Consider the following 57671-nt stretch of genomic DNA (forward strand, 5'->3'; position numbering starts at 1 on the left):
TCGCCGCAACGTGTTATATCTTAACTCGCTGCTTTGTAATTGTCAAGAACTTTTTTATAATCTTTTTTGCTATCCTTGCAGCTATATAAGCGGTCTCCCGACCCTCAGGGAAAGCTGTTATTTGCGACAGCGAAATTGATTATATGTCTTTACAGGCCCGATGTCAAACATTTTTTGAATAAATCGTTATTTAGTTTTTTTGACTACGTTTGATTAGATATTTCTGCACCTTTTTGCTTTTAGCTATTTAAAATTCCATCTTAACCCCCTACACCTCTTTGAGCTACGTTTTACAAATAGGAAATTCGAGTATTTTGTTATTTGTTCGATATTTTATGTTAAAATAAAAAATGCATTTCCAACAATATCAAGTTCTCTAAAATGCCAAAAGATCACTATAGGGGATGAGTACTTTATAATTGCTCACACTTCCCACTTGGACGAACCAACATCCTCAAAGCCTTTACGGAGGGTGGCAGTATATATATCATTGTCACACTTTTTAATCATTTTATAGAATTCATGAGCGTGATAGATGGAGATTTTTATTATGGGATCCACGAGACTGTCTCGAAGTGAGTTTGGATGCCAGAATAAAAAAATACAGATATCATGCTTTGTTACTTTAACAGGGTATTTACAATCTAATGCAGCAGTCTATTTTTTTCATAAGGAGGATCAATTAATGAATAAAGCTGAAATTGTAGAAATAAAGAAGCAGTTTGCGCCTGACAGATGTACTATCGATCGCATCTGCGGATGTTATGTAGATCATGAGAAAAACAAGCTCATGGTTGATAAGAGAGCTTTTGGCTCCATTCCGGAAGAAGAGATGTATAAATATCTCGATATCTTCAAACACACTCTTACCGGTACTATAGGTAAGAATCTTATCCCGCTTGAGTTTCCTATGGATCAGGAAGAGGAAGGTGGTACTCAGAATTTCCTTCTTGCTCTTCGCGATACTCATCTCGAGGACGATTCTCTTGTAGACGAATTCTATGACAGGGTTATAGCTAATTATGTAAATGCTGAAAACTATTACATAATTCTTGTTCATGCCATGTATGATATTCCCGGCGTAACAAGTGACCATATAGAAAATGATGACGCTTCTACTGATGTATACGACTATATACTGTGCAGCATCTGTCCAGTCAAGCTCTCTAAGGCTGGTCTTGGATATAATGAGACAGATAATCGTATAGAAGATAGATTCAGAGACTGGGTTGTAGATGCGCCTTCTAAAGGCATGCTGTTCCCGGCTTTTATAGACAGGAACACAGACATTCACAACATGCTTTACTTTACCAAGAAGCCTGAAGATCTGCAGCCCGAATTCATTACCGCACTTTTTGGCGGAAGACCGCCTATGTCAGCGCCTGATCAGAAGGATACATTTAATGCCATTATAACTGATACTATTGGCGAAGAAGGAAGTTATGACACTATAAAGACTCTTCATGAGAATCTTGAACAGATGATAGAGGATCATGCAGAAGACCAGACTCCTCTTACTATTGGTAAAGAAGATCTTAGAAGCCTTCTTCAGGATGCTGGTGTTCCTGAACAGAATATGGAAAGATTCAACAAAAATTACGAAAATTGCATCGGTGAAAATGAAGACTATCCTCTTCTTGCAAGTAACATTGCTAATGACAAGAAATTCAGGATTGAAACTCCTGATGTAGAAATAAAGGTCAATCCGGAAAGAACAGATCTTGTAGAAACCAGGATCATTGATGGAAGACAGTGCATTGTAATTAAGGTTGATGACCACGTCGAAGTTAATGGAATAAATGTCAGAACAATATTCAATGATTGACTTTAAATACAAGACTATATTTTGACTTATAAAAAACACCTCATCTTGTAGCTGCACATTCTTAGCCAGCATAAAGAGGAGGTGTATTTTGTCATAAGAAAAAAGTTCGAATCACAAATTTGTTCGAATTGCATTGTTTTAGATAATTATGTCTGGGGTCATGAAAAAATCCGAATCACAAATTCTCATTATCCTTGCTGTCGGATTCTTTGGAATTGTCTTCATCAGATTCCTTATCCTTGTCAGCCTGAATCTGTCTAAGTTCAGGAGGCAGGGTCATAAGTACTTTCATGATCCTGTGTTGACGGATTCCTCTTACTGCCAGCGTGATTCCATTATCAAGTTTTACTACTTCGCGGTTATATGGAAGTCTGTCCAGCTGTCCTATCATAAGTCCGCCTATAGAATCATAATCTTCGCTCTCAAATTCTGTATGAAGGGCATTGTTGATATCATCAAGTTTCATAGCACCTTCGATTAGGTACTTGCCATCTCCAAGGTCTCTTATCTGAAGCGCCTCGTCCTGATCATATTCGTCTCTTATTTCACCTACTATCTCTTCAAGAAGGTCTTCAAGCGTGATCATTCCTACTGTTGTTCCGTATTCGGATAGCACAAAGGCCACATTATATGCCTTGGCGCGCATTTCTTCCATAAGATCTGCTGTCTTCTTGAATTCATAGGTATAATATGCTTTTCTTAGATAGTTTTTAACATGAAAATTCTCTTTATCTTTGACAAAGAAAATATCCTTGATATTGATAAGCCCTATAACATTGTCCTGATTATCTTCATATACCGGGATCCTCGTGTACATATCTTTATGAAAGACCGCCCTGACCTCATCGTAGTCTGCGTCTGCTGAAACGCAGGACATATCTATTCTTGGAATCATGACATCCTTGGCTACTGTATCGCCAAAATCAAACACGTTGATTATCATCTCTTTTTCTTCAGATTCTATGACTCCATCTTCATGACTGGCATCAACGTAGGTTCTCAGTTCCTTCTCGGTAATGGACTTACGTGCATCTCTGTCTATATGCAGAGCATTAAGCACAATTCCGGAGAGTGCATCAACTATGACTACAAGCGGAGTGAATATGACCATCAGAAAATTGATGATATATGCATACCTAAGACAGGTTTTCTGAGACTGGGCAGTTGCTGCCGATTTAGGGGTGATCTCTCCAAATATAAGAATAAGCACTGTAAGTATTCCTGTGCCTACTCCTACCATAGCACTTCCAAAGAGTTTTGTTATTATCACTGTCATAAGTGCTGATGCAGAGAGGTTAACGATATTATTGCCAAGAAGGATCGTTGAGAGGAATTTCTGATAATGATCCAGTATATAAAGAACCACTCCAGCTCTTTTGGCTCTTGCATCCTTATCATCCGTAAGTGACTTGATCGCTATTTTGTTAACTGTAGAAAAAGCAGATTCTGCTCCTGAGAAAAAAGAAGACAATACTAGTAATATCAAAAGTATAATAAGCTGTATTACAGATCCCTTGGTTAACTGCATATAAAATATGCCTCCTAAAATAATCATATATGGGTTTTCAGCTTCAGTATATTTTTATACAATAAAAAATATGAAAGCTTACTATTCAAATATTAACAACTTTAAAGAAAGCACGCAAGGTATGAAGAATCTGGGTTTTGAAGAACGTTATGCCTCTTACCTTGAACGCATAAGTCCGGAAAGAAAAGAACATCTTTTATCTTTTAAGAATGAAGATGACAGATTAAGAAGCCTTGCCGGTTCTATTCTTCTAACTGATATCGTAAAAGAATTAAGGGATACTTTATCCGCTTCAGATCATTTATCTATAACAAACACTGCATCTAGGTCGGATGCTTCAAGCATACCAGGACTATCAGAAAAAAACATTTTCGATGATTGTACTAAGGAATATCCAGGCTTATTTAATATCACTTTTCCAATCAGTATAAAATGTGAAGACATCGGAAAGCCATATATTGCAGAAGCTCCGGATCTTAAGTTCTCTATATCCCATTCCGGTTCATATGCAGCCGTTGTAACTGCTACATCAGCGGAATGTAAGAGTATAGGAATAGATATTCAGGCTAAAGACAGGAAAAATGTTCTGGATATTGCAGATCGCTTCTATACCAGAGTTGAAAACAATATCATTCAAAGTGCTGTTAGCAATTTGGAAAAAGAAAACCTTTTTTATGAGATCTGGTCTGCCAAAGAGGCTTTCATAAAATGCGACGGCAGGGGGTTGTCATATGGTATCTCGAACTTCAATGCCGATATTACCAAAAATGTGATCACAGATCTTAATGGTAATGTTATAGCAACTTTAAAAAAACAGGCGTGCCCTGACGGATACGCCTGTTATGTGTGCTATTTTTAAAAGTACGATTTCCATGGTGAAGACATTATGTATCATATGGAGTTCTTCAGAGGCGGTTTTAACCGCATAGTAAAGATATGGCTTGATCATGGATGCGACAAGTCTCCGGAAGAAATAGCGCAGGTTATCAGTTCAGAGTATCAGGGCAGAAACTAAAGGATTTTTATGAAAAAAATATTACAGAGGCTTTTTATTCCTAAGCCATCCACCGCTATACTTATTTCTATCCCACTGTATGTATTAGTCGGAGCTGTGCTCGCAAAAGAAATCACAGGTCCGGTGGCATATCTGGCATACTTTCTTTCCAGCTATGCTCTTGTAATAACATGTATTGCTATCACAAGACTTATCCCCTCATGGAAAAAATCTTTCCTTCACAGCAGATTTTATTTATGGCTGACATCACTTCCAATTATAGGAAGCTGGATTACTAACGATGCTATTCGAATAAGGACAGTTCTTTACATTGGGGCCTTTATAAACCTTTTGTATGTGATCCTTAAGATCACAACCGGAACAATATATCACTCTGCATGGCTTATCCTTTTTGGCTTATACTACTTGTTCCTTGCCATCTTAAGATTGTTCATCATAAGAGCAGACAGAATATATACTGAAAGTAACGACTTTCGCGGAGAGTATAAAACTTACAGATTCTGTGGAATCCAGCTTCTTGTTCTAAACTTATTTCTCTGCTTCATAACAGTGATGGCATCAAGACTTGAAGGCACAATTGATTATCCAGGTCTTCTGATATTTGGGATGGCCTTTTATTCTTTTTATGCAACAATCGCAACAGCTGTAAATGCTGTAAAATATCGAGGTCATACTCATCCAATGTTTACCGCAGCCAGGATTTCCAGCTTCACGGCAGCTCTTGTCTCCATGCTTTCTCTTGAGATTGCAATGACAGCCCGTTTTGGTGCAGAAGATATCAGTTTCAGGAAGCAGATGACCGCACTTACAGGCTTAGGAGTATGCTCTATCGTATTGATAATGGCAGTCTCTATGATCATAAAGTCAAGCACCTGGTTTAAACAAAACCACAACTGAACTCATCTAACCATACGCTCTACTATTTCTTTAGTCTCATCACTGAATCCATCAAGGTCCTTCATTGAGATAACCTCATAACCCACCAATGACGCCAGATGCACATGGAAATATGCGTAGCTGTATAGTCAGTTTTTTTCTTTTTCGTCTTTACTTCTGTACCAAAAGCTCCGCCGATAAGTCTTTTTATCTGATCTGCGTTTGCTACTGGGTACAACTCCACAATGTGCTGAGCTCATTAAAATGCTTAACTACAAACTCCACTTATCCTATTCCTCTTTATTTCAGCGCCGCACTAAGACTATTCGGAATCCCCCTAGGTCCTCGCACAGCATATATTCCATACTCCGATTTCAGCCTGTCAAAAGTGAACTTGTCAGGCTTATATCTCTTTTGCAGCTTTATCTTCATAAGTGCTGTGATCTTAAGATTCTTATCCTCATAGTCACAAGGAATATCAACCTCTGTGACTTTGCACTTATACAAAATTGCGGATACCGGTGAACCAACATACATAAAGACAGTATCGCCCTTTATAATTCCGGCACCCTGCTTCCAATCTATTTCATCAGTGTTATCAAATGCATGCTCAATATCATAATACTTGGGATTAGCCGGAATAATCCATTCCTTAGGCTGTCTAAACTTCTGCTTTTTCTTTGCTGACGCAGTGATTTCATAACTTGCGTCAATCATGCGACAAACTTCATCAAATACTACTGTGCCATCAAGAACTATAGTAATCCAGTTGCCCTTGTTCATGTGATAGCCAGGATAATATCCTTCCTGCTGAAGCAATATATCCCTGAGCATAAGATCATCTATTTTTACATCGATGATATCTATCTCATCGCATCCCATCGCACCTATCTTATCTGGGGTTACATTCATAATCACTGCGTACCATTTACGATTATCATCATGACGGAACACAGCAAATCTTGGGTATCTCTTTCAAAGATATTCTGGCTCCGTACCATATTTTTTCTTTAAATACTTTGCGATTTTATCCCTCATGTCTTGCCTCTTTTACACTACATAGTGCTGCCTGCTGCCAAAGTCTTCTTTCTTAAGTTCAGAATCCAACAGATCAAATACCTCCGGAACAACCTTTATAAGAGCCATTGGCTGCGGAAGATTTCTCATAGCTTCTTCCGGAATCTTTTTATATTCCATGACCTTTAAGTACTCTTCACTGAAAGGCTCCACAAGACTTGCCATTCCTTCAATCTGTAGGCTCTTTAGATTACCGAATCCGTTGTATGGCTCATAGATTGCCATTCCCACATGCTTGTTTTTCTTACGTCCACGGAACTTTAATCCACCTTCGGAGAAAAAATAGAAACAGTTATCCACGAAGTTGTATTCTATCGGTGTGCATCTTGTATGTCCTTCAGAAGCTGTTGCCAAAGTACATGTGTTATGCCCCTCAATAAAGGCTGTAATTTTTTATTCTCCCATGTTACCGGTACTTCTTTTCCATCTATCTTTAAATATACTCTGTACATAGAATTAATCCAAGTAAATATCGGTAATATCATACTTTTTACCGGTATTTACTCTATACTTTGTTCAGCTCTTTTAAACATAAGCAAAGCTAGTAGATTATAGTTTGCCTGCTTCTATATCATGTTTCCAAAGCTCTACTATACTGTTATCGCTTACATCCGCCCTGTAGTATTAGCTAAAGTGCCTTCGACCATTGTTATCATTTTTCCGACCAGTATTGCATTTTCTTTTACCTGTGGAGTGAAGCCTCACACGACTAAAGTCGCGTGCTTCCTATTGCCACAATCTACGTTGTGGTTGCCTTTTAGGGCATTGGACTGCGTTTCTGTCCATACAGCTAAAACTCAGTACTTAGGCAACTAATATGTTGTCTAAGACCGCATTTAAGCTAATAAGGTCAGCCAACGTGCAGGTGCTTCTCTTAGAGCACTGAGGGACTTTAGCCTCAATGTCCAACCTGTCCGTCACCAAACAGGATTTAAAAATTTCTCGTATATAATAGCGGGCTGCTATATTATACGAAGCATTAAGATCGCAGTTGTATGTTTTGCCATTTTGGAATCTACACAAACTGTATGTGGGCATATCTGCGTCCTTACCTCGAAGAACTCTGCCACTGCCATCGAAAGCTAGTCGTGATGTCCCCCCATGCGCAAATATGAGATATCCTCATACTAAGTCTGTGAGCCTTGTCTGTTACCATAGATTGCACGTACTTTGCCTTCCACATATGGAGCTTTTGTTTCTTAGAGCCACGCTTTTTACCTGCAAGGTCCAAGTGTTCAAAAACTATGGTGTCAGCATTGTACATTACGGCTGTATCTATGATAAAGTTAGCTGTTTTAACAGCTATGTCATCGTTAATACCTTTAGCTTTAGCCCACAGCCTCGGCATCTTACGGTTGCCATACTGCTGGGCTTTCTTTATACGGTTTACAGCATGGTTCAAACGGTCTGTTTCACTTGGCAGTCCAAGGAAACGTCTGCCGTAGATAGTGCCTTTTGAATCCATGATGCAACACGTACATGCTGAATTTAAACCAAGGTCAACGCCAACCACAAGGCCGTTTGTATCTGTAAGAGTAACCTTTTCTTCAAACGGGAAGTCTAAAAACCATTCTTTACCTCGTTTCTGAAGCGTAGGAGCGCACATCTTACGACCATTACACCTATGATAGATATAATCCATGTCTGATTTGCGAAGACTAATGGATAGCCAATTCCATGTGTTGTTATGGTATATCTTAATCTGTGCAGAATAATCGTCTGTGAGATTATACATCCCTATGCGATATAAGGATGGATACACGTACCCACAGTTATTAAGAGTAGGTTTCTTACCTGTAGGATTTAACTTCCAGTTAGCAAGGTTAGACTTATAAGATGATACTTTGCCTATAGCTTCAGATATTGCTGCTCTGCGTATATATGACGGCATCTTATAGAATCTGGAATCGAAATCGTATTTAGGAGAAGAGTTCTCTTTGGTTTTATGACAAAGCGACTCTACATGCATCATTTGAGCCTGATTACCTTTTATGGCAGAAACCAGGTCCCATTCAGCCAGACATACATCCATAAGAAAATTGACAGCGTCCCTGTATATAGTTACTGTCTCAGAAAATATATGATTGTATTGTTTTATTTTAACGGAATACGTGGAGTATATCTTCATGTGTTACTTTTCTTTCTGACTGCTTATATAATTAGTGACCTGCTCTTTAGTGCACTCACTTACAGTTGCTACAAAATATGATGGAGTCAAGAACGTTAGCGTAGTATATGTCGAGCTTCAAAGCCATAAAATAGCTAATTCTCCACTCAGTTCATCATGTAAGCTCTCTAATGGATCACTCTCTTAAACACATCATAATTCCTTAAATCTCTGGGACTGCAATATACTGCAAATTCAATAATCCTAAATGCATTCAGATAATCTCCTATAACATTCGCTGCAGCCCTTGCAACAACCTCAGGTTTGTTTTGAAATGCTCCACATCCAAAAGCTCCCAGTACAACTACTTCTTCATCATTATATGCAGCAACATCCAATATACGTCTCAGCCTCTTCTCATGAATCTCCAGTAGCTCGTTATCTGAAATTTTCACTTTTCTCATTCCATCATTCTGGTTATATGGATTGCTGGGATTGTCCCTTAGATTTGGCGCCGCACAAGTGATCACATCTACTTCATACCACTCCGATTCAGGCATGGTAACAGGAGCTGACGTATCTGTCTTAAACACTACAACTCCCGGAGTATATATTATGTCATCATTATGAACCGGATCAGAAGCAGCTCTATGCGGATTATAGAAACCATCCCACATTTCCTTCGTATTAAGCATTTCATACAAAGCAGAGCATCTGCACAGGCATTCTTCCTGTGCTGTAGACCCTTTAGTTACACCTCCACCAGGATTTGTGGCAGAAGCAAAATTATGAACAGCAACTCTCATGTTTTTATAAGCTGCCGCAGCCTCTAAAGTTCTTTTCTTAGATACAGTAAGGCTGACCCTGTCTGTATATCTACTTCTGTTAAAAGAGGGCAATGGCTCTCCAGCCAGAATCAGTTTCTGACCATTTCTCGCTTTCCTTATAGATTCTTTAAGCCTGCTGTTCTCATTGCACATCTTCTCTGTGTTTCTGAAGATAATGACATTCTCATCTCGTCCCATTTTTCCTCCTAAAGTTAATTATTGGCGTACTGTTCCTGTACATTAAAAAACTTATCAAACGGCCAGCAGACCACAGAAAGCTGAACCACATCGATTACGATTCCTCTTGCTTCACATACCAGTGGATCTGTAAAGCACTTTTTTCTAAATCAGCAAAAATAATTATGCTTCTTCAAACTTCCGGGTTGCAGTATCCACAATATACAGCTTCTGGTTACCATACGGATCCCCATTTGAGTATGTTGAAAAAAGATCCAGCGTCAGTACTCCTCCCAGATCAAGTGGTTCCTCTACAGGTGTATGTCCCACAACCTGATAAAAGAGATCATCCCTGAACATTCTGTAAAAATCAGCCTGAGGTCTTGCCCAAATTGGTGAATTATCCCTCCACAGTTCCTGCTTACCCATACGGTTAATCCTTGCAAGGATATCCTCTATCTCTTTCATATGATATCCACACGTCTGAAAGACAAAACTTTCCGTAAGACCGGCATGACTGAATAGCACATCATCAATTTTATGGATAAATCTAAAACGTTCTTCAAGAACACGTTCCAGTCTGGTAATGCCTTCAATAGCAGTTATCCTTGCCTGGACAGAATATCCCGATTCCATGGCATCCCAAAGATAAGATACATCGTGATTACCATAGCACCACAATGACTGATCATGCTCTTTGCCAAATTCAGCAGCCCTGTCCAAAGTCTCGTTATATGCGTATAAATCATTTTCCTTTCCCCAATCATCTACCAGATCTCCAAGAATCACGATGTCATCGTAGCTGTTCTCATCAACTCTATCAGCCATATCAAAAATCCATGGCTTTAAATGTACATCAGGAATCACAAGTACTCTGCTCATTTCAAAAAATCTCCAATTATTCCATCTGTTTCAGTACTTCACTAATATCAAGACTCTCATCTTTTCTCAATCAGTACTTCCCATTTCTTTACGGCTACAGGAACTAAAAGTTTATCAACACTTACACCCAAGAGACCGCTGAGAACATAAAGGTTTTCAATCACGAAAAATGATCCTTTATGGCGCCATTTATTAACCGCCTGTGGAGTAATACCCAATTTATCAGCGATAGTCTTATCTTTTAACCCCTTTGCTTTAATAAGATCACACACCTTTTTCTTTGTAGCTTCAAGATCAAGCCCCTTTACCCTGTCAGGTTCTTCCCAGCATGCTATGTAATCCAATAGTCCCAGTCTCTGCCGAAATCTATTCATTTCAATGATTTCCATTATTTTTTCATATCTTTCATCCATAAATATTTTCCCTCTATGTCTACTCTGAATGTAATCTTTTCATCAATCCCAAAGGTCCCAAAACCATTCTTTAAACATATCAATAGCTCTGTCCTTGCACTCGTCTCTATATTGGTCAAGTTTCTTACTTTCTTCAAAATATCGGTCTTCTATCTCTTTATATTCCGGCACATACCATGTAATCAATAAACCTATTCCTTTTCTCATATATATTGTATTGTAGATTAATTCCATTGTATATAAACCCGTGGTTGATAAATTAGAAAATTGCTCTATAAAAATGATTAAATAATAGTCCCAGAAACGGGTAGCAGGCATCCGGGGGATGCCATGCTTGCGACTCCGAGCTCTGCGAGGGATCCCATAACCTTCCGCGTATGAAGCGGATGCTCTACCTCCCACGCTATCCTGGAATAGCGGACACAGAGGGTTGCTAGATGTCCGGGGGACATCTGCTTAGCAACGACCGGAGCGGAGCGTAGATCGAACCCAGATATCCGTGAGGAATGTCGGTTTTCAAGACCGATGCTGTACCAACCACGCCAACTCTGCATATTTTTAGGCAAAAGAAAAACCGCTTGCCTTTTTCATCTAAGGTAAGCGGTACTCAAACATGTTTATCTATAAGCTTCTGATCCGTTCTCTATACTATCCGGCTCTTTGCCAAAACAACATTTTCTCGCATTTGCCTATCCTTAAATGAGCGCATGAAATTAAACATCCACTCTGATTTGCTCTGGAGTGATGATTCATAACTTTCGCTATAGAGGCAATAATTGCGATTCATTGTTGTCATGTCTCTTTCTTTTCCTTTCCGGGAGATCTTATCTGCTCCGCTTATCTCTTTCTATATAGTATAGTAACACCGGCAACTTTAGTTGTCATTATATTTGTAGTATAAAATAATCAGCCCCCAAAGCGATATTCCTTTTCTTCCTTCTCATTTGGAGTTAGGCCAAAAGCCTCTATTATCTTAGTTATAATCTCTCAAAACATCAAGTCCAAGCAATAATGCTTTCTCATGGGACCCTGTACCAAATGACCTGGCATCATACTCATGCACATTAGCCAATGAATCAGCAGTGAACAGGAACTGTCCAAACTTCGCTCCACGTTTCCTGCAGCATGCTGCAAGGGCTGCACATTCCATTTCCACCACAGAACAGCCTTCCTCAAGGCGGTATCTCACCATATCCTTGGTCTCTCTGAAAAAGCCATCTGTTGTCCAGGTTGTACAGGTTACAAACGGAAGATCATGTTTATTAAATGAGCTTTCGATAGCTGCTATCGGTTCCTGATCAAGTTCAATATATCTGGATGCTGGAAGATAGTGATATGAAGTACCTTCAGCTCTCAACGCCTTTACCGGAACAATAAAAGCATCCTCCGGAAAATCCGCAAGAACTCCGCAAGAACCAACTGCAATTATCTTCGTACATCCACAGTTAACAAGTGTATCAAGAACCTGCGTTGCTGATGCCGAGCCTATAGGTGACTGCACCAGACATATATCTTCTTTTTCCTCATGTAGTACATATATCTTTATATTGTGAGAGACTGTAATAAGCTCTTCTACCATAGCTGCATTATTCTCTTTGGCGTATTTATGGACTACATCTCCAAGGAATGCAAATAAACACTTCTCCGGCAATCTCTCAGCTGTCCAGTCATGCTCAGGAGCTATAACTTCCGATGAACTGTCATCATATTCCAATAATGGTATTTCATTTTGTATTATCATAGAAACCTCCGATCTTCGTGTTTAAATCACAGAAACAAAATCATATTAACTTCATCAATGTATGTTCCGTCCTTCAGTTTGAATGCCTTTGGAGTTCTTCCATCATTAAGCGTTAACATTTCTTCTGCAATTTTCATAGTGTTCTCCTCCTGAATGTAAAAAATAGACCTTATCAAAACTATTTTAGCTTGATAAGGTCTTAATACACTTGTTTAATGAATCAAAAAGTTTACAGATTCATCATATAGCACGGCCTCATCTCGCATGGTAATCTAAGCCCCTGAATATTTTCCACGAACACATAATTGACCACCATTCTATTGACGAGACGTGTATTTGTCATATAACTGGCATTCCTCCAAGATTATTAGTTGTAAGTATAGACATAGCCCTGTTAGCTGTCAATAACTTTTTGCCCCTCTTTAAATCTCTTTATCACTTCAGCTTTGCGCCATCCTTAAAAGCATTGCCCACCTTTTCTCCAACTCCGTAATATCCATTACCAAATGGATCAAAGCTTATAGGCTTAAGTTTGGTGATATCAACCGCTCCATCTGTCACTACGCTTTCATCTGCAGAGACATTTACGATTTCTCCAATCAGAATGCCATCCTCAAAGCTCTTTACCTTACACTCAAGAGCAACAGGAAGTTCATCAATCAAAGGTGCATCAACAAACTCACTCTTTGTTGCGTGGAATCCGGCCTTTTCAAATTTGTCAGGTACTTTTCTTCCTGATTCTATTCCAACGTAATCGCAGGGAATTACCTGGTCTTCAGTAGCAAGACTTACTGTGAAAGCACCTCTCTTTGCGAGATTGTCAGTAGTCTTGTGTTCAGACAGGCTGATTGAAATCTCTTTAAAGTCAGTGGTTATACCCCAGGCTGCGTTCATAGCATTCGGTACTCCATTCTCATCATATGTTGCAATGATAAGAACCGGCTGCGGGTACATTAGTGGTTTTGCTCCAAAATTAACTCTGCTCATCTGTTTCCTCCTTTGACACAAAACTATTTTAACTTAATATACTTCCATCCTTCTATGCTTTTCTTCGATTCTTTCTATAGGTCTCAATTTCTTCCGCTATTGTGTTATAGTCTCTCTCAAACAATTCCTCATATGCCTGCTTCCACAGGATTTCACCGGGAACTTTTTAAATGAGCTTTTCCTGAATGAACAGCTTGCTCTTTTCTCTATATTTGGGAAGATCATTTCTCTCTAAAAGATGATTTAACTCAGTCCTCCACAGGATGGAGATTTTTCTCTTATCCTTTGTTTTTGACCTTGTTTTTATCTTTGGCCCTAACCACTTCAACGGTGGAAAAGAGCTTTATCAGCGTCATCCTTCGCCACTTTTTGTATCTATTTTAATCAATGCAGAATCATTCAAGCAACATCTTTCATTCCTTTTTCATAGATGTTTATTGCTAATGACTTTTGTGGAATATTGGGTATTATTAGCTTGAATATGCCTTCGCATAGCTATTTTTCATCATCGTAAGGCATACATTTGCCTGTGAAGCACCTGCAAGTCAAGTTTCTAGCATGTGGTTCTATGCCCTATACTAATATATCTAACTTGTCTAGGGCATACTCTCCCCCTGGCAACCCTATCAACTCTCCTCCTAGCACACAATTCTATGCCCCACGCTACTGTATCTATCTCGTTTAGGGCATATCTTGCCTCACAAGGTACTCACTTAGCATCATGAATCTCTCCCACAGGCACAAAAAGTATGCCCTAAATTTAAATATTTGAATGCCGAAGGCATAATTTGGAAATTTCCACGCATCAGAACGATGAGTGGCACCGCAATAAGCGGTTTATAAATGATTTCAATAGATGTTACATTCAAGAATACGGACGCCGCAAATCGGCGCCCGAAAAATTACATATAAATATCAGGACAATTTGAAACTATTCCGTCTCAAATCCGTATAAATACTGGTCCTATTACTCATTAACACCCTTAAGAGACGGGAATAGAAGTACATCCATATACTTCTGGACATTCCCCTATTACGTCCTGTAACGTCGGGAATAGAAGTACATCTTTGTACTTCTGGACATTCCCTTTTTACGTCCTGTAACGTCGGGAATAGAAGTACATCTTTGTACTTTTATTTTTTAGTTAAGAGGATTCTTATAGAATTCCTTAAAGTTATTGTAACCCTGCTCTTCAAGGGCCTGCTTCTGGAATTTCTTATTCTTGTTCATACGAACCACAAGTATCTGCTCACCATTCTTACGAGCTTCCTGAGCCTGTCCAAGAATATCTGAAAGCATCTGTCCGCTAATACCCTTCTCGATAAGGTATGCTGTCTTATCTGAAACGCCCGGAACCTTGAATCCCTCATCCATCATGATCATTATGATTCTCTCAAATCCAATTGAGAATCCGCATGCAGGAGTCTCCTGACCCAGGAACTTGCCTACCATCTTGTCGTAACGACCACCGCCACCGCAGCTTCCTCCATACTGAGGCATTGCGATCTCAAAAATAGTTCCTGTATAATAGCTCATTCCTCTTACAAGAGTAGGATCAAATACTATTTCAAACTCTGCTGCCTTATTGGCATCTACGCTTGAGATTATCTCTTCAAGATTAAGCTTTGCATCTGCTTCAAGGAAATCTCCAAGTGTTTCAGCAAGGAATTTAAGTCCTTCGATACCCTTGTTAACTTCAAGTCCCTTGAAAAGACCAAGATACTTATCTACAGACTCTTTAGAATATCCGTTTTCGATAAGTTCAGCTTCTACGCCTTCAAGGCCAATCTTGTCCATCTTATCAACTGTAATAAATACAGAATCATATGACTCTTCTGAGAATCCGGCATATGCTGCCATATCCTTAAGAATCCTTCTATCATTGATACGGATCTGGAATCCTTTAAAGCCAAGCTTGCCAAGAGTAGATGTTGTAGCAAGGATAAGCTCTATCTCTGCGAGGTTAGAAGGCTCACCAAGGATATCTATATCACACTGCATGAACTGACGATATCTTCCCTTCTGAGGACGGTCAGCTCTCCATACATATCCCATCTGCAGTGCCTTAAAAGGAGATGGAAGTTCATTGGCATGATTAGCATAAAAACGTACAAGCGGTACGGTAAGGTCATATCTAAGTCCTGAATCTGTGAGATCATTCTCCTCTTTAGCTTCAGCAAGGCGAAGCTTCTCGCCTCTTTTCATGATCTTGAATATAAGCTTTTCGTTATCTCCGCCCTGTTTGGAATTAAGATTTGCAAGTGACTCAACGCAAGGTGTATCTATACTTGTAAAACCATATCTGGCATATGTCTCCTTGATCACACCAATTACATAGTCGCGCAGCTGCATCTCTGCAGGAAGCACGTCCTTCATTCCTGTTACGGGCTTTTTAATAAGAGCCATGAATATTTCCTCTTCTTTCTATCTGTTGATTATTATAGACTTTAATTTTCTATCAGTCGCAAATTATAACATATTCCTTTAGTCTAGTAAAGCAGGCAAGCATTTTGCGTCTCGATTTGATCTGCAAGTAAATCTGTTATATCTCTTAATACAGTACGTTTATTGTCCTGTCTGGATCCGAGAGTAAATCTCTTCTACATCTGAAAGCAGTACACTTACTGTCTCGCCTTGATCTGTTGCTCCTGTGAGCATACCAATATAGTGACCATATGCATCAAAGGTTGGACCTCCGCTCATGCCTGCGTCTGCGCTACATCTGCAGTAGAGCATATCCTGAAGGAGCGCAGAAACATAAACTGATGGTTCCATAATGTATCCAGCATAAGATGTATCAGCAATCATACCAGTCGTATTGCCTGACACAAGGTCTTGACGCATTATCTCTTTGGAATGTATTACAAACATGGGTTCTTCTGCAGATAATACAGTTGTCTGACTATCATAGGGGACTACACATCGAAGCTGTTTTAGCTCATCTTCATCCATACAGGATGAATCAACAGACAAAAAGGCACAGTCTGCATCATCATCAAAAGCTTCCACTGTAAATTCCGATATCACGCCGTTATAAAAAACTACATATCCAAGAGCATTTTTAGTAACTACCTGGGATATAACATGATAATTGGTAGCTACTAAAATAGTATTTTCATCATATTCCCATATGCATCCGCTTCCAAAACTTCCGTATATCGAAGGATCTGTTATGGAAGGATTAACTACCTGAGAATTAGAATCCAAAGTATAATAATCTGTATCACTAGTATACGAGGCATCAGAATATACACTGCCTGAAAGATCTGTATATATATGGATCTGAACCATTGTCTGCTTAGCATTTTCAAAAGAGGCGCCAAGATCAGGTTCATCGAGAATAGTCATAGGGGTTCCTTTATTTTTGGAAAAGCCTATGAATTCTTTGAAATCATCAAATTGTAGTGTGATTATTGCCACAAATACAAATATCCCCAGCAGAAATACTGACAGGGATATCTTTTTGGCTTGTTGTGATATATTTTTGCTCATATTTTTTTAGAAGAGCAGACCTGTAAGCCGGGTTATGTCTAGGATGATCATCTATCTAGAACGCCTGTTGCCAGACGCTTCAAGCGACCCACCTGAAAGCGGACCGGGCCGGCCCATAGCTTTCTATTCGGTCTTGCTTCGGATAGGGTTTACATGGCTACGGATGTTACCACCCGCACGGTAGTCTCTTACACTGCCTTTCCACCCTTACCAACAAAAGTTGGCGGTATATCTCTGTTGCACTATCCCGGGAGTCACCTCCGCCGGACGTTATCCGGTATCCTGCCCTTTGAAGCCCGGACTTTCCTCACCTGCACCCTTTCGGATATTGCAGCCGCGATCATCTAGTCTGCTCAGATATTTAATTTACGCCTTTAGTTGTAAAGTTGTCAAGATAATATATAGCATTCAGATTCAAAATCTTGAATCTAACCAGCAATCTTTTATATTAACTTTTATATCATCTTGTTTAAATCAAACATTAAATATGCTTCCGCCTACAAATTCCCTGACAATTGAATTGTGAGGAAGTTCTGTAGAGTCAATACCTATAAAGTAGTCAAGGAACTTAAGAAGTCTTTTGGCTTCATAATATTCCGGATCATCTTTGGTGATAGAGAAAAGAAGCGGTTCAGCCTGATTCTTAAGAACTGCAAGCTCATATATCTGGGCTGAATTGAACATCTCATCAGCACTTTCCTGGAACGGGAAGATATTCCTCTCCTCACCTCTTCTTACAGACGGCCACATAGATATTGTCTTCTTGCCTGATGCACCTCTGGTTCTGGCATCGCGAACCATACGTCTTATGAGTCTTGCATCTGTGGTAGAGATACGATTATGTGCATCAACATTAAGCGTTGTAAGCGAACTTACATAAATCTTGTATTTACTGTCTTTGGGAAGTGAATAGCTCATTTCTTCATTAAGTCCATGTATTCCCTCAATTACAAAGATATCGTCTTCGCCAAGTTTCATTGGATTGCCGGTATATTCACGCTTACCTGTAAGGAAGTTAAATACAGGAAGGTCCACTTCTTCACCGTTAAGAAGCTTGGTCATATCTTCGTTGAACTGCTCTATATCCATAGCTCCAAGGCATTCAAAATCGTAATTGCCATCTTCATCTCGCGGCGTATCCTCACGATTTTTAAAATAATTATCAAGTGATATCTGATGAGGCACAAGGCCGTGTGTACGAAGCTGTATAGCAAGTCTGTGCGAAAAGCTTGTCTTACCGGAAGAACTGGGCCCTGCAATCATGACAAACTTAACATGAGGAGATGAATAGATATTCTCTGCTATCTTACCAATACGGTGCTCCTGAAGAGCTTCCTGAACGAGAATAAGATCACTGAGCCTTCCGGAACATATGGCGTTATTGAGATCACCTACATTCTCTATTCCCATCATATGGCCCCAGTTACTAGACAGAATCATCTGCTCAAAAACTTTCTCTCTGGGATCAAAAGTTCTGATCTCATTGGGGCTTGATGCCGGAGGAAGAACAAGCAATACTCCTGCATGGTATTTCTGAACTTTGAAATATTCTACATAGGATGTATTAGGAAGCATATATCCATAGAAATAATCGCAGAATCCGTCCATTCGATAAACATTGATCTCGCTGGCTCTGCGATATTTAAAAAGATTGACCTTGTCAATCATTCCTTGTTTACTAAATATCTCCATAGCGTCGTCAATAGGATATGTCTTCTTGGTGATAGGAAGAGCCTGATCACGCATTTCTTCCATGCGGGCCTGCAACTTTTTGACAAAATCATCACTGACATTTTCAATTTCCTTGTCCTTGTTCTTAAATGTGCAGTAATATCCGTATCCTATTGTAAACTCGACTTTTGTACGTACATTTGGATTAACATCATGTGCTGCCTTGATGAGCATCATAATAGCTGTTCTTCCATATGTCTTGTGTCCTATACTGTCATCCATCGTAACAAAAGAAAGGACTCCATCATTTTCAACTTTCTTAAAGAGTTCACGGATCTTGCCATTAAATATCACTAGTCCTATACGATTAGTAAAGCGAACCTGATACTCCTTAGCTATTTCTTCAAAAGTAGTTCCTTTCGCGTATTCTTTTCTCTCACCCTGAATCACTAATGTAGGCATAATTAATACCTCCTTAATAATTAATGCATAAGATCAAATATCCTGATATGGCGGCTTGTACTCAGCACACATTACTTCAAGTCCTGGAAGTTCTCTGTGCAAAAAGTCCCTCATGTAAGGTATAAATATTTTCTCAAGTCCGTAATGACTTGCATCTATAACAGGCAGTCCGCATGCCACTGCATCTATTCCGTCGTGGTGACCTATATCTCCTGTTATGAGCACATCAACTTTCTTGTCTATAGCATTCTGAATTACGTCAGATCCTGAACCCGGACATATGGCAACTCTTTTTATTTTCTTGGCTGGATCGCCGTACATACGAACATTCCCTATATGGAAACACTCCTTAACATAACGGGCACATTCTATAAGCGACATCTTTGAAGGAAGATCGCCAATCCGACCTATTCCCTCTCTCGACAGATCATCTTCATAAGTGACGTCAAGCACTTCTCTATGTTCAAGCTTCATCTCATCTGCTGCCGCATCTGCCATCCCCATAACATCAAAATTAGTATGCATGGCATAATAACTGATATCATAGCGTATAAGTCTTAATATCCTACGGCCTATAAAATCACTGTCGCTGACATTTTTGATTCCTTTAAAAATAAGCGGATGATGTGTAAGGAGCATATCTGCATCTACCCGTACTGCTTCATCAACGATCTCATCTGTTGCATCCAGCGCTATAAAAATTCTCTGGACTTCTTTTTCTCTGCGACCTGCAAGAAGTCCTACATTATCCCAGTCTGATGCAAAGGAAACCGGAGACAACTGTTCTAAATGTTCTATAATGTCGCGACACTGCATTTTCTTTCCCCCTGTCAAAAAAGATGGAGCGCCATTTTGATATCCGCTTGTTCTAAAGATACCTGGTCAAAGCGTCCCTGGTGAGACTTCCCAGCATCTTTTATCTTACTTAAAATTGTATCACAGACTTCATTGCCATGCACAAGAAAGCTCTTAAAATCCGCCTTCCCAGATAATAATATACATGGTCCAAAACGGTCACATAATCTTACGAGTTGAGAATCTGCGACTATAATATTCTTATCTTTTAAGCGCTTTCCGGTTTCAAAAATAGCATCTTTGTAAGAATCAGGAAGCATTGATATCTCGATATCTGTATCTACACCTGTGTCTGTCTCTATACTTGTGTCTGTCATATTATCACGATAAGTTTTATTACAATACTTATCCTTATTATCCTGTTCCTCAAGGTCTATAACATGGGCTTTGATCACAGGATAATACTTGCCATCTTCTAAGAGAAAATCTTCTTTTTGTATCTCGTATCCATTTTCTCTTAAAAAGATACGGAAGTTCATTATCTCAGACTGAGGCTCAAGTATAAGAGTTTTAAGGCCGAATCTGCGCGGCGGATTACTTTCAAGGATACTTCTCATAAGAGGACCTCCCATACCTGCACAGATCATTGTATCAGCTTCACCTTCCTTAAGCTTCTCAAGACCATCTGAAAGCCTTGTTTCTATCATGTCATAAAGACCATACTCTTCTACATGAAGAGTTGCTCTTTCAAGCGGTCCCTTTCGTACATCCATGGCAATGGCATGTTCTATACGATGACTTAGTGCAAGATAAATAGGGACAAATCCATGATCTGTCCCTACATCCGCTATTTTACTTCCTTCCGGCACCATATCTGCTACTGTTTTGAGCCTGTTTGAAATAGGTGGAAGACTATTTTTTTCTAATTCTTTTTTATTCATATACCTTTTTACTCAATCCTAAATGTACGTTCATCCTCGTCTACAGGTATATCTCTTTGCTCTATGCGATCAATACTTATATACCTTCCGCGTCCGATCTGATCTAGAAAAAGATCGATCTGCTCTTTGTCACCTTGAAGCTGGGCTTTGACTGAACCGTCCCATTCATTGTGAACAAAGCCTGTAATCCCTAAGCTATTGGCTATATGATAAGCAGTATAACGAAAACCAACACCTTGAACGCCGCCATAAAATACCATTTCTTTTCTGATCATGTAATCAAATCCCCTTATCAATAGGGTAATAATATACTGTTGTAAAAGCAGATAATTGTATCAATATATCATAAGTATACTTATGCTACCTATAAGATCTTTATTTGATCAAATCTTTGGAATCAAGAACAATAGTAAATGGGCCATCATTGGTAAGGCTCACTTTCATGTCTGCTCCAAATACACCTTTTTCGACAACAGGTACTTTCTCTTTACATTTACTAATTATATATTCATATAGATCGTTGGCAAGCTCGGGTCCGGCAGCATAAGTAAATCCCGGGCGATTACCATGTCTGCAATCTGCATAGAGAGTAAACTGCGATATTAGAAGGAGCTGTCCATCTACTTTGTCTAAAGACAGATTGGTCTTACCGTTTTCATCTGCAAAAATTCTAAGACCTAACATCTTCTTGACCATTACATCAGCAATTTCTTTAGTATCTTCATGTCCTATTCCTATGAGAACCATAAAGCCTTTGCCTATTTTCCCTTTAACTTCACCATCAACTGTAACCTGTGAATCAGTAACTACCTGTATTACAAAACGCATTTTTAACCTCATGTCGCGAGCAATACAAGTGATTAATAGTTCAAATTGGTGGAGCTCGCGGCACCAATTTGGGTTTGAAAACAAATCATTTTCAAGCCTTACTTCGCTATTGTATTATGGATTATTGCCCCCTTCAGCTTCTATCTCTTTAATGATACATTCGTTTCCTTTTAAAAGCCAGGTTTCGCCGCTATGGCAGTAGGGACATTCTCTTCCGTATTTTACTGTTTCATATTCTTTTTTACAAGAGTTGCACCAGGTGACTGCCGGTATCTGTTCCAGTTTAAGAGTAGAGTCTTTGAGTACCGGATGACGGCCTTTGAAATAATCCCAGCATTCAACAAAATAATCTGTCATTATTCCTGACACTTCGCCTATCTGCAATGTTACTGAGCCTATCTTGGTGAGGTTATTCTCTATTGCTGTTTCATCAAGCGTTTTGGCAAGATGAGTAACAATTCCCATTTCATGCATATACTAATTCCTCGTGAAATGTATTTTTTCTTTTTATAATTCAAATGTCTCTACGAATCCGTAGAGACATTTGAATTTAAGGTCATATTATGAGCCGGATGTCAAAATTCTCTTCTGACACCATATGACGTAGTCTTTATTTTCTTGAAGTCTTTATTATTTGTATTCTTTAATTATTTTGTATTCTTATCGCCAGAGAAAAGAATCTTGAAGTTACGCTTTAACGCATACTTGGCAACAGGTCCTATCTTATCTTCACACCTTATCATATTGGTGCACCCCGGAAGATCTCTAGTAAGGTGGATGGCGTCAAATTCACATCTTGTAGTACAAAGTCCGCATCCGATACAACGGTTTAGATCAACTGTTGTAGCACCGCATCCAAGGCATCTCTTACTCTCTGCAATTATCTGCTCCTGTGTCAGAGGTTCTCTAAGATCATGATAGGTTCCTTTTGCATCACCTGCTTTTACTCCGGCAACCTGGCGAGGGGTATTATCATAACTTGCAACACTGATATCATCCTTATCAAGTTCGATAAACTCTCTCTTATCACGTGCGATAGTAAGTGACTGTCCCTTATGAACGAACCTATGCATGGACTCACAGGCTTTTTTGCCATCAGCAATTGCATCTATAGCAAAGCGAGCGCCGTGTCCTATGTCTCCTCCAACGAAGATATCCGGTTCGCCTGTCTGGAATGTAAGGCTGTCATGAACAGCTGTGCCGCCGCGGCCAAGTTCAACTTTGGTTCCTTCTAAAAGTGAACCCCACTCAGCAGACTGTCCGATTGCCTGAAGTACATTGCTGCAAGATATTGTGATTGTATCGTTTTCATCATATGAAGGATTGAATCTTCCATCTGAATCTTTGACACTGGTGCAGCGTTTGAACACGATTCCTGTTACAACAGTCTGTCCATCAACTTCCTTGGTGAGAATCTCTTTTGGTCCCCATCCATTCTTGACTTCAATTCCTTCTGCCTTCGCTTCTTCTACTTCATCAGCTGCTGCCGGCATCTCTTTTTCTGATTCAAGGCAGAGCATTGTAACTTTACCATCTGTACTTCTTGCAGCAGTTCTTGCTACGTCTACAGCAACGTTACCACCGCCAACTACTACAACATCTCCGTTTAGCTTTACAGTATCTGAATTTCCATCCTTAGAAAGTCCAAGTGCAACTCTCTTAAGGAATGATACGCCGGATTCTACACCTTCTGCGTCTTCTCCGGCAACTCCAGCCTTTCGGCCACCCTGGAGACCTATAGCAATATAGAATGCCTTATAGCCTTCTTCTCTAAGCTGACTTATAGTCTTATCTTTACCGACTTCTACGCCGAATCTGAACTCTACGCCCATCTTCTCGAGAACTTCTATCTCTGCTTTTAACACACTTTTTTCCAGACGGAAATTAGGGATTCCATTCATGAGCATACCGCCTGCTCTGTCTTCTTTTTCGAAAACAGTAACATCATATCCTCTGGTACGCAGATAGTATGCACATGTCATGCCGGCAGGGCCAGCTCCAATAACTGCCATCTTGTAATCAGCGCCCCACATACCGCCATCATCTTTTTCACAAATAGGAATATATCTTTCTGATTCGTTAAGCTCTTTTGCTGCGATGAACTTCTTGATCTCATCTATTGCTACAGGCTTATCTATAGTGCCTCTCGTACACGCATCTTCACATCTTCTGTTGCAGATAGCTCCGCATACTGCAGGGAATGGATTGTCCTGCTTGATGAGTTTAAGGGCATCCATATATCTGCCTTCGCCTGCCATCTTGACGTATCCCTGAACAGCAAGATGAGCAGGGCAGTTAGCCTTACATGGAGCTGTACCTGTATCGTAACAGTTGATCTTAGCATCCTCTCTATAGTTTACGTTCCAGTTATCAGCTGTCCATTTTGTATTATCAGGCAAAAGAGTAAGTGGATACTCTACCTTAGATCCGTCCTTCTTGCAAAGCTTCTGTCCCAGCTTAGCTGCGCCTACCGGGCATACTTCTACGCACTTACCGCAGGCAACACACTTATCTGTCTCAACATGCGCACGATATGCGCTTCTAGACATATTAGGTGTATTATAAAGCTGAGATGTACGGAGGGCATTGCAGACACCGGGAGCGCAGTTGCAAATACCTACGATCTTGTCTTCTCCGTCAATATTGGTTGTCTGATGTACGAAACCGTGACGTTCTCCTCTTTCTAATACTTCAAGAGCTTCTTCGTATGTTATATAGCGAGCTGTACCTCTATCTACGAGGAATTCTGCCATATCACCTACTCCGATACAGAATTCACCGTTGACTTCACCGCTTCCTTCGCCTCGCATCTCCTGCTGCTTACGACATGTACACTGGCTGACTGAATACTTGTCATATTTCTTGAGCCAATGTGACAGGTGTTCTACAGAAACTGACTGTGACTGCGTCTGGATAGCTTTCTCTACAGGGATGACGTGCATTCCGACTCCGGCTCCGCCCATAGGGATATTGGGAGTCATGCCTTCAAGAGGCATCTGTGTCATAAGGTTGAAAAATGATGCAATCCTTGGATGCTCATCTGTGAGTTTATCCTGCATCATCATAAATTCTGCAGATCCCGGTACGAATATCGGAACATCATACTGCTTGGTATGCTCGGGGTTCTCTCTGTTCATTTCAAGAACACCGATCCATACAAGATGATCTATCATCTTCTGAGTATCTTCAAGTGACATGTTATTCATCTTGGCAAGCTGTTCAGGCTTGTAATTAACACGTGTCTTCTTGAAACTAAGAAGAAATTTAGCTTCTTCTTTGGTGAGCACATCATCAAGTGCCCAATACTCAGGATCATCAACACCAAGCGAATGAGTAAGCTTAACAGCATAACGATCTGTTATCATCTCACCAAGTTTTTTGATGACCTTCTCCTTCTCAGGATCCCTAGCCTTGTAAGAAGGATCCTGCACGAAATCCCCCTCATTAGTCATACGATTCTTCTGTTCTTTCATCTCTTACCTAACCTTTACCCTTTTTTTATAAAAACATTATCAGGACCTTGCCATCCTGAATTTTTTTATTCTTTCCAAAGTGCCATCTGACTTAAAAGAAAGTCTTCAAAGTCATCCATTCCTTCACCTGTCTTAGCCGAAACAGGGAATATGGCAATATCCGAGTTAAGACGCTTTACCCTTTCAATACACTTTTCAAGATCAAAGTCAAAATAATCTTTAGTATCCATCTTGGTTATAACAAGCGCATCGCTTTTTTCGAACATGAGTGGATATTTAAGAGGCTTATCATCACCTTCCGGAATGCTGAGTATCATGATATTCCTGCCTGCTCCTGTATCAAATTCTGCAGGGCATATAAGATTGCCTACATTCTCAAGGAAAATAAGATCAAGATCATCACATCCCATAGCATCCATGGCACGTCTTGTCATTCCTGCATCCATATGACACATTCCATCTGTGTGAGCCTGAATACTTCTTGCTCCAAGGTTTTCTATTTTTAATGCATCTACATCAGAAGCTATGTCTGCCTCCATAACTCCTATCTTCTTTTCTTTACCAAGATCTTTGATGATTCTTGACAAAAGAGTTGTCTTGCCTGATCCGGGTGATGACATCAGATTTATAAGAAGAGTTCCTTTTGCCTTAAGTTCCATTCTCATAGCATCTGCATCTGCATCATTAGATGCTGTGACCGAAGCATTGAGTTCAATTGTCTTCATATTATTCCTCCATGACGAGTCCTTGTGTAAGTCCGGTAATCCGAATATCAGATTCGAATTTGCCATCAGGGCTATTTGGGCTCGTATCAAATAGTCGCGTGAAAAATTGTCATATCGATATATTTTTTCACACTATCTGCTCCTCTCAATCTGCTGTGTAAGCCAGTTTATCCATTCATCAAATCCGTCGCCTTTAAGAGAGGAGACTTCTATTATCTCAATATCGGGGTTAAGAGCTTTAACCCTCTTCTTACAAGCATCAAAATCAAAATCAAACACAGGAGCTACATCTATCTTACCAATGAGCATACAGTCGCTTACGCTGAACATAAGAGGGTACTTAAGCGGCTTATCATCACCTTCCGGAACGCTCAGTATCATAACGCGCTTATTGGCTCCAACATCAAATTCTGCCGGGCAGACCAGATTGCCGACATTTTCAAGAAATACTACATCGACATCATCAAGTCCAAGTCCTTCAAGGCCTCTTCTTGTCATATCTGCATCCATATGGCAGCTTCCGCCTGTATGGAGCTGTATAACCTTGGCTCCTGCCAACGATACAGTTTTAGCATCTACATCGCTGTCAACATCAGCTTCCATGACACCTATCCTGTATTTATCTTTAAGTGCATTTATAGTACGTACAAGTGTTGTAGTTTTCCCAGCGCCTGGAGATGCCATAAGATTTACAAGAAATATCTTATGTTCATCCAGGAGTTTTCTGACTTTGGATGCTTCTGCATCATTGTCAGCAATAACCCGTTCTTTAGTTTCCAAAATCTCAAATGTTCTGTCGCTCATTGCTGTATCCTTTCCTGACATAATTATAACATACTCGAAAACTTATTTTAAATAGTTAGTTTCCTTTTTTCAATTAGCATTTCATTCAAAAATAACATCGAAGACTTGTGCAGTTATCCCTTTTTCATCGATCAGCGTTTGAAGTACAGATACATGGTCATTTTTGCATCAAACTAGTCCTTAGAAAATTGGATTATTAAATATATTATTTTATAATGATAATGTGCACACGAAGTTTATTATGATGATTCTAACTTTTGAAAGTTGCATATTCATTAAAATAACAATATGTCCGAAAATAACCTATATGGGCATTTAGTATTTCTTTAAATATTTAACCTCACATATATTTTTGAATTAAGGAGGAATTAACGTGTTAATTGCATCCTATAGTTTCGGTTCTAAAGAAAATATGATAGGTGATACATCTTTTTATGACAAATCAAAGGGATATGGTTTTGTTGATCTAAGTTCTCCTATAGGCAATACCGCATCTGAAAGGTCTTTGTATGCAGGTGGTTGGAATCTCAGGAAATCCTATAAGACGCCCTGGGATGATATTGTTACTGCTACAGATAATGGAGTTTATATTAATCATTCAAGAGATGTGATAATCTTTAAGTCATTAGTTCCTGATTTCGGGACCTACAAAATAACTCTTAATGTAAACGCTGATAAAGGCGATATCAAAAATATGCGAATATTCGCCGGACGTAGAAATCTCATTGCTTCCGAAATAGATGTGCCACTTGGCGGATCGTATTCAAGATCTTTCTATGTTAATGTTACTCCTTATATACCTGCACTAACAAGTGTGCCTTGTATGGAAAAAGCTGTCTATATAAGCATTACAGGTAAAAATGCGGGAATTTCCAAGTTAGATATAGTTCAAGATCAGGTACCCGTACTGTATGTTGCAGGGGACTCGACCCTTACAGATCAGAACGCTCCTGCTCCTTACTATCCATACGGAAGCGGAGGCGGATGGGCTCAGAATATAGCTCAGTATTTCGAAAATATAAGTGTATGTAATTATGCTCACTCAGGCCTTACTACTAACTGTTTCAGAGATGACGGACATTGGGATATCCTTACGAAGTCAATTCGTGAAGGGGATATATTCATGCTCCAATTCGGACATAATGATCAAAAGCGCCGCAATCTCACTGCATTTGGTGGGTATATCAATAATCTAAGATGGTATGTCAAAAAAATACGTGAGTTTGGAGCTTATCCAATCATATGCTCTCCAATAAGCCGTATTCCTTTCACTGATGAAGAAACAGGCAAAAAATGTTCTCTTTTAAAAACTTATGCTCTTGCTGCAAGGCAGGCCAGTGAAGAACTCAATGTTCCATTCATAGATCTTCATACACTGACTTTCAATAAATGGATTGAACTTGATGACAGGGCTAATGATTATTTTATGGATCAAACTCATACCAACGATTATGGCGCATCTCTTATAGCTGGGATCGTTGCTGACGAGATCAGAAACAATAACATAGAGCCTTTGTGTAATTTCATATCTCCTGCGGATCCGGCTCCATTTACACCCGATCTGGATATCAAGGAGCTTCCAAAAGAACCTGAAGAAAGCAGCATCTTTGATATAAATATCCCTTACGTTGATATAGAGGGTATCCCACAGTACGAGCGCATAGCTACAGCTTTCAAAGGCGGTCTTCTTGATCCTTGCATCATGTATCTTCATCCTATGCAGACTATGCCAAGAGCTCAGGTTCTGATGGTCCTTTTTAAGGCTCTTCGAATTGAAGGAAGACGTCCATATCATGGAAGATATATAGATATAGGAAGATACGAGTGGGATTCATCTTTTGTTGAAACCTGTGTTCAGGAGAATCTTATCGATGAGAATACTACTCCTAACGATATGTTCAGGCCTGATGATCCACTTACTTATGCAGAATTTGCCAGTCTATGCGAGCGCGGCATGGAAAAGGAAGTCTTGAAAAGACCAGACCTCGGACTTTCTGAGTGCCTTCACAGGGCTGTTGCTGATGGTATAGTTCCTCCCGAAGCTGTATATATCGATCCTTCAAGTTTTGATTCAAGTGATATTACAGACGGAGGATGCCCCATAACAAGAGCTGATGTATATGCTGGTCTTTGCAGGGTAATGGAAATAATGAATACTATAGGAACTAAACTTCCTTCAGATACTGAGATGCATCCTGTCGGATAGAGCATTCTTTGAAGCAGTCCTACCATTAACATTTCTATAAATAACAAAAAGCCTTCGAATATATTAAACATGTATTCGAAGGCTTTTTATAACTATTTTAAATAACTATTTTAAAACAACTTCAATTCAGATAAGGAGCGAGCTTTTTGCCTACATACGAAATAGCAGGACCTAATAATAAAGCCATTATAACTATTCCTATGTTTGGAACTGCGCCAAGAAGATATCCGATAATGATTGCAAGAAAATCATAGCCCATTCGTACATACTTGAACGGAATATTCTTCAAAAGTCTATCATGAACTATTATAGGAAAAGCATCATATGGTGCTACTCCCATGTCGGTATTCATGTAAATCGCTACGCTTATAACAAAACTTATGATCGCTACTGCAAATATGACACCTCTATATGGAAATGTTGTAAAAAACTCTTTTGGTAAGATTTTTGACCAAAGCCATCTGCAAATATCAGCAACATAACCTATCAATACCATATTCGCAATTGTGCCAGGTCCAATCTGTCTTATGTCATATTTAATTACGATCAAAAGTAAAACTGCATTTAATAAAAGCTGCCAGGTGCCAAAAAGTATCCCAAATTTTCTGGATATTGCAACATTCATAAATGTACAAGGATCTGTACCAAGATTAACCTCGATAAGAAAAGATAGGAAAAATCCCATACACAGAACACCAATCAGCATAAGCGCCAATTTCTTGACAAATGCCTGTTGGTGTGTGTATTCATAAATCTTTTGTCTCATCAGTCGAGATAATCCTTAAGCTTGCGGCTTCTGCTGGGATGACGCAGTTTACGAAGTGCTTTTGCTTCAATCTGACGGATACGTTCACGAGTAACGTTGAACTCTTTACCTACTTCTTCAAGAGTTCTGGCTCTTCCGTCATCAAGACCGAATCTGAGTCTTAATACTTTCTGCTCACGCTCTGTAAGTGTTCCAAGGACTTCAACAAGCTGCTCTTTAAGAAGAGTAAATGCTGCTGCATCAGCAGGAACCGGAACATTATCATCCTGAATGAAATCTCCAAGATGCGAATCTTCCTCTTCACCTATAGGAGTTTCAAGAGATACAGGCTCCTGAGAGATCTTAAGGATCTCACGAACTCTTTCTACAGGCATATTCATCTCTTTTGCAATCTCTTCCGGAAGAGGCTCACGGCCAAGTTCCTGAAGAAGCTGTCTGCTGATACGAATAAGCTTATTGATAGTCTCAACCATATGAACAGGAATACGAATAGTTCTGGCCTGATCTGCTATGGCTCTTGTTATAGCCTGACGAATCCACCATGTAGCATATGTTGAGAACTTGAATCCCTTACGGAAATCAAACTTCTCTACAGCCTTGATAAGACCAAGGTTACCTTCCTGAATAAGATCCAGGAAGAGCATTCCACGGCCAACATATCTTTTGGCTATAGATACAACAAGACGAAGGTTAGCTTCTGCAAGCTTATTCTTGGCATCATTACCAAGTTCAATAAGCTCTTTGAGTTCTTCATCTGTCTTGCCTTCTATAAGTTCTTTTTCGTCATCTTTAAGATCCAGAGAACTACGGTCCTGAGCTTTGAGAACTCTCTCTGCCAGCATACCATTCTCCATATCCTGAGCAAGAACTATCTCCTGATCAGCATTAAGGAGCGGCACTTTACCGATTTCCTTAAGATACATACGTACAGGATCTTCTATACTTACGCCATCAGGAACTGAGAGATCGATATTCTCCATATCGACTTCTTCTTCATCATCAAGATCGATATCTTCATCATCAACAGGGATATCATCTACATCCTCTGACATACGAAGAACATCTATTCCTGATTTTTCAAGTACTTCAAGTACACTATCAAGCTGATCTTCGTTAAGATTAAGCTCTGAGAGCTGATCGCTGATCTCATCATATTCAAGTACGTTCTTTTTCTTCTTGGCAAGAGCAAGAAGTTCTTTAAGCTTAACCTTGAATCTTTCCTGAGCATCTTCATCCATTTCGCCTGATGACTGATTATCTTTTTCTAATGTATCGGCTTTTGCTTTAGGAGTCTTGTCAGCTTTTGGTGCTTTGGGCGCTTTTGCAGCCTTGACAGGTTTAACTTCCTTTTCCTGTGCCTTTGCAGTCTTTACTTCTTTATCTTCTACTTTATCAGCAGTCTTATCTGCCGCTTTCTTTGTTGTAGCTTTTAGCTTTGTTGTCTTGCTGGTTGTTTTTGTTTCCTTGATTTCTTTTTCTTCCTTTGTTGCTTTTGTCTGACTCACTTTGCTTTTTACTTCCTTCTTCCCTGTTTTTGTTGTTTCTGCCTTTTCGCTCACTTTCTTTACAGACTTATCTTTAGCCTTGGGTGAAGCTTCTTTGGCACTTTGTGTCTTACCTTTGTCTGTCTTTGATACTGCCTTTGATTTTTCTGTCTTCTTGTCATCACTTAGCGTCTTCTTACTGGTACTCATTTTTTCCTCCCTTGGGGCAAATATGCACCTTCTAAAAAAACCGTATCGTGTGATCTTCAGTCAAGTCCAATGCGACTATGCGCCAGCTCTTCCAGCTTCTTTTTGCTGTCCACTATTGTTTTAAGCGCGTTTGCATCTCCCAGCTGTATCTCACTTTTTTTCTTTTCATAAGACATCCTGCGGATATCATAAATGATATCGTGCAAAGCTTTTTCTTTTTCCTCTCTGGTCTCAATTCGGACCAGATTGGTATTGAAGATTTCCGATACCCTCGACTGCTGCTCTTCATCATCAGGAAAAAGAGAGAGAATGGATGCAGCCAAAAATCTTCCTGCGTCAAGGCCTTCGTACATCTTCTCAGCGACTTTACGATAAAGTTCATCGGTAAAGTCATCCGGACTTATATATTTTTTGACTATTTTATAAATATCAGGTTCATCAGCAATCCATGTAAGCAGTAAGCGTTGAGGTCTAAGGATATTATCCTTGGGATCCCTCCTTCTTTGATTCTGATAAGCCTTAATATCCTTTCCTGACTGCTTCGAAGTTATGCCTTCAGAAGCTATCGAAACAACGAGATTTTTTAGATCTCCAATCGGAATTGCAAGTTTGGCTGCCGTCGCCTGAATATAGTTTTCTCTTTCGAGGCTTTCACTAAATTCGCACAAACGCCTTGCGACAGCTCTGTAATACGCAGTTTTGCCGGCAGGATCTGTCATATCATAGTCCCTTTGCATTATCCGTATCTCAAAGAAAAATGTGTTTTCCGCATTTCGAAGTCTTTTTTCAAAGGCTTCCTGTCCTTCGTTTTTGATAAATTCATCTGGATCTTTATAAGGCTCAAGGTTAAGAGCTTTTCCACGAAGTCCTGCTTCTTTGAGTATCTGTATAGCTCTAAGCTCGGCTTTAACTCCCGGGCCGTCACTATCATACGACAAGATAACTTCCTGTGTATACCTTTTTATAAGCTGGGCCTGTTCTGCTGTAAATGCAGTTCCAAGCGAAGCTACCGCCTGAGTAAACCCTGCCTGATGCATAGCTATTACATCCATATACCCTTCACATAATATGAAGTTACCGGCTTTTGAATTCTTGGCAAAAGACAAACCGTATAGATTTCTTCTTTTGTTAAAAATAGGCGTGTCATTGGTATTAACATATTTGGGTTTGGCATCTCCTAATACTCGTCCGCCAAATCCTATAACTCTGTTATTTATATCAAAAATAGGAAACATGACTCTGTTCCAGAACACATCATGCGTTCCTCTTTTTTCATCATGTGAGGCAAGCCCTGCAAGGATCATTATCTCATCAGAGTAGCCTTTTTTCCTAAGATAATTAACAAGATTACCTGCTCCCACAGGAGAATAGCCAAGTCCAAACTTCTGCATGGTCTCGTTTGATAATTTCCTTTTCTGGAAATAATCAAGTCCTGTCTTACCGCCGGTTCCACGAAGCTCATAAAAATAATACTTGGCAGCCTCTTTATTGATATCATATAATAGCTGCCTTTGGGATCTTTCTTTTCTGGCTTCTTCAGTATCATCTGCTGCCGAAAGCGCAACTCCGGACCTGTCTGCCAGTTCCTTGACTGCTTCCGGAAATGTCAGACTGTTATAGCGCTGCAGGAAGCTAAAAACATCTCCTCCGACGCCACATCCAAAACAATGATACATCTGTTTGCTCTGGGAAACCGAAAAAGAAGGTGATTTCTCGTTATGAAAGGGGCATAGCCCCATATAATTCGATCCTTTTTTTTCAAGATGGACGTATTGTCCTATCACATCTACTATATCGTTACGTGAGCGGATTTCTTCAATCAACTCGGGTGTGAACTGCATTATTAACCTCATGCCGCGAGTGACTAATGGTTCGATATTGGTGGAGCTCGCGACACCAATTCGCGGATCCTATAGCAATTAGATTATTATATTACTATCGTCTCCCTATGTCCTCTAATAAACTGACCACGATTTAGGAATGAATAATTCTTCATAGCGCGCTATAGCAAAACGATCTGTCATAGAGCTGACATAATCGCAGGTGACTTTCTCAATAGGTTCACCTTTGTCCAAAAGATTCTTCAAATATCCCGGGAATCTGTCTTCGTGGTGTAAGTAATAATCATATAATGTTTTGACAAGATCAACCGCCTTGCCCTCTTCCCCTTTGGCAACAGGGTTGGTATATACTCTTGCAAACATGAACTTTCGCAGCTCCAGCATTGCATTGTAGACTTCGTCCGACATTCTGATGTCGTCCTTGTCAGTACTGTTCTCAACAATATCATGGATAAAGGTATCAAGCCATTCTCCGTTGGTCTTGCCTACAATCCTGCTGATCTGTTCCGGAACATCATCAGGGCTTAATATACCGCCTCTTATCGCATCATCCATATCATGATGAATATAAGCTATTTTGTCAGAAAGCCTTACAACTCTGCCTTCCAAAGTTGCAGGTGTAAGTTCCATCTCATGATTTATAATACCGTCTCTTACTTCCCAGGTAAGATTAAGTCCTTTACCTTCTTTTTCAAGCATTGTAACAAGCCTAAGGCTCTGTTCATTGTGCCTGAAACCGTATGGGCTAACAGCATTAAGAGCTCTTTCACCGGCATGACCAAAGGGCGTATGTCCAAGATCATGTCCCAGAGCTATTGCTTCACATAGATCTTCATTCAGTCTAAGTGCCCTTGCAAGTGTTCTGGCATTCTGAGCAACTTCAAGAGTATGTGTCATCCTGGTCCTGTAATGATCTCCATCAGGTGTCAGGAAGACCTGTGTTTTATCTTTTAATCTTCTGAAGGATTTGGAATAGAGGATCCTGTCTCTGTCCCTTTGAAAACATGGCCTTATGTCACAAAGTTCCTCATCCCTCTCGCGGCCTTTGGAATCTCTGCTAAGAACCGCATATTTACTCAGTGTCTCAGCTTCCCGCTTTTCAAGATTTTCACGTATTTTCAAATAAACTCCATTCCGTGGGGTCAGTCAAGAATACTATGATCTAAGCTCCACTCATCAATACGCTGCATATATTGATCATTAAACCATGAAACCGCCTGATCAAATCCATCTTCACTGAATTCAAACTCACATGTTGTCATTTTGGATGGATCTGTCTGACCATATGCAAATGGTTCAGGCCATACAGTTGCAACTAGCTTTGCTTCACCTCTTTGATCAACCGGGATAAAGATAACATTGACAAGAGGATCTCTTGCTAGTCTGTACCTCATTCCCTTGTAACTTCCAAAAAAGGCTTCACCATAATTGTAATGGTTGAAGTTGAAGAAAGTGTGTTTTTGTATAGGTCTTACATCCTGAATATTGTCATCCATTATCCGTTCATCCTTAGATGTCTTTTTAGTTTATAGTTCGAATCTTCCGGTATCCTTATGGTTGACAACATAATAAGCTTTATTGTCCTCAGGCTTGATATATACCTGTACTTCTTGTATATCGGTAAGCTTATGTCCATTGGCAACATAATTCTCTCTTGCTTTTTCAAGAATATCGGTTGTACGAACTTCCGTATTTTTATACTGGATATAAACTTCGTCTTTCTCATTTTTCTTCATGACCTGACGAGTTATATCATCGCTGACAAATTTTGCAGCTCTCCTGGCCTTTTCAGAACCTTCTTTTATGCTTTTGGCTGCTGGCTCTGCTGCCTTTCTGGCTTTCTTGATGTAGGGATCAGCCTTCTTTTTTGTATCATCAATAAAAGGCTGTGCTTTGGATTTTATGTTCTCTACATATGGCTCGGCATTCTTGCGGGCATTCTCAATGACCGGTATTGTTGCATCTTTGATGTCATCAAGTACCGGTTTAGCCTGCTGTGAAAGGTCCTGAGCCACTTCCGTCAAGGAGTCTTTAATCTTTTTGATCTTGTCGCCTGTCTTATTCTCTGCCATAATCTCGCTCCTTTAAAACAAAATTCCGCCCTTATAAAACATACTGCAACAGATTAAGTATACCACATAATGTCAAACTCTTTGACTAGTATTTTATTATGATCATTATATTTTTTTAATTAAAAAGGTTTTGATCGGATACAACTACTTTACCTGTAAATTCACATCTGACAGTGACACGGCTAGAACCGCCTATAGTGCAGGTAAATACTGTAAGATCCCAGTCTCCCTGGTCCATAAGATCAACTCCGTACGAATCTATTATCTCTGTATACGTAACTGTATAATAAAAGCTAAGTCCATTAACATCTGTTATTATGACTGTATCGCCGCTCACAAGGTTTTTAAGTCTTCCAAAGTGCCTGTCATAGTTGTGTCCGGCTACTATAAGGTTGTTCTCATAAACAGAACCTTTATAACGGCACGGAGATATTTTGGCATTTTGGGATGACCAGTCGCGCTGTATTGGAAGACTTATATCCAATGCAGGTATAGAAACTATTCCGATAAAACTATTTCCATCTACATCTATAGCAGGCATCTCACCTTCTTTGGGAATAGCAATTCCATCATCATGATCAGGAATCTGCTGCTCAACAAGAGTCATATAAGAATCTGCAAGGTCACCTGCATTTCTGCTTTCTATATAATTTCTAACAACAAAAGCCATTGCACCTATTATGCATATAAAGCCAACAGCCATCATTACTTTTCCTTTAGTCATTTTCATAAACAACTCCGTTTCCTTGCCTTTATAAAGCTCTGAAAATTCCTAAAAAACAGCGAGAAGAAAGCATCCCCGCTCCTTCCCGCTTTTAATTGTAATTCTTTTGTGCATAAAAACAATTGTTCTTATGCGCTCTTTTTGTCACTAATAAATCCTACTGTAAAAAATCCTATCCCAATAAGCGCTAAAGCAAATACCGGCCACCAGATCTGACCTGTCTGAGGAAGTCTTGTTGCTCCAAGCACTTCAGGTGTGTCATCTTCTGTAATTGCAAGTCTGACTGCTCCCAGAACCTCTTCAACAGGATTGTCAGGTGTCTTGGGATTCTCCGGCTCAGAGGGGGTTGTTGGTGGCGTATCATTACCGGTATTGGTCATCGTAAAGACATTGCCGTTCTGAGAATATGATACTGTATAACCTGCAGGCACAGTCTCTGATATAGTAAAGCTATGTCCTTCCTTGTATGTCCAGAAATAGTGCCAGTTATTAGATGCTGAAAGTGTAACTGTCTGATATAAGTCTCCATCAAGATAGATCCCTACTTCAATTGACTCTGGGCGCTCCGTGCCATTATCAACCCAGTTTTTGTAAATATTATATTGGACTTCCTTAGGATTTAAATAATATTCACACTTGGCAGATACATCTACAATATACTCATCTCCATTATCATATACCCATGTATCTGTTTCCGGATCGATCGTAGGAATAGTGGCGAAAAATGGTGTAAAAGTGTATGTGCAGTTTTGAGACTTATCTTCAAGCGTATCTCCAACCACCAGATATACACCAAGATCAAGTCCACTTATTACAGCTGTCCCATCAGAATCAGATATGCCATTTGCATCCGCACTTATACTATTGGTATAAATATATGTCTTAATTGGTCCAAGAAGTATATTCCATTCATCTGCAGATGAAATCTTATTGACAGAAATAGCGCTAACTTCTGCAATATCTGCATATGGCGATTCCCATGCAAACGCACCGGCTTCATTCACAGAAGCTATGCGATATAGATGAACGTTAACGCCACTTATTGGCATAGGGTTACTCACATTATCTTCTGTTATATCGCACTTATAGGATAACCTAATGGTCCCTTTCTTGGAGGTATCTATCCTGTTCCTTGCCTGTGATGTACTTCCCAGACATGCAAATATGGAGCTCATAATGAGAATTGTCATTATAATCCCGATTATTCTTTTGATAGCTTTGAACTTCTTCTCCATATTACTCCTTAAATCACTTACCTTTATTAAAATGTTTAGATGTCCTTATCATAAATACAATAAATATTACCAAAAGAATTGGCACTGCTATAAAGATAGCAACAGTAAGCGTACTGTACATAGTAGCATCAGCTGTGATAATAAGCCTTTCTTCCTGGTTATAATCTACTCTTTTGCCTCTTACCAAAAGTCGATGTGTGTTGACACCATAAGGTGTACATGTAACCAAGGTAACATAGTCTTCACCGTCATATATATACAGACTTTCTGTCTCATTTGGAAGGACTATATTGATCGAGTCCACCTCATAAGCAAAAACCTGATCCATAATATGTAAAAGGAACGTATCTCCTTCTATCATCTGATCAAGATTGGTAAGCAGCTCTGCAGACGGAAGTCCTCTGTGACCGGATAGTACTGTATGAGTTGACGCTGTCCCTGTTGGGAAAGACGTCCCTGGAAGATGTCCAATTCCTACTGAAAGTACAGACTCTTCTACTCCATGATAGATTGGAAGGTTAACACCTATGTTCTCTATCTCAAGATAACCTATAATACCCGTTCCTGTAGGATCAAGGATCGTATTATATTCTTCCATCTCTTCATCTGTAAGATTAAAATCCATCACACCATTTGCAAGCTTTTCGTTATAAAGAATAGCTGCCTGCCAAAATGATGAATAGTCTTCGGGTGTCATAGAGTCCAAAGCAGTATTATAGTCTGCTATAGCCTTGGACTGTTTTAGCCCGTTCAAATAATTACTGACAGATGGATACAAAAAAATGCATAAGCCGACAATAAGAACTGCAGCGAAAAATACTGTAGATAAATTCTTTTTTATATAACTTTTCATTCGCTACCTCTTTTGCCAAAACTCTCCACCATCCTTTGACAGATGGCGGAGAAAGCGGTCATATACCGCTACAAATCATATCTTAGTATATCTTCGCTATAGGCGAATCAATAATGCAATGCATACAATAAGTTTTAGGATTAAACTGCTGCTTTTCTCTTAACGATGAATGCAGCTACTGCCATAAGAATAAGTGCGCCGCCTACAAGATAGAACATTGTTGTACCAACACCACCTGTAGAAGGAAGGTAAGCACCTGTTGTATTTACTACATAAAGAGTATTATTTTTAACAGAAACATTGCCAATCTTAGCTGCATTATCTTCGCCATATGTAGCTGAAATAGTTCCAACTGCTGTGTTATTAGCAGAATCTACTGTTCCTGAAATAGAAATCTTGATATCATCTGTAAGCATGTTGTAGCCAGCCTTGGCCTGTGTCTCACGAAGATAATAAACTCCTGTATCAAGACCATTTATCTTAATCTTACCTTCTGAAGATGTAACAATATCGTCAGTTACATTATCGGCATTCTGGTCAGCTGCTAAAGTGTAAACACCATCAGAATTATTAACCACTTTTAATACAGTCTTTCCATCTGCTGCAAGAAGATTGAAGTGTGTATCATCAAGTGCTGCACCGTTCTCATCCTGCTTTATGATATTGATATCATAAGTATATGTGTATGTACGATCATGCTCTGTTGTACCGTCATTACCATATGATACATATGTATCATTGAGCTGGCCTTTGTTGACCTGCGCATCCTGAGTGATCTTAGCTGAATAAACTACAGTTACGAAAACAGTATTTGTAAGATTTTCTGTATAAGATGTATCAAAAGATACTGTGAATCCGTTTCCATCTGTCTTTACAGATGCTATAGCTTTTACTGCGTCTGTTACATCACTTCCAGTTGCATCTGCTGCATAGTAAACTACTACATCTTTGTTATAGCTAAGAGTAGCATCCATAGTATCATGAAGTACTACATTGGTTGTCTTGGGAAGAAGTGTTACCTTTGTTTTGAATGTAACTGTATCGCCAATCTGACCGTCATTCCATTCTCCCCAGCCATTGGACTCGTCAATGCTGAAAGTTTCTGCTGCTTTGGAGTTCTCCTGAACTTCTTTCTCAGGAGCAGGTGTTGTCACGTTCTTTTCTTCAACTGATACAGAAGGTGATGTAAGACCTGTACTATTAACTGCACCAAGTGAAGAATCGATTACATAATAACCATATGGAAGGTTTGAGATGGTAACTGTACTTCCATCTGCTACTTCCTGTCCTGCCACTGTAAGATTAGTATGGGAAGCAATGTATTTGATACTTCCTGTCTGAATAGCAGAAGCAAATGCTGTAGAATTAGCATCTGTAACTCCTGTTACATAGTACTCACCATCATAATTAGTAATAAATGAGCTAAGACCATATTCGCTTCCTGTAAAAAAGTCTACCCACTCCTCTGTAACTTTATATGTACCATGAGTATCTGTGAACTGTGCTGCTTTATTAAGTGTTTCGTCTACAGCTGTATACTCAAGTACTTCATAGGCTGTATAAGTCTCACCTTTTGTTGTTCCTGTTACTGTAATGCTTCCGGCATTCTCCTGAGCATTAGCTGTGATAGATCCTGTTACAGTTACGCCAAGAAGCGCTGCTGTGAGGATTCCTGTTAATAGTGCCTTGAATCTCTTCATTTTTTCTCCTTTTCCCTGTTCCCCTGGCCTTCTCCAAAAAAGTAAGACTTAACCCGGTGTCAGATAAATGTGATTAAATTTTGTTTTGTAACCAGCTTATATTTCATAAATCGTGCCTTTTGGCACGATATTATGCCATAGTGTAGCATTTTGACCATCTTACAAATACTCATATTTATGATAATATTTGTATTTTCGCGTAAATGCTATGATTCTATTGCATCGCATTGTATTTCAAAATTCTTTATTATGATCTGCTCTTTTTAGTTCTTTTCAAAATAAAGAATACAATTGCTGCAAGTACTAAAAGTCCACCTATGATCCTGAATATAATTGTTCCGATACCTCCTGTAGAAGGAAGTGTGTTATTAACAAGCGACTTATTGGTAATGGTCAGCTGACCATAATCATAGGTGCTGCCGTTAATATTCATTGCATATTCAGGGCTTCCCTCTACAGTTGTCGTATTGCCATTACCATCAACATAAGAATATGTAATGCTGTAGAGTGAATTGTATGCATCATCTTCAGCCACTCTGTAAAGATAAGCATTGCCGCTTGCATCAAAAGCAGGTAGATCCTTAAATGTATAACTCCATTCATTTGCACTGGTCAGCTGCAGCGTTTGTACAAAAGTCCATTCATTTTCATCCTGAGTCTTTCTGTACAGACTAAGATCAAGATAAGTATGGCTCTTTGAATCATCTTCGCCAGATGATGACAGCCAGGTCTTTTTGACTGTAAGCTGAGCAAGCTTATCATTAACAATATTCACAGTAGAAAGGCCGCTTGTAAAAGCTACTGTATTGCCTTCTACAGGTGTCATGTTTTCCGGTGTCATAACAAAATAGCTTACTTTATAACCTAAAGGCGCTCCATCTATCTTCTCTCCTTTGTTTGAGTTTAGCTCAACGATAGTATATGAGCTTCCCGGGACAAGATTAGAAATGATCTCGCCTCCATTAGCATCTTCACCAGATTTATATCCTGTGATAACTACATAACCGCCAACCTGAACGATGTTACGATCCTTGGTCTTTTCATATTTTGTTACATTGCCACCGGCATCTACGCTGTAACCATAAACCTTTAAAGCTTTTCCTTCAGAATCATATACGCGGAAAGAAAATTCTGTTCCGTTTGCTATAGTTCCTTCTACTGCAGCGCTCTTAACAACCTTGATGGCTGCATAGCTGTTTACAAATACCACTCCATTTTGGTTATATGAAGAGTCATAAGTGGTAATGTAAGGGTTGCTGACAGGATCAGCTGTGTTAAGTCCTGAATTAAGTCTTACAGAGCTTGCTGCAACTTTTTGTCCTGATTCATCTGTATAAACAACATCAGCTCCTAGATAGAAGAAGTCCTCCGTTTTGGTTAAAGATACATTATCATTGTCACCGCTACTAAAAGCGCCTGCTTTTTTACCATCCGGATAGTTGACCCAGGTAGAATACGTCTTTGGGAAAGTTGTATACTGCTTGGATACTACTACTGTTGCATAATACACACTGGTATCATATATAACTCCGTTAGCATCAGTCATCTCTTCAGTGATCTTATATGTATATGTTCCTTCATATACATAGCTGATACTTCCAAAAGATGCCTTGGCAGTATATGAACCATCTTTGTTCGTATGTTTTGCACTACTGTTTATAGACAAAGTATATGTATTGTCATCATTTAATACTGCTGATATACCATCACCTGTAACAGTATCTGCCTTGGGCATAGGAACCGCTACGCCGGATACCGAAGTTCCATCAGAAAGAACAGTATCAGTAGCACTTATTCCTTCAAGCTTAAATGAGAAGGTCATGTCATCTTCCCATGTACCGCCATTAAAGTTCTTAGTAACTTCCAAAGGAGCTACAGGTGTTGAATAATAGTTACATACCTGAACAGTCTGAGTTTTTGAATAGCAGCTACTTACACTGACAGTCTGTCCTACATTTGACAGATTGTCCTGGTTGCCACCGCTGACATCTACCGAAAATACCTTTCTCAGGTTCTCTCCGCCTGTTCCGTAATAATTTAAGCCTTCATTAGCATCAGTTGTTACAGCATATTTTGTAACTCTGCTAAGTCCGGAATCAGTAATCGCATAATAATAATTGCCTACAGCGTTGTAACCAAGTGTAAGTCCGTCAGCTACTTCATCTACAACATAAGTTCCTACAGGAAGTTTAGAAACAGTCCACTGGGCGCTGTTATTATAAGTTACATCATAGCTTCTTCCTGTAAGATTGCCGTATCTGTCATATTCAACCGCTCTACCTGCTATAGTTCTACCATCAGATTTGTAGGTCAATTCCTTCTGACCCGTTACAAATCCGGTAAATACTATATATGAACTATCTGCTGTATTGGTTATTCTGAATGTGACTTGTTTTAACAGAGCAGTTTTGGTCTTATCTCTTACAAAATCAGAACCAAAATCATTAACTACCATCTTATGGATACGAAGGTATCCGAAATCTTCAACAGACGGAAGATCATGATTGTGATAATGCCACTCATTACAGGAAGTGATACAGTTCGAAACTACAACTCCGGCGTTAACACCACCTGTCACAACATCTGAATCAGGAGCTATAAATGTACCGCAGGTATTGGTTATAGTTACATTTCTGGCATTCACAACGTTAAATATAACTGCAGTTGTAAGCCAGTCATATGATTTGTTGGTATTTCCAACATATTCAGATGTAACTTGGCCATTAAGGTAATATGTACCTATAGTAAGATCTGAAGATGTACAGTTAAGAATAAGGTGCTGTCCTTCATTTAGGTATATATTTAATTTCTCATCATCTATATGAATATTATTGCCTGTATAAGTAAGAACATATGTTCCATTAGGGACGCCTCGAAGATCAATTGTTGTTCCGCCCCAGTCTCTGTAGCTTGCTTCGAATGCTCCGCCTATTCCTTCATACTTAGCATAATAATCATCAATACTGTTTATGATAGTAGGAACACTGATTCCGGAGTTCTTAACAATATTTGTTCCATTAACATTAGTAAAATTGATCCATCCGTTGTTATATTTGGATGTCGCTCCGCTTCCAAGATAGATGTTAGCAGGAGCTGTGTGGAAGTTAACTGTAGTAATATTGTCTTCAAAATCACCAAAGTAGTTATTGCCACCTGCATTACTATAATTAACTGATGCACCGACATCCTTGCCTGTCGTCTTAACATATCCTGCCATTACGTTGGTTTCTGTATCGCCTGACCAGGAATATGTATTGGCTACAACACCATAATCATATGCAGCATTGAACGATTTCTGATAGTCAAAGTCATCCACATACTGGTAGTTGTAATAATAAAGAATGCTGTTATTAAAAGATAAAGCATATACAGAAAAGCTTTCTGCCAAAAACTCAATCTTTTCATTGGACAAGGCATCACTACCTGCTTCTACCGCACTGGCTGTTATCTCTTCTATAGTAATGTCAGATGAAGTGGCTGATTGAGAAGCTTCTAATGTAGTAGCTGCAGTATCCTTAACCTCCTCAGAAAGGATCATATGTGATATTTCTACATCTTCCTGAGAAGAAACGCCTATATCTGAAAGCTGCTTATTTTTAAACTCTATTGTGATCTTTACAGATCCTTCTGTAGGCTCATATTCAACTTCGGTTTCATTGCCTTCATCATCCTTCTCAGATACTATGAAAGCAATATCATAAAGAAGAGTATTGTCTTGTGTATGCTTTACTGATTCTTCTGATTCATCAGTTCCTTCTGATAAGCCAGATCCTTCCTCAGGCTGATCAGAATCTTTTGAACTCTCCTTATCAGCAGCATTAAGAGCTTCTATATATGCATCAAAGGCTTCTCCCTCTGTGATCCTGGTAGCACGAAGCTCAGCATTTTCAGGAATAGCATTAGCATTTTGTAAAACGGCTGTAACTACTACATCATCATCGTCATATGTAAACTTGTATGTATCAGAATCATCTGAAGCATATTCAAGCTTTACAACTGTATCTTTGGTTATATCTATATACGATTCACCATCTGTAGTATATGAATATGTATATACTCCGTCATTTTCATCCAAAAGAGTTCTTTTAATACTTGTGACGATGTTTCCTTCAATTGTTGCACGTACATATGCATATTCAGAACTATACTTTTTGTATGTGCTATATGTTTTTAATACCTTACGAACCTTAGCTACAGGTGCATTATCTACATCATCAAGGACAAGTACATCGTCTGTAAAAGCCGGAAGATCCATATCTGTAAATGAAGAATCTATCTCTTCTCCAAACTCATCTACAACAGATGCTCTTACATCTACAGCTACTCCTTTGGTCTTATATGTAATAATAAGTTCTGCATCAGATGTTATCTTGATCCAGTCAGTATTATCTTTAGAATAGTAGTAGTTATATCTGCTACCTTCTGAAGAATCTGATTCTAAGTGATCAGAGCTAGGATCCGTATCCGCATCATCAGCTTTATATTCCTGCCTTCTAATGGATTGAATCTGTTCTCCATCAAAAGAATTAGCTACATATTCATAATAGGTGGTATTGCCATCTTCATTAGTAATAGAAACATTACCAAACAAAGAAGAATCAATACTCACTTCTGAATCTGAGTCAAAAGAAATATCATCTATATCAATATCTAAATAGTCACCACCAAGAGCATTACCATCTTCATCAACTACCAAAACAGCGATATTAACCGGAACATAATCATCTTCATCATCTTCATCATCTTCATCATTTTGAATATCTGATGATGTATAAGCTGATGCTGCACTTGCTGATTCATCATCGTTAAGATCAGTAAGTTCAGAAGCTTCTATAGCTGACTCATCTGATTCATGCTCATCAGATTCTTCATCAGAAGTATTCTGTTCATCTGTATTATCAGCAGCCCTTGCATCATCTGATGATCCGTCATCTTCCTGCTCGTCAGAAACAGATTCGGTGTCAGAACCTTCGCCGCTATTATTAACAATAGTCTCAGTCTGATGGTCACTATTATCAGCCCCATTGCCATCTGATCCTTCAAGTATCATTCCAACTTCATCAGCACCATCCTGTGTTGTAGCTGAAGCATCCTGATTTAATGAGTATATTGTTGTAAGACCTACAAGCATCGCAAGTACTATAACAATAGAAATCCATCTCTTATAGCGATTTCTTTTGCTCAAATACTCTCTTATGCGATTTTCACCTTTTTTCTGCATCCCTGTTTCCTCTTAACTTAACTTCCCTATAAAGCCTGTATTTTGGCGTGCAAAAAACACCCCTACTAATAAAATCCTGTCAATAGTCAGTTATTAGTAATAATTCCAAATTCGCCAAATGGATAAATTCTGAATAGAACGTGACCGATTAGCTGTTCTTTTGAGATGCATCCCACTACATCTGAACGGCTATCTATAGACACACTTCTGTTATCCCCCAATACAAAGTATCTACTCTCTGGCACCTGGTATGGAAATTCAATATCTGTTGGTTCAAGGCTCTTTTCTGTAAGATATGGCTCATCCAAAACCACACCATTTACAGTGACATTGCCTTCACTATCTATATTGATCCAGTCACCTGGTGACCCTATTACCCTTTTGATCAACACTTTGTTGTTATAATAAAAAGCAACTAACTGTCCCGGCTCAAACGTATCTGTTTTAAAAGCTATTACAATCTGCCCTGTAGATAACGTCGGATACATTGATTCTCCGGATATCTTTTGAACTTTTACAAAAAAGCTGGCAATAAGAACAGAAAACGCAGCAACAGCCACAAGTATTCCTATTGTTTTAGCAAATGTAGTTTTGTACTCCTGCTTGCGCATTTCGTGATCAAGGGCATCTTTAAGCTGCTGTGTCGTCGGCTTGATGTTTTTAAGTTCATTATCTTTAGTATTAGTATTTTTGCTACTCACCGATATAATCCATCCCTGTATATATCAAAACATGTATGTTACATAAGATTAGCTTTTTATGTCTTATTGTATTTACCAGATTTACAATATTCAAAATAGTTAAGCAAAAACTCAAGCCTTATTACTATTTTGTACTAAACCTGCCACAAGCTCAGGATGTTTGTAGACATACTCAGCTTTTCTTAAAAGCTCTGAGCACTTTCGTCTTGTATCCTCTTCCATGACCTTGCATTTGTCACTCGACTTCTTCTCCTGAAGTTCGATTCGACTTCTGGCCGCTTTCATGTCATTTTGAAGATCCTCATATTCAGCTTCTATCTGTTTTTTGATAAGTTCTACATACATATCAGCGGATTCTTGAGCAGATTCCATTACATTGCCAAGTCTCACTGCTGCATCTGCAAGCGTACCCGAGTTATTTATCTTATGAAGCGCCATATCAACTTCATCTTTCATAGCAGCCTTCTCACGCTCAAGTCTTGCTTTAAGCCCTTCAATATCCTTATCGAATTTAGCCTGCTGCTGTGCTTTCTGCTCTGCAAACTTCTGACGCATTTCATTTCTTTCTTCATCAAATTTATGCATCATTTCTTCTCTTTCATCTGCTGCCTGTTGAAGGATAACTTCTTTTTCCTTATTAAACTGTTCCTGAAGTTCTTTTTCATGGGCAACTGCAGCCTCAGCTTCTTCAGAGAACTTAAGCATCATTTCGAGAAGCTGAGCTCTACTTAGCTTCTTAAGATCCAGTTCTGCCATAATCAACCTCATGTTTCAAACGCTATAAAGCGTATAAGACAGACAAAATCATCACATTTTTGATGTTTTTTGTAAATACATATAAGCTCACTGATAGATTATCATAATATCGTTTCTATATATTGGCAATATTGATATTAAACAAATCAAATACGTAATTTCGTTATTTTGTTGATAAAAACGTTATGCTGTGGAAACCATTGATGTCGGTGGCGTTTCCGATATTGATGTTAAAAAAGACTCTCTCGCAAAAACTAATCCTACGCCATGTAAAAAGTACTAATATAAAGCTTTTTAAATTATACCACACACTTCGAAAGTTTCTATAATAATTACTATCATAAAAACATGATTTTTTGAAATGGAAGTCGGTCATTTTGTTTTAGACAGGCTTAAAAAGAAGCTTTTAGCGCCTGGCCTTTAGAAAAAGTTCATTGTAGATATTAACGAAAATTCATTAAGTAAAGCTTTTAATGCACCTTACAATAATGAACAAAAAAGAGCATCGATTTATAATCAATACTCTTTAGTGCGGGAAAAGGGACTTGAACCCTCACGACCTAAGCGGTCACAAGATCCTTAGTCTTGCTCGTCTGCCAATTCCGACATTCCCGCAAACCCTTATTTAACTATATCGCTTGCCTTATAAGTAAGGCAGTGCAGGAAAAGGGACTTGAACCCTCATGATATTGCTATCACATGGACCTGAACCATGCGCGTCTGCCATTCCGCCATTCCTGCATATAGCATGTGCACTACGCTGTAGTCCCTCGCGCTCTGCACGCGACATGTATTATATTATCCTCTAGAGAGATTTATGTCAACACTTATTTTTATTTTTTTCAAAAAACTTACCCAAACTTATTCTAAACACAATTCAGATCCAAGCCTTCAGAAAATATACATTTTTGAATCAAAGATTCAAAAATGTATATGATTTTGCTTTTATGTAATCACTATATTTTATGGATAACGCAAAAGAGCACCAGTCATCCGACTGATGCTCTTCGTGCGGGAAAAGGGACTTGAACCCTCACGACCTAAGCGGTCACAAGATCCTTAGTCTTGCTCGTCTGCCAATTCCGACATTCCCGCAAACCTTATATTTTGTCGCCATACTCGCTGCACGCGACTGTTATATGATATCCTTTTGATCATTTAATGTCAACACCTATTTGCATTTTTTCTAAAAAATCGTTTTATCGATCGCGCATTAACATTATTATATAGAAGATACAGTCTTCATGATAACTCTGTTAAAATCCTCTTGTTAAAACTGTTGTTCTTCTGAATTTCCAGGTCATAGTCACAATCTGTATCTATACTTACTTCGCCGCATATATCTATGCCCAATACCTTTTTTGACCCTACGAGTCGTTTTATAATCTCTAAAAGAGTATCTGCCAGCATAGTTCCCTGGTCCCAATTGGTCTTTAACTGATCCGGAGACAATACATCTTTGTCAACAGAAATATATACAGGAAGGTCATGCGATAACCCGTCCATAATTCTGTTCATAGTGTTATCAAAGTTTTTAGTACCATCTCCAACGTTAATATTGTAATAGTCAAGACTTTTGTGAACATCATTTTCTATTCCGCATACGCTATCGCAGATTGACACCAATGTCACTTTTTTTCTTACGGCATCATCTATTTCATCAAATAGCTCTTTATTAATTCCGACAGCTATGACGTTTCTGACATTTACGTTAGTTTCAATTACTTTTTTGACCCAGCTGCCGCAAGAAAGGATATCGCCAAACATGGAAGGCTTCATATCAGGATGATTATCAAAATATATAAGATCAAAGGGTTCTTCGATCATTGAAGTAAAGATATGTGACATATAATGATAATTGCCATTATCTATAAAATGAATACCTCGAAGAGGAACTTTCTCACCTTCGATGATATTTCTGATCGTTCTCTCTCCATCATCGTCGCAAAAGCAATCTGTTCCGCTTATGTCCTTGCATTCAATAAAGCGAGGATTATCTATACTTCTATAGAAATCCTCGCTTTCATATACACCTGTAAAATTAAAAATCGCTACATCATCAAATTTACTCATAATCAGATCCTTGATGCTTGGTTATATATACTGCGATACTACATCTTAACAAAAAGCTTCATTATAGTCAGCTCTCGGCTTCCAGTTCAGCCAGATGAGAAATAGCATCTTTGGCTATAATGCACTCTGCAGTCTCAGCAAGATGCAGTTCTTCCGGTGAATTAACGCTAAGAGCACTTGCGTACTCGATACCGGCTTTTCGAAGTTCATATACAACAGCCTCGCTGTCAGTCTGAAGTCCCATCATAAGATAGTATCTGTCATCCGCCTTATAGAGCGCAGAATCCACTATCGGCATAGCCGATGCGATCTTTGAAAATCTTATCACCTTATCAAGATTATCGAATTCGCCCATATAGCGCTGATATTCAAGCGCAGGCTTAGATATGACATTAACTTCCTGTATCTTCTCAAGAGCACTGATAAGTTCCTGACCTTCTTTGCTCTCTTCAAGATACATACGACCTACCATATTATTCATTCCTTCGACAAGTTTATTTAGTGCATCACTTTTATCCTTGCCTTTTTCAGCTTTGACTGCATCTATCTTGTCCTGTGTGAGATAATCCAGAATTCCCTGAGCAATACTGCGAAGGCGGTCTGCAGAACTTTGTATATCATCATTGTCCATCTTAACCGCATATATACGTACACTTCCATCAGCCATCAGATTCCTGCTCATCATCATAACTTCATTCTCAGGATCATATGACAGCTGCTGCCCAACTTCCTGATTGAGCTGCGTCATAAATGGAATACTCTTTTCTTCTCCATGTAAAAGAGCTTCAGGTGTAAGTCCGATCTCATGAAGTTCCTGAGCAGCAATACTGCACTGCACAGTCTTTTCACTTATTTTTATAATTACCATCCTGCCTCACTCCTCTCAATTAAGTATATTATATATCAAAAATTAGCACTGTCCAGCTGAGAGTGCTAAAACTTTTATAAAATAAATTTGTAATTTTTTAAAATTAGGTGTTGCCTTTTCAAAAACCCTGTTATATAATAGCACTTGTGCCGGGGTGTAGCGCAGTTGGCTAGCGCGCTACTTTAGGGAAGTAGAGGTCGCAAGTTCAAGTCTTGTCACTCCGACTATGATAAGAAATCGCATTGATGATTTGATCATCAGTGCGATTTCTTTTTTTGAACAAAAGCAGAATTCACATCTAATCCTTACTTATATCTCTTATTGTATGACCTTTGTAATATTTTAGAATCTTTTTATGTTCCATCCATGTTATTGCAATGCATATGATCATCACATATGCTATGATTTAAATTACGATATTCACTACAAATACGCATATTCTTGGAGGATATATGTCCACCTCACTTAATATAGGAATACTGGCACATGTTGATGCCGGTAAGACAACTTTATCAGAAGCATTATTATATGAAGCAGGTGCTGTTAGATCTATCGGACGAGTTGATCATGGCGACGCCTTTTTAGACACCTTTGATCTGGAAAAAGAACGAGGAATCACCATTTTCTCAAAGCAGGCAAGACTGGAAGCTTTTGATCGTAAGATCACTTTAATGGACACTCCCGGGCATATTGACTTCTCTCCCGAGACAGAGAGAACTCTTCAGGTCCTGGATGCAGCAATTCTGGTTATAAGCGCAGCTGATGGTGTAGGAGCTCATATAAGGACACTTTGGTCATTGCTTGAGCATTATAATGTTCCAACTTTTATTTTTGTAAACAAGATGGATCAGCCGGGAAGTGATATGGATGAAATCTCCGCCTTGCTAAGCCAAAGTCTTGGAAACAGCGTTGTAAACATGACTCCCGGAGTTAACGATCCTATGGTATGTGAAAGCATAGCAGTCTGCGATGATAACCTTCTAGGCAGCTACCTTAACGGTACCCCTATTAAGGAAAGTGACATAATAAACCTGATATCCAAAAGGCTCCTATTTCCTTGTTACTATGGAAGTGCTTTAAAAGGTGAAGGCGTCAGGGCTTTCCTTGAAAATCTGTGTAGATATACCCCTACCCCCTCATATCCAGATGATTTTGGAGCAAGAGTCTATAAGATTTCCAGAGACAGTGACGGAACCAGATTATCTTTTCTCAAAATAACAGGAGGAAGTATATCAATACGAGATACTTTTGGAGAAGAAAAGATATCACAGATAAGGCTGTACTCCGGAAGTAAATACGAACAGGTGCAAAGTGCCGAGGCAGGGACAATCTGCGCAATAGCAGGGTTATCCGGCACAAGAGCAGGCGACGGTCTTGGCTTTGAAGCATCAAACCATGAAGAGCTGCTAGAACCTATATTAAATTGTAGGATTCTACTGCCTGATGATGAAGATCCCTACAAAGTCTGGCAGAACCTCCTCATCCTTCAGGAAGAAGAACCTATGCTCAGCGTATCAAGAACTGAAGAAAACGGCGATATATACGTACGAGTTATGGGACAGGTTCAGATGGAGATCATAAAAAGACTCATGTTGGACCGCTTTAAAATGAGCATAGATTTCGGCCAGGGGCGTATCATATACAAAGAGACTATTGCTAATACAGTCGAAGGCGTAGGTCACTTCGAGCCTCTAAGACACTATGCAGAGGTTCATCTAATGCTAGAGCCCTCTGCCCCTGGATCCGGTCTTAGTTTCGAAGCAAACTGCCCTACTGATATCCTGGCTCGTAACTGGCAAAGACTCGTCCTGACCCATCTTGAGGAGAAAAAACACAAAGGTGTTCTCACAGGTTCCGAGATCACAGATATGAAGATAACTCTTATATCAGGCAAGGCTCATCTAAAACACACTGAGGGCGGAGACTTTAGAAAAGCGACTTACAGAGCTGTACGACAAGGACTTATGATGGCTAACTCTGTACTACTTGAGCCTGTGTACAGATATGAACTTATAGTTCCTTCTGAAAATGTAGGACGAGCCATGACTGATCTGTCACAAAGAAATGCCACAGTAAATTCACCTGAGATAGAGAATGGCAAAACTGTCCTTAGAGGTACAATCCCCGCTGCATGCCTTGGGAACTATGCAGAAGATGTAAGAAGCTACACAAGCGGCGAAGGGTCTATATCCTGCGTACTAAAAGGCTATGCCCCGTGCCATAACGCAGAAGAAGTCATAGCCAAAAGCAACTACGATCCGGAGCTTGATACCCACAATCCTTGCAGCTCCGTCTTCTGTTCTCACGGAGTAGGCACTGTCATCCCATGGAATGATGTCAGAAAATATATGCATGTAGATACAGGGTGGAGGCCTGAAGGAGACAATACTCCTATTCCCAGCGACATCGCTATGGAGTATGACCTTGAAAACATTACTGCATTCAAAGCTCGCACTTCCAATGAGGCAGTTGTTGATAACAGGTCCTTTTCTGAGAAAGAGCGTGATTACAGGGCAGGTCAGGATGAACTCATGGCTATCTTCGAAAAGACCTACGGCCCAATTAAAGACCGCCGTACCAATAACGACGATGACAGGCCACGCACCTACGGAGTTCCTGATGACAAGCCCAAAGGGATATCTGATCCCAAGTATGATGAAAAAAGAGATGCCAAAGCCCAGAAAAAAGCAAATGGTCAGAAAGAATACCTTCTTATAGACGGTTACAACGTACTATTTGCTTCAAGCGATCTAAAATCTCTCGCAGAAAGAGATATAAATGCTGCAAGAGACAAGCTTATGGATATAGTATCTAATTTCCAAGGGTACAGACGAGAGAACATAATCCTAGTATTCGATGCCTACAAGGTTCATGGAGGATCAGAAAAAGTCCTTAAATACCATAACCTTGATGTAATATATACCAAAGAAGCAGAAACCGCAGACCAATATATAGAAAGAACCTCACATGAGCTTTCGAAAAACTATAAAGTTACAGTTGCAACTTCTGACGGAATCGAACAGGTTATCATATTAGGAGCAGGCGGTATCCGTATGCCTGCAAAAGAGTTCTGGGACGAGGTAAAAAATACAGAAGATCAGATAAGACAGCAACATATAGAGACACTAGACAATAAGCTACATAACTATGTCCTTAAAGATATAGACCTTAATAGTACAGATTCATAAGTTCATATATTTTTGAATCTTTGATTCAAAAATGTATATACTTTCTATCTGAATACAAATCAAATAATCCCCCATACATGACATACAGATGAGTATTACGATATCGAAACTCATCAAATATCATGTATAGGGGGATTTTATCACTTAATATGCTTTCTTTAACATATATATCAGTCTTTATACTCTTCAAGTTTCTCATTAAGAGCTGCGCAGATCTCATCACCATCGATTCCGTGTACTGCACATGCCTCTCCAAGAGATTCCATCTGAGATGCTGGACAGAAAATACATTCCATGCCGCAGTCCATAAGGAACTGTGCTGTAGAAGGATGCTTAGCTATGATCTCGCCTACAAGCATATCTGTTGTAATAAGATCAGCACCTTCCTTTTTATCTTCAGAAGATTCATCGCTCATAGCTTTGGCAGCTGCCTCTGCTCCGGCCTTCTCTGCTTCTTCATTAACAGGAGCATTAGCAAGCTCCTCGTCACTACCAAATAAAATATCTCTTAAACTCATATTAATAAAGCCTCCGTATAATCAATAACTACATCAAGTTGAATTCTACATTATGAAATATAATAAAGCAAGCATATAAAAGGCTTATATCATATTAATTTTCTATAAACATCTGCAATTATATTGCGTACTATTATTGTATCCATCCTTAACTATCATTCTATTTTCTAAAAATTCATTATGAATGAACCAGTATACCAATCGTATGGATACTAAAACTAAATCTTATTACAAAATCATCATACAGATTCAATGATATACAACCTGCTGTCACCCGTCCTAAGGATTCCTGTCTTATCGCCGTCCTGATCAAAACCGGTACTTCCAAACTTGGGGCGAAGCCTTACGCCTACTCTGTTAAGCAGTGCACCAGGAGCTGTCATATTTTCTCTTTCGTTCTGAACTTTGACAACTGAGTTGGCTATATTATGAATGATACCATCCTGTTTAATATGTATCGGAGTAAACATATTGATAAGACTACCCATAGTCTTAAGGTCGATATCTACATATCTGTTAGTGATATGGTATGTCTTGCTATCATCAAGTCCGCAGGTTCTAAGAGTCACAACATCTCTGTTAGGTCTGCTTTCTCTCTGAAGCATAAATGCTATGGCCTTTTTGCCATCATCCGATACTGTAATACACCTTCCATCATCTAATCTGTAATAATGCCCGAATTGAAGGGTATGTCTGTATTTTTTGTAAAAGTCTATCTGATCTTTGATTTCTTTTTTGTCAGAAGCAGTAATATCACACAGATTAAGCTCGTATCCAAAGCATCCAAATGAGGCTACGTCAAATCTGGTCTCAAGAGGTACTGTGTTAAGAGTCTGGTGATTTGGAGTTGCAGATACATGCGCGCCTACTGTCGATTGAGGATATCCATAGCTATAACCTCTCTGGATATCTGCTCTGCATATAGCATCCGTATCATCAGATCCCCATATCTGAGGAAAATAACACAGAATTCCCAGATCAAATCTGTTACCACCTGCAGAACATCCTTCAAACAATATATCAGGGAAAGAATCTGTCAATTCCTTCATAATGCGATATAAGCCAATGTAATAGCGGTGCATAAATTCATCCTGTCTATCTGCCTGAAGTTCTTTAGAATAGCAGTCAGAGAATATACGATTCATATCCCATTTTACATAAGAGATATCACCTGAGCCAAAGACCTTCTTCATAGACTCGATAACATAATCCTGAACATCAGTTCTTGTAAGATCCAGATTCATCTGATTACGCCCCTTGGAATGAGCATGTCCCGGAACCTGAACAGCCCAGTCAGGATGCGCTCTGTAAAGGTCACTGTCTTCATTGACCATCTCAGGCTCTACCCATATGCCAAACATAAGCCCAAGATCATTTATTTTCTTGGAAAGACCACTTATGCCGCCCGGCAGTTTGTCTTTATTTTCATACCAGTCGCCAAGTGAACTTTTATCATCATCACGCTTGCCAAACCATCCATCATCCATTACAAAAAGCTCTATTCCAAGTCCTGCAGCTTCTTTAGCCAGTTTTAAAAGACTTGACTCTGTAAATCTGAAATAAGATGCTTCCCAGCTATTGATAAGGATCGGTCTGTTCTTATCTCTCCATTTTCCTCTTACTATATGCTTTCTGACAAAATCATGCATGTGGCGGCTCATTCCATTGGCACCATTCATATCAAAAGTCATAATACTTTCAGGAGTTTCAAATCTCTCACCTTTATCAAGCGTCCATCCAAAAGTCGCCGGAGATATACCACTTATAAAACGGCTCTTATCATATCCATTGGATGAAAGAGCCTCATAATGATTACCACTGTAAATAAGGTTAAAGCCATAGCAATAACCGCTATCTTCGGTAGTATCTTTATGGGAGATCATGACAAATGGATTGGACCTGCTTCCGGATTCACCTGCAGCCATCTCCTCTGATACACATCTACCGCCATCGCAGACACTGTCTGTTCTATGCATTTCATCAGCCCATCTTCCATGGAAAGATGTAAACACAAGTCCATTTTCATGAAAATCAATCTGATTACTCATGATACGGTCTATGTGAATCTTCTCATTTGCAGATACTATGACTGCTCGTCTTGTGATAACATCACATTCAGGATATACACTGTATATAACTTCAAGGCAAGTTCCATACTCTTTGTCTTTATATGTAACAACAAGCTGCTGAGCATAGTCTTCTGATGAGCCGACGCTAGTCTTAACACTATCATCATATGATCCCGGAAGAGAGGAAGGAGCTTGTATATCATTAGTAATAGAAGCCTTCTCAAATGTAAAATCTGAAGTTTTAGAACCATTCTCATGTGTTACAAGAATAAATGGATCTCTTATATCTCCTTTACCAAAAGAGCTTATCTCGAGAGGAAGATCTTCAAGCGCGATCCCCGGAAAATCATCACTATATGAGATCATATTCCCGCCTGCAGCAGGATGCTTTTCGCTAAGGCTATAACAGATATTTTTAAGACATATAGATGCAGCTTCACTTTCTGAGCCATCTCCAAAGGAGGAAGCTTTTAGAAATTCCTCATATTGCGTTTCCGATATCACTGAAGCACCGTAATGAAGATGCTCCGGATGTCCGGATTTTAAAATATTAAAAAGATACGATGTATGCAAAGTCTGTAGCAAAAAACATCCATTTCTCTCAATAATCATAGCAAGTCACCACTCCCAATATATAATGTTCTGTTCCCCTGATTAAGCTCTAATGCCATCCATAAGAATATCTATCATGTTATTAAGTGCATTCTGGTATTCCATATTAAATTTGATAAGAACATCAGAACTAAGGAACTTCTCTACAGTTGCTTCGAATATCACTTTAAGAGTAGGAATAGAAATAGGTCTGATACTGCCCTCTTCGATACCTTGTTCTATTAGAGCTATAGTCTCTTCCCAGTCGCTTTCAAGTCTATCGTTAATCTTGGAATAAACTTTTGGATACTTGTCTTTAAGCTGGAACATCAGACGGAAATCCACATTCTGATAACTATCAGGAAGAGCAATAAGTATCTTGCTAACCTTTTGAGCAGTAGTAAGACTATTATCATTCAAGATAGCATGCTCACTCTCTTTAATAGAATTAAATACATAGTCAACCATGCTATCGAGCATCTCTTCCTTATCATGATAGATCTTATATATGGTCTTCTTGCTCATATGCAATTCTTTGGCAATGTCATCCATAGTAAACTTAAGGCCTTTAGCCTTGTATTCAACTATTACAGTCTCCAGTATCTTCTTCTGTGTCTCATCCATAACTCATTCTCCGATAAAAAATATTCTTTATACGTTTCCATATGCTTGCACCAAATAAAGATTTTTAGCATTCGGAAACTTAATCATTTTCCTTGGTTTCCATTTTATCATTCATTATCGTAAAATGGAATATAAAAAAGTAGCCAAAATTTTCAAAAAATTTTGGCTACTAATATAACATCGCAAAAGTTAAAACTATTTCTATCACTTTTATAGTATGCTGTCTCTTTCAAGATCTTTTTCAAATCAAAAGCCAGTACATCCAAACTATGATAAAAACATTTATAATAAACACTATGATCAGATCAATTACTTAAGGACTTCGCACAGATACTCAAATGTTCTGGCTGCAGAAGCTACAGAAAGTTTCTCTGATGTAGTATGAACACCTTCCATATCAGGTCCTATAGAGATGCAATCAAGTCCCTCAAGCTTCTGACCAAAAAGGCCACATTCTACACCTGCGTGAAGAGCTTCTATCCTAGGCTCACGGCCATACATTCTCTTGAATACTTCTATCATATGCTCACGAAGCTTAGAATCTGACTTAAATGGCCATCCCGGATAGGATGATGTGATCTTGGCCTTGGCTCCAAATGCCTCTGTAATGTATACAAGTCTGTCAAGAAGAGCATCCTTGCTGCTATCTACGCTACTTCTAACAGCATACTCAAGTGTCACTTCGTTATCAGAACTTACAATAACTCCAAGATTAAGAGATGTCTCTACAAGTCCCGGAACAGATGCGCTCATAGCCTGGATACCATTTGGTAAGGATAATATGAGCTTGTATACATTCTTCATAGAAGCGTTGTCAAGACAGTCAAATGTACCTTTTTCTCTTGCTGTTACTGTAAACTTAACACCCGGATCCTTGATTTCAAGTTCACTCTTAACGATAGTTTCAAGGTCCTTTACTGCCTTTAAAGCAGCTTCTTTACTTGTATCTTCAGGCACTACTATAGTTGCCTTTGCATTAACCGGAATTGCATTATCAGCTACTCCGCCATTTATCGAAACAAGTGAAATATCGTTTTTGTCAGAAACTGCAGCAAGAATTCTTCCAAGGAGAATATTAGCATTACCATGTTCTTTGATTATCTCTGTACCTGAATGTCCACCAAGAAGGCCTGACACTTCGATATCATATAGCATACCGCTTCTGCTAACCTTAGATACAGGAAGAGTTGCATAAAATCTTGCTCCGCCTGCACAGGATGTAAGAAGTACACCCTCTGTCTCAGAATCGATATTGATAAGCTTTCTGCCCTTTAATGGAGACAGATCTATCGCAAATGCGCCGTCCATTCCAGTCTCTTCATTG

The 57671-nt window shown here is 39.2% G+C and carries 45 protein-coding genes, 4 tRNA genes, 1 other RNA gene and 2 pseudogenes (1 of these 52 running past the window's edge); 7 read left to right on the forward strand and 45 right to left on the reverse strand.

All coding sequences use genetic code 11. The annotated features are described in order from the left end of the window. Positions 1-685: 685 nt before the first annotated feature. Positions 686-1825: a DUF4317 domain-containing protein gene (locus BMX21_RS04335; protein ID WP_092041760.1), complete on the forward strand. Its 1140-nt coding sequence runs from the start codon at positions 686-688 to the stop codon at positions 1823-1825. 175 nt (positions 1826-2000) lie between these two features. Here the strand turns inward: BMX21_RS04335 and BMX21_RS04340 are convergent, their stop codons facing one another. Then, entirely contained in the window at positions 2001-3353 is a 1353-nt protein-coding gene (locus BMX21_RS04340) for an HlyC/CorC family transporter (protein ID WP_034488418.1), read from the reverse strand. Positions 3354-3474: 121 nt separating this feature from the next. Between BMX21_RS04340 and BMX21_RS04345 the strand changes: the two genes are divergently transcribed. From BMX21_RS04345 to BMX21_RS04350, 3 genes and pseudogenes are all read left to right on the forward strand, one after another. Continuing rightward, complete coding sequence (locus tag BMX21_RS04345; RefSeq protein ID WP_177173915.1) at positions 3475-4212, forward strand: 4'-phosphopantetheinyl transferase family protein; 738 nt, start codon at positions 3475-3477, stop codon at positions 4210-4212. A gap of 21 nt (positions 4213-4233) precedes the next feature. Further along, positions 4234-4368, forward strand: a pseudogene (locus tag BMX21_RS19295) (TetR-like C-terminal domain-containing protein); the annotation flags it as partial. A gap of 9 nt (positions 4369-4377) precedes the next feature. Then, on the forward strand, positions 4378-5265 hold the full coding sequence (locus tag BMX21_RS04350; protein WP_092041770.1) for a hypothetical protein: 888 nt from the start codon (positions 4378-4380) through the stop codon (positions 5263-5265). A gap of 279 nt (positions 5266-5544) precedes the next feature. On the opposite strand, the gene BMX21_RS04355 is transcribed toward BMX21_RS04350, so the two are convergent. From BMX21_RS04355 to hypB (BMX21_RS04460), 22 genes and pseudogenes are all read right to left on the reverse strand, one after another. Further along, positions 5545-6198, reverse strand: coding sequence for an MmcQ/YjbR family DNA-binding protein (locus BMX21_RS04355; protein ID WP_278303951.1), 654 nt, complete (start codon positions 6196-6198; stop codon positions 5545-5547). Positions 6199-6294: 96 nt separating this feature from the next. After that, positions 6295-6711, reverse strand: a complete 417-nt coding sequence (locus BMX21_RS04360) for a pyridoxamine 5'-phosphate oxidase family protein (RefSeq protein ID WP_330390153.1) — start codon at positions 6709-6711, stop codon at positions 6295-6297. 658 nt (positions 6712-7369) lie between these two features. Then, a complete protein-coding gene (locus BMX21_RS04365) occupies positions 7370-8353 on the reverse strand; it encodes a transposase (RefSeq protein WP_242952873.1) in 984 nt (327 codons plus the stop codon). A gap of 99 nt (positions 8354-8452) precedes the next feature. Continuing rightward, positions 8453-8533: pseudogene (locus tag BMX21_RS20150) on the reverse strand (IS200/IS605 family transposase); the annotation flags it as partial. A gap of 83 nt (positions 8534-8616) precedes the next feature. Then, positions 8617-9453: a TIGR02452 family protein gene (locus BMX21_RS04375; RefSeq protein WP_092041774.1), complete on the reverse strand. Its 837-nt coding sequence runs from the start codon at positions 9451-9453 to the stop codon at positions 8617-8619. 162 nt (positions 9454-9615) lie between these two features. Continuing rightward, positions 9616-10314, reverse strand: coding sequence for a metallophosphoesterase (locus BMX21_RS04380; protein ID WP_092041779.1), 699 nt, complete (start codon positions 10312-10314; stop codon positions 9616-9618). Between the two features lie 56 nt (positions 10315-10370). Continuing rightward, positions 10371-10727 (reverse strand): helix-turn-helix domain-containing protein, encoded by a 357-nt coding sequence (locus tag BMX21_RS04385; RefSeq protein WP_022753607.1) that lies wholly within the window; start codon positions 10725-10727, stop codon positions 10371-10373. Between the two features lie 42 nt (positions 10728-10769). Continuing rightward, positions 10770-10961 carry a hypothetical protein gene (locus tag BMX21_RS18985; protein WP_143057200.1) on the reverse strand — a complete coding sequence of 64 codons (192 nt, stop codon included), beginning with the start codon at positions 10959-10961 and terminating at the stop codon, positions 10770-10772. A 739-nt stretch (positions 10962-11700) separates the two neighbouring features. After that, positions 11701-12468 carry a nucleoside phosphorylase gene (locus BMX21_RS04395; RefSeq protein WP_092041785.1) on the reverse strand — a complete coding sequence of 256 codons (768 nt, stop codon included), beginning with the start codon at positions 12466-12468 and terminating at the stop codon, positions 11701-11703. A gap of 435 nt (positions 12469-12903) precedes the next feature. Next, the gene (locus tag BMX21_RS04400; protein ID WP_022753611.1) at positions 12904-13455 is read right to left on the reverse strand and encodes a flavin reductase family protein; all 552 of its coding nucleotides are present in this window, start codon (positions 13453-13455) and stop codon (positions 12904-12906) included. Positions 13456-14596: 1141 nt separating this feature from the next. After that, positions 14597-15862, reverse strand: coding sequence for a histidine--tRNA ligase (gene hisS / locus BMX21_RS04405; RefSeq protein WP_092041788.1), 1266 nt, complete (start codon positions 15860-15862; stop codon positions 14597-14599). Positions 15863-16021: 159 nt separating this feature from the next. Next, a complete protein-coding gene (locus tag BMX21_RS04410) occupies positions 16022-16876 on the reverse strand; it encodes a S1 family peptidase (RefSeq protein WP_177173917.1) in 855 nt (284 codons plus the stop codon). Between the two features lie 79 nt (positions 16877-16955). Continuing rightward, an RNA gene (rnpB, locus tag BMX21_RS04415) (RNase P RNA component class A) lies at positions 16956-17304 on the reverse strand. Positions 17305-17422: 118 nt separating this feature from the next. Continuing rightward, positions 17423-19081, reverse strand: a complete 1659-nt coding sequence (locus tag BMX21_RS04420; RefSeq protein WP_022753617.1) for a nucleoside kinase — start codon at positions 19079-19081, stop codon at positions 17423-17425. Between the two features lie 33 nt (positions 19082-19114). Further along, positions 19115-19897 carry a Nif3-like dinuclear metal center hexameric protein gene (locus tag BMX21_RS04425; protein WP_022753618.1) on the reverse strand — a complete coding sequence of 261 codons (783 nt, stop codon included), beginning with the start codon at positions 19895-19897 and terminating at the stop codon, positions 19115-19117. 14 nt (positions 19898-19911) lie between these two features. Then, positions 19912-20817 carry a class I SAM-dependent methyltransferase gene (locus BMX21_RS04430; protein ID WP_092041795.1) on the reverse strand — a complete coding sequence of 302 codons (906 nt, stop codon included), beginning with the start codon at positions 20815-20817 and terminating at the stop codon, positions 19912-19914. Between the two features lie 8 nt (positions 20818-20825). After that, a complete protein-coding gene (locus BMX21_RS04435; RefSeq protein WP_027216787.1) occupies positions 20826-21092 on the reverse strand; it encodes an acylphosphatase in 267 nt (88 codons plus the stop codon). Between the two features lie 100 nt (positions 21093-21192). Next, positions 21193-21645, reverse strand: a complete 453-nt coding sequence (gene dtd, locus BMX21_RS04440; protein WP_092041800.1) for a D-aminoacyl-tRNA deacylase — start codon at positions 21643-21645, stop codon at positions 21193-21195. 114 nt (positions 21646-21759) lie between these two features. Continuing rightward, positions 21760-22119 (reverse strand): hydrogenase maturation nickel metallochaperone HypA, encoded by a 360-nt coding sequence (locus tag BMX21_RS04445; RefSeq protein ID WP_022753622.1) that lies wholly within the window; start codon positions 22117-22119, stop codon positions 21760-21762. Between the two features lie 173 nt (positions 22120-22292). Further along, complete coding sequence (locus BMX21_RS04450; protein WP_092042030.1) at positions 22293-25097, reverse strand: FAD-dependent oxidoreductase; 2805 nt, start codon at positions 25095-25097, stop codon at positions 22293-22295. Between the two features lie 86 nt (positions 25098-25183). Then, entirely contained in the window at positions 25184-25843 is a 660-nt protein-coding gene (hypB, locus tag BMX21_RS04455) for a hydrogenase nickel incorporation protein HypB (RefSeq protein WP_022753624.1), read from the reverse strand. 132 nt (positions 25844-25975) lie between these two features. Further along, positions 25976-26647 (reverse strand): hydrogenase nickel incorporation protein HypB, encoded by a 672-nt coding sequence (gene hypB / locus BMX21_RS04460; protein WP_022753625.1) that lies wholly within the window; start codon positions 26645-26647, stop codon positions 25976-25978. A 373-nt stretch (positions 26648-27020) separates the two neighbouring features. On the opposite strand from hypB (BMX21_RS04460), the gene BMX21_RS04465 reads away from it, so the two are divergent. Next, complete coding sequence (locus BMX21_RS04465) at positions 27021-28853, forward strand: GDSL-type esterase/lipase family protein (RefSeq protein WP_092041804.1); 1833 nt, start codon at positions 27021-27023, stop codon at positions 28851-28853. Positions 28854-28974: 121 nt separating this feature from the next. On the opposite strand, the gene BMX21_RS04470 is transcribed toward BMX21_RS04465, so the two are convergent. The 18 genes from BMX21_RS04470 to BMX21_RS04555 form a co-directional block, all read right to left on the reverse strand. After that, positions 28975-29619: a YczE/YyaS/YitT family protein gene (locus BMX21_RS04470; RefSeq protein ID WP_092041809.1), complete on the reverse strand. Its 645-nt coding sequence runs from the start codon at positions 29617-29619 to the stop codon at positions 28975-28977. Further along, a complete protein-coding gene (rpoD, locus tag BMX21_RS04475) occupies positions 29619-30857 on the reverse strand; it encodes an RNA polymerase sigma factor RpoD (protein WP_027203743.1) in 1239 nt (412 codons plus the stop codon). The genes BMX21_RS04470 and rpoD overlap by 1 nt, the downstream gene beginning before the upstream one ends. A gap of 512 nt (positions 30858-31369) precedes the next feature. Continuing rightward, the gene (gene dnaG, locus BMX21_RS04480; protein WP_022753629.1) at positions 31370-33154 is read right to left on the reverse strand and encodes a DNA primase; all 1785 of its coding nucleotides are present in this window, start codon (positions 33152-33154) and stop codon (positions 31370-31372) included. Between the two features lie 114 nt (positions 33155-33268). Next, positions 33269-34276 (reverse strand): deoxyguanosinetriphosphate triphosphohydrolase, encoded by a 1008-nt coding sequence (locus tag BMX21_RS04485; protein WP_022753630.1) that lies wholly within the window; start codon positions 34274-34276, stop codon positions 33269-33271. A gap of 20 nt (positions 34277-34296) precedes the next feature. Further along, positions 34297-34650 carry a hypothetical protein gene (locus BMX21_RS04490; protein WP_022757241.1) on the reverse strand — a complete coding sequence of 118 codons (354 nt, stop codon included), beginning with the start codon at positions 34648-34650 and terminating at the stop codon, positions 34297-34299. Positions 34651-34680: 30 nt separating this feature from the next. Then, positions 34681-35226, reverse strand: a complete 546-nt coding sequence (locus tag BMX21_RS04495; protein WP_022753632.1) for a DUF6465 family protein — start codon at positions 35224-35226, stop codon at positions 34681-34683. A gap of 115 nt (positions 35227-35341) precedes the next feature. Continuing rightward, the gene (locus tag BMX21_RS04500) at positions 35342-35956 is read right to left on the reverse strand and encodes a sortase (protein WP_022757240.1); all 615 of its coding nucleotides are present in this window, start codon (positions 35954-35956) and stop codon (positions 35342-35344) included. 122 nt (positions 35957-36078) lie between these two features. Next, complete coding sequence (locus tag BMX21_RS04505) at positions 36079-37185, reverse strand: Cna B-type domain-containing protein (RefSeq protein WP_092041813.1); 1107 nt, start codon at positions 37183-37185, stop codon at positions 36079-36081. Between the two features lie 13 nt (positions 37186-37198). Further along, complete coding sequence (locus BMX21_RS04510) at positions 37199-38038, reverse strand: class C sortase (protein WP_177173919.1); 840 nt, start codon at positions 38036-38038, stop codon at positions 37199-37201. 140 nt (positions 38039-38178) lie between these two features. Then, entirely contained in the window at positions 38179-39738 is a 1560-nt protein-coding gene (locus BMX21_RS04515) for an isopeptide-forming domain-containing fimbrial protein (RefSeq protein WP_092042037.1), read from the reverse strand. Positions 39739-39985: 247 nt separating this feature from the next. Beyond that, the gene (locus BMX21_RS04520) at positions 39986-44959 is read right to left on the reverse strand and encodes a Cna B-type domain-containing protein (RefSeq protein WP_092041815.1); all 4974 of its coding nucleotides are present in this window, start codon (positions 44957-44959) and stop codon (positions 39986-39988) included. 86 nt (positions 44960-45045) lie between these two features. Beyond that, complete coding sequence (gene lepB / locus BMX21_RS04525) at positions 45046-45660, reverse strand: signal peptidase I (protein ID WP_022757236.1); 615 nt, start codon at positions 45658-45660, stop codon at positions 45046-45048. 111 nt (positions 45661-45771) lie between these two features. Then, positions 45772-46416, reverse strand: coding sequence for a hypothetical protein (locus BMX21_RS04530; protein WP_092041817.1), 645 nt, complete (start codon positions 46414-46416; stop codon positions 45772-45774). Between the two features lie 530 nt (positions 46417-46946). Continuing rightward, positions 46947-47031: transfer RNA gene (locus BMX21_RS04535), tRNA-Leu, on the reverse strand. A 43-nt stretch (positions 47032-47074) separates the two neighbouring features. Next, positions 47075-47157, reverse strand: a tRNA-Leu gene (locus BMX21_RS04540). A 269-nt stretch (positions 47158-47426) separates the two neighbouring features. Beyond that, a tRNA-Leu gene (locus tag BMX21_RS04545) sits at positions 47427-47511 on the reverse strand. Between the two features lie 147 nt (positions 47512-47658). Beyond that, positions 47659-48489, reverse strand: coding sequence for an arginase family protein (locus BMX21_RS04550; protein WP_092041819.1), 831 nt, complete (start codon positions 48487-48489; stop codon positions 47659-47661). A gap of 67 nt (positions 48490-48556) precedes the next feature. Further along, complete coding sequence (locus BMX21_RS04555) at positions 48557-49357, reverse strand: adaptor protein MecA (RefSeq protein ID WP_022753642.1); 801 nt, start codon at positions 49355-49357, stop codon at positions 48557-48559. Positions 49358-49507: 150 nt separating this feature from the next. On the opposite strand from BMX21_RS04555, the gene BMX21_RS04560 reads away from it, so the two are divergent. Then, a tRNA-Pro gene (locus BMX21_RS04560) sits at positions 49508-49581 on the forward strand. A gap of 228 nt (positions 49582-49809) precedes the next feature. Then, positions 49810-52545 (forward strand): NYN domain-containing protein, encoded by a 2736-nt coding sequence (locus BMX21_RS04565; protein ID WP_092041823.1) that lies wholly within the window; start codon positions 49810-49812, stop codon positions 52543-52545. A 170-nt stretch (positions 52546-52715) separates the two neighbouring features. On the opposite strand, the gene BMX21_RS04570 is transcribed toward BMX21_RS04565, so the two are convergent. The 4 genes from BMX21_RS04570 to BMX21_RS04585 form a co-directional block, all read right to left on the reverse strand. Next, complete coding sequence (locus BMX21_RS04570) at positions 52716-53063, reverse strand: DUF1858 domain-containing protein (protein ID WP_022757232.1); 348 nt, start codon at positions 53061-53063, stop codon at positions 52716-52718. A gap of 239 nt (positions 53064-53302) precedes the next feature. Next, positions 53303-55744 (reverse strand): alpha-galactosidase, encoded by a 2442-nt coding sequence (locus BMX21_RS04575; RefSeq protein ID WP_092041827.1) that lies wholly within the window; start codon positions 55742-55744, stop codon positions 53303-53305. A 42-nt stretch (positions 55745-55786) separates the two neighbouring features. Continuing rightward, complete coding sequence (locus tag BMX21_RS04580; RefSeq protein ID WP_027218413.1) at positions 55787-56347, reverse strand: TetR/AcrR family transcriptional regulator; 561 nt, start codon at positions 56345-56347, stop codon at positions 55787-55789. A 309-nt stretch (positions 56348-56656) separates the two neighbouring features. Continuing rightward, a protein-coding gene (locus BMX21_RS04585) for an aminoacyl-histidine dipeptidase (RefSeq protein WP_092041831.1) crosses the window boundary here: on the reverse strand, positions 56657-57671 show its 3' portion. The gene runs 428 nt beyond the window's last position; the window shows 1015 of its 1443 coding nt (coding positions 429-1443); its start codon lies off the right edge, out of view; the stop codon is at positions 56657-56659.

Source organism: Butyrivibrio sp. TB (assembly GCF_900110805.1).
Classification (GTDB): Bacteria; Bacillota; Clostridia; order Lachnospirales; family Lachnospiraceae; genus Butyrivibrio; species Butyrivibrio fibrisolvens_C.

Excerpts from the sequence above, each read along its gene's own strand:
- BMX21_RS04335 (WP_092041760.1), top strand. The coding sequence starts at position 686 with ATGAATAAAGCTGAAATTGTAGAAATAAAGAAGCAGTTTGCGCCTGAC.
- BMX21_RS04340 (WP_034488418.1), bottom strand. The coding sequence starts at position 3,353 with ATGCAGTTAACCAAGGGATCTGTAATACAGCTTATTATACTTTTGATA.
- BMX21_RS04345 (WP_177173915.1), top strand. The coding sequence starts at position 3,475 with ATGAAGAATCTGGGTTTTGAAGAACGTTATGCCTCTTACCTTGAACGC.
- BMX21_RS04350 (WP_092041770.1), top strand. The coding sequence starts at position 4,378 with ATGAAAAAAATATTACAGAGGCTTTTTATTCCTAAGCCATCCACCGCT.
- BMX21_RS04365 (WP_242952873.1), bottom strand. The coding sequence starts at position 8,353 with ATGGATGTATGTCTGGCTGAATGGGACCTGGTTTCTGCCATAAAAGGT.
- BMX21_RS04375 (WP_092041774.1), bottom strand. The coding sequence starts at position 9,453 with ATGGGACGAGATGAGAATGTCATTATCTTCAGAAACACAGAGAAGATG.
- BMX21_RS04380 (WP_092041779.1), bottom strand. The coding sequence starts at position 10,314 with ATGAGCAGAGTACTTGTGATTCCTGATGTACATTTAAAGCCATGGATT.
- BMX21_RS04385 (WP_022753607.1), bottom strand. The coding sequence starts at position 10,727 with ATGGATGAAAGATATGAAAAAATAATGGAAATCATTGAAATGAATAGA.
- BMX21_RS18985 (WP_143057200.1), bottom strand. The coding sequence starts at position 10,961 with ATGGAATTAATCTACAATACAATATATATGAGAAAAGGAATAGGTTTA.
- BMX21_RS04395 (WP_092041785.1), bottom strand. The coding sequence starts at position 12,468 with ATGATAATACAAAATGAAATACCATTATTGGAATATGATGACAGTTCA.
- BMX21_RS04400 (WP_022753611.1), bottom strand. The coding sequence starts at position 13,455 with ATGAGCAGAGTTAATTTTGGAGCAAAACCACTAATGTACCCGCAGCCG.
- hisS (WP_092041788.1), bottom strand. The coding sequence starts at position 15,862 with ATGGCTCTTATTAAAAAGCCCGTAACAGGAATGAAGGACGTGCTTCCT.
- BMX21_RS04420 (WP_022753617.1), bottom strand. The coding sequence starts at position 19,081 with ATGCCTACATTAGTGATTCAGGGTGAGAGAAAAGAATACGCGAAAGGA.
- BMX21_RS04425 (WP_022753618.1), bottom strand. The coding sequence starts at position 19,897 with ATGCAGTGTCGCGACATTATAGAACATTTAGAACAGTTGTCTCCGGTT.
- BMX21_RS04430 (WP_092041795.1), bottom strand. The coding sequence starts at position 20,817 with ATGAATAAAAAAGAATTAGAAAAAAATAGTCTTCCACCTATTTCAAAC.
- BMX21_RS04435 (WP_027216787.1), bottom strand. The coding sequence starts at position 21,092 with ATGATCAGAAAAGAAATGGTATTTTATGGCGGCGTTCAAGGTGTTGGT.
- dtd (WP_092041800.1), bottom strand. The coding sequence starts at position 21,645 with ATGCGTTTTGTAATACAGGTAGTTACTGATTCACAGGTTACAGTTGAT.
- BMX21_RS04445 (WP_022753622.1), bottom strand. The coding sequence starts at position 22,119 with ATGCATGAAATGGGAATTGTTACTCATCTTGCCAAAACGCTTGATGAA.
- BMX21_RS04450 (WP_092042030.1), bottom strand. The coding sequence starts at position 25,097 with ATGACTAATGAGGGGGATTTCGTGCAGGATCCTTCTTACAAGGCTAGG.
- hypB (WP_022753624.1), bottom strand. The coding sequence starts at position 25,843 with ATGAAGACAATTGAACTCAATGCTTCGGTCACAGCATCTAATGATGCA.
- hypB (WP_022753625.1), bottom strand. The coding sequence starts at position 26,647 with ATGAGCGACAGAACATTTGAGATTTTGGAAACTAAAGAACGGGTTATT.
- BMX21_RS04470 (WP_092041809.1), bottom strand. The coding sequence starts at position 29,619 with ATGAGACAAAAGATTTATGAATACACACACCAACAGGCATTTGTCAAG.
- rpoD (WP_027203743.1), bottom strand. The coding sequence starts at position 30,857 with ATGGATGAAGATGCTCAGGAAAGATTCAAGGTTAAGCTTAAAGAACTT.
- dnaG (WP_022753629.1), bottom strand. The coding sequence starts at position 33,154 with ATGCAGTTCACACCCGAGTTGATTGAAGAAATCCGCTCACGTAACGAT.
- BMX21_RS04490 (WP_022757241.1), bottom strand. The coding sequence starts at position 34,650 with ATGGATGACAATATTCAGGATGTAAGACCTATACAAAAACACACTTTC.
- BMX21_RS04495 (WP_022753632.1), bottom strand. The coding sequence starts at position 35,226 with ATGGCAGAGAATAAGACAGGCGACAAGATCAAAAAGATTAAAGACTCC.
- BMX21_RS04500 (WP_022757240.1), bottom strand. The coding sequence starts at position 35,956 with ATGAAAATGACTAAAGGAAAAGTAATGATGGCTGTTGGCTTTATATGC.
- BMX21_RS04505 (WP_092041813.1), bottom strand. The coding sequence starts at position 37,185 with ATGGAGAAGAAGTTCAAAGCTATCAAAAGAATAATCGGGATTATAATG.
- BMX21_RS04510 (WP_177173919.1), bottom strand. The coding sequence starts at position 38,038 with ATGAAAAGTTATATAAAAAAGAATTTATCTACAGTATTTTTCGCTGCA.
- BMX21_RS04515 (WP_092042037.1), bottom strand. The coding sequence starts at position 39,738 with ATGAAGAGATTCAAGGCACTATTAACAGGAATCCTCACAGCAGCGCTT.
- BMX21_RS04520 (WP_092041815.1), bottom strand. The coding sequence starts at position 44,959 with ATGCAGAAAAAAGGTGAAAATCGCATAAGAGAGTATTTGAGCAAAAGA.
- BMX21_RS04530 (WP_092041817.1), bottom strand. The coding sequence starts at position 46,416 with ATGGCAGAACTGGATCTTAAGAAGCTAAGTAGAGCTCAGCTTCTCGAA.
- BMX21_RS04550 (WP_092041819.1), bottom strand. The coding sequence starts at position 48,489 with ATGAGTAAATTTGATGATGTAGCGATTTTTAATTTTACAGGTGTATAT.
- BMX21_RS04555 (WP_022753642.1), bottom strand. The coding sequence starts at position 49,357 with ATGGTAATTATAAAAATAAGTGAAAAGACTGTGCAGTGCAGTATTGCT.
- BMX21_RS04565 (WP_092041823.1), top strand. The coding sequence starts at position 49,810 with ATGTCCACCTCACTTAATATAGGAATACTGGCACATGTTGATGCCGGT.
- BMX21_RS04570 (WP_022757232.1), bottom strand. The coding sequence starts at position 53,063 with ATGAGTTTAAGAGATATTTTATTTGGTAGTGACGAGGAGCTTGCTAAT.
- BMX21_RS04575 (WP_092041827.1), bottom strand. The coding sequence starts at position 55,744 with ATGATTATTGAGAGAAATGGATGTTTTTTGCTACAGACTTTGCATACA.
- BMX21_RS04580 (WP_027218413.1), bottom strand. The coding sequence starts at position 56,347 with ATGGATGAGACACAGAAGAAGATACTGGAGACTGTAATAGTTGAATAC.